A 55,360-nucleotide genomic window follows, 5' to 3' on the forward strand; every position below is an offset into this window, starting at 1 on the left:
CGATCGTGCCGATGTTGCAGTGCGGCTTGTTACGTTCGAACTTTTCCTTGGCCATGGCCAAACTCCTGTGGCCCGGGTCCAAAGCGGAGGGGCGCTTCTGCTCAGTTCAAAAATCTGGAGCGGGTAGACGGGATCGAACCGACATCCTCAGCTTGGAAGGCTGCTGCACTACCATTGTGCTATACCCGCGCGAAGAATGCGTTGCCCCAACCTCTCGTAAGAGATTGGCGTTTCCGCACCCGATTCCTTTTCTGGGTTTCCGTCCTCTCGGCCTTGAAACGCGCGTGGTGGGGGAAGAAGGACTCGAACCTTCGAAGCTTTCGCAGCGGATTTACAGTCCGCCCCCTTTGCCACTCGGGACATTCCCCCAGCGCGCGTTTTCAAAACCGGTCTGGATACGCAACATCACGATCTTTCGATCATTTTGTCGCGAAAGCCTTCGTGTCCGGCGACGCCTGTAATAGAGGAAGCGCCTGACCCGAAGCCCTAGGGCCCAAATCGGAGGCCGTCTTATAGTGTCGTCATTTTCAGAACGCAACGACCGGAAACCCGGTAAAAAGCAGTCTTTCCACAAACGCGTGGAAAGCCGGCCCGAGAAAGGTTGGTCGCCTACGCCAACAGGCCGTTCCGGGGGCGATTCAGCCCCTAAAGCCCCGCGCGGCAAGGCGGAATCGGATAATTTTGTCTGGGGCCGCCATCCCGTTTTGGCCGCCTTGGCCAATCCGGCCCGCCGCGGCATGGGCCGTTTGATGGTCACAGAGGACCGAGCCGCTGAAATCGAACGGGAAAATCTGGCGAACGGCCACCGAATCGAGGTGATTGATTCGACCGCCCTCGCCCGAATGCTGCCCGCCGGCGCCGTTCACCAGGGCATGGTCTTCAAGGTTCAGCCGCTGGAAGGCGTCTCGCTGGAAGACATCGCCGAAGACGCCAGCGGCGTCATTGTCCTGCTGGATCAGCTGACAGACACCCAGAACGTCGGCGCCATCTTCCGCTCGGCCCTGGCCTTCGGCGCCAAGGGAATCGTCGTCCAGGACCGGCACTCGCCCGCCCTGGCCGGCGCCCTGGCCAAGGCGGCGGCCGGCGCGACAGAGCGCCTGCCCTGCGCCCGCGTGACGAATCTGAGTCGCGCACTGGAAAAACTGGCCGATCTGGGCTGGCGCGCCGTCGGTCTGGACGGTTCTGCTGAACAGACTCTGGAACAGGCGCTTGATTCGCGACCGACCGTTCTGGTCATGGGGTCCGAAGGCGACGGCGTGCGTCGTCTGGTGGCCGAGCACTGCGACATCATGGCCAAGATCCCCATGCCCGGCGGATTCGAAAGCCTGAACGTGTCCAACGCGGCGGCTATCGCCCTGTATGAAGTCGCCCGCGCGCAACGCCCGGCTTGATCTATCTCGCTCCCGCTGGCCTGCGTCGGCGGGAGCGAGTTTGCTGCGACGTCTTGGCGCAGCTTTCCTCGGGGCTTAATGAACCCTGATGGAATTTCTCTCTGACCCCCACCTCATCAGTCAGGCCACCGCTCTCGGCAAGGTTCTGATGATCGACCTGGTCCTGGCCGGCGACAACGCCGTGGCCGTGGGCCTGGCCGCCGCCGCCCTGCCCCAGGAACAACGCCGCAAGGCCATCCTGATCGGTCTGGCCGCCGCCGTCGTCATGCGCATCGGTCTGGCCCTGATCACCGTGCAACTGCTGGCCATCGTCGGCCTGCTGCTGGCGGGCGGTTTCCTGCTGCTGTGGGTGTGCTGGAAGATGTGGCGCGAATTGCGCGAACAGGCGACCCACGATCAGGCTGAAGCCGAGGCGGAGATTGAACGCGCCCTGGCCATCGAGCACGGCGGCGGTCCGTCCCCTGAGGAACTGGGCCTGAAGCGCAAGACCTTCGGCGCCGCCCTGCTCCAGATCATGATCGCCGACCTGACCATGAGCCTGGACAATGTGCTGGCTGTCGCCGGCGCCAGCCACGACCACCCCTGGATCATGGTCTTCGGCCTGATTCTGTCGATCGCCCTGATGGGTCTGGCCGCCAGCTTCATCGCCAAGCTGCTGAACCGCTATCGCTGGATCGCCTACGTCGGTCTGGTCATCGTTCTGTACGTCGCCCTGCACATGGTCTGGGACGGCGGACGTTCGGTCATCGTGCGTATGGGCCACGCCGATCAGTTCAACGCCTCGGCCCCCGCCTTCCTCGACATCGGCGAGGAAGAACAGGCCAAGCACATGAAACACGCCGGCGCGGGCAGCAAGGACGCGACCCCGGCGGGTCTGCCCGGCGCGCGGGAACAGCGAAATCCTCCAGCGGCGGACGCGGCGCCCGCCCAGTGACCTGATAGCAAAAAGGCCCGGAGCGATCCGGGCCTTTTCTCTATTCAACGCTCAGAGGTTACCCCTCGGCGCCGCCGAAGCGTTCGGTCCATTCGGCGACCTGGGCGTCCTCGATCTTGGCGAACAGGACGGCGGGCGCGGCGACCATCTGACCGGCGGGGACCAGGGTCAGCAGGTCGGCGTCGGCGTTCGGCCACGACAGGTCGGTCGCGCCGACCGTCGCGCCGATGCGCTCGGCGCTGCCCGGCATGAAGGGGACGGTGATGCGGGCGAAAAGGGCGACCAAGGACAGGCCGGTGCGGACCACCACGGCGGCGCGGTCGCGGTCGGTCTTCAGCGCCGTCCAGGGGGCGGCTTCCTGAAGATACTCGTTGCCCATGACCCAGAGGGCGCGCGCGGCTTGGGCCGCCTTGCGGAACTCCATGGCCTCGAACTCGGCGGTCAGGGTTTCCAGACCGGCCTTGATGTCCGCCGCCAGCTTGGCTTCCAGCGGGCCGGCTTCGCCGCCCTCGGGCACGACGCCGTCGAACTTGGATTCCGTGAACTTGACGATGCGGTTGACGAAGTTGCCCAGGACATCGGCCAGGTCCTTGTTCGTCGTCGCCTGGAACTGCTCCCAGGTGAAGGCCGCGTCAGAGTGCTCCGGGCCATAGGCGGTCAGGTGCCAGCGCCAGTAGTCGGCGGGCAGCAGTTCCAGCGCCTGATCCATGAAGACGCCCCGGCCCATGCTGGTCGAGAACTTGCCGCCGTACCAGTTCAGCCAGTTGAAGGCCTTCAGCTGATCGACCGTCTTCCACGGCTCGCCCGAGCCCAGGATGGTGGCGGGGAAGCTGACAGTGTGGAAGGCCACGTTGTCCTTGCCCATGAACTGGACGTAGCGGACATCGTCGGCGCCTTCATCCAGACGCCACCACGAGCGCCAGTCGCCGCCCGTCGCTTCCGCCCACTCCTCGGTCGCGCCGATGTATTCGATGGGGGCGTCGAACCAGACGTAGAAGACCTTGCCCTCCATGCCCGGACGCGGGCCGCCGTCGGGACCGACGACCGGCACGCCCCATTTCAGGTCGCGGGTGATGCCGCGGTCGATCAGGCCTTCGTCCAGATGTTTGTAGGCGATGGAGCGGGCCAGCGGCTGCCAGCCTTCCGAGCGGGCGTCGACCCAGGCACGGACTTCGTCAGCCACCTTGGTCTGCAGCAGATAGAGGTGACGGGTGTCGCGGACCTCAAGATTACGGCTGCCTGAAACCGCTGAATAGGGGTTGATCAGGTCGGTCGGGTCCAGCAGGCGGCCGCAGTTGTCGCACTGGTCCCCGCGCGCCTTTTCGTAGGCGCAGTGCGGGCAGGTCCCCTCGACATAGCGGTCGGGCAGGAAGCGGGCGTCGTCGATCGAATAGATCATCCGGTCGACGCGCTCCTCGATCAGGCCGCGCTGTTCCAGCACCTTGGCGAAGTGCTGGGTCAGGCGGGTGTTCGGGGCGTTGGAGCTGCGGCCGAAAACGTCGAAGGACAGGCTGAAGGCCTCGCCGGCCTTCTTCTGGACCTGATGCTGCTCGTCGCAATAGGTGCGGACATCCTGGCCGGCGGCGGCGGCGGCCAGCTCGGCCGGGGTGCCGTGCTCATCGGTGGCGCAGACATAGAGGACGTCATGGCCGCGCCCGCGCATGAAGCGCGCCCAGACATCGGCGGGCAACATGGACCCGGCCAGATTCCCAAGGTGCTTGATGCCGTTGATGTAGGGCAGCGCCGAGGTGATGAGGATGCGGGCCATGGTCGTCCAGTCTGCGGGAGGAAGCAGACGGATATAGAGGGCGAAACCCGAGGCGTCACCCCGCCGTCACGCCTCAGGCCGGCAACCGCTTCGCTATCCGCACGAACCGGCCGATCAGCAGCGCGCCGGAGATCAGGCTGGCCACGATGACCGACCAGACCAGACCGTCGACGCCGATCCGGTGGGCCAGCCACCAGCCCAGCGGGATCATGATGATGCCGTAGGACAGAAGGTGCATCAGCGTCGGCCAGACCACGTCGCCCGACGCGCGGTTGGCCTGGGCAGCGACGACCTGCTGGGCGTCGGCGACGAAGAAGAGGGTCGCCAGCACCAGGGCCGGGGCTGCGATGGCCAGGATGGCCGGGTCGGTCGTATAGGCGCTGACCACCAGGGGCGCGGTCAGCCACAGGCCGATGGCGATGATGAAGGCCAGGACCGTGACCACGCCGATGCCGGCCAGGCCCCCGCGCATGACGCCGTCCCGGTCGCGCGCCCCGTAACTGCGGCCCACCAGGACCGCCGTCGCCGAGCCCAGGCCCATGGGCACCATGAAGACGATGGCGGAGACGTTGATGACCACGGCCCAGCTGGCGGTCTCGGCGGCGCCCAGCTGGCCGGCGAAAACGGTCATGGCGGCGAAGGCGCCGACCTCGATGAAGTTGGACGAACCGGCGCCGACGCCGACCTTGACCTGCTCGCGCTCGACCGCCTTGTCGCGCTTGGGCTTGCTGAAGACGCCCAGAGCCCTCGCCTCGGGCAGGCGCAGGATGAAGATGACGAGGAAGATCGCCAGCGCGGTGCGCGCGCCGAAGGTGGCCCAGGCCGAGGCGACCGCGCCGTCGACGCCCAGCCCCAGAAGGTCTGGCACCAGCATCAGATTCAGACCCAGGTTGACGGCGTTGGCGACCCACATGGCCACCATCCCCGCCTTGGGCCGATGCAGCCCCTCGAGGAAGAACTGGGCCGCGACCGAGATCAGATAGGCCGGCATCGAAAGCGCGAAGACCATCAGGGCGGGCGAAGCGCCCTCGCCCAGTCCGTCTTCCAGACCCATGTGCTGCAGCCCGAACGGCCCCAGCAGCATCAGGGCGAACATGGAGACGAAGCCGATCTGCAACGCATAGACCATGCCCCGGCGCAGCACGGCGCCGACCTCGTCCTTGCGGCCCTCGCCCAGCAGGCGGGCGGTCATGACCTGTACGCCCATCATCAGGCCGACCGCCGTGGTCAGGACGACCGACGACGGCGCCCAGGCCAGGGAGTGATAGGCCAGTTCGCGGCTGGCGTAGTGGCCGACGACGATGGCGTCGGTCAGGCCCATGGTCATGATGCCCAGACGCGCCAGCACGACCGGCCAGGCCAGCTTCAGCAGCTCGGACAGGGTCTCGCGGGTCTTGAAGCTGAACAGGGCGTTGGTCATGGGAGCCGGGACAGGCCACGGCGGCGGCCAAAGGTCAATACTCGCGACCTAAAGCCACGAAAGGGTCACCAAGCGCCGAGTTCGCGCAGCTCCCGCGCCAGATCGTCCGGCAGGTCCGTCGCCTCGGCCACGGACAGGTCCGGCGGCACGTCCTTGGGCTCCAGATAACGCCAGCCCTGAAACGGCCGCCGGGCCAGGGGCGCGGTGCGGATGACCTGACTGTCCAGCTTGATCTCGCAGCGGCTGGCCTTGCCCTCGCCGACCGTGGTGATGTCGAGGATGCGCTGACGGCAGGTCACAGAGCCCTTCATGACCCAGTAGAGCGAACCGCCGTCCTCGATCTCGACGGCGCGCTTGGGCGTCATGCGGGTGTGGACGATGCGCCAGTCGGAACGGGCCGCGTTCGCCTCCAGCGTCTCGACCTCGGACACGCCGACGCAGAGTTTGATCATGTGAAGGGGCATGGGGGTGCAGATAGTCTCTTGGCGGGATTGGCGAAACCACCTCTTCCGTCATCCCGGGGCCGCGCAGCGGACCCAGGTCCCAGACGGCGGCTCTGATCCAGCCCTGCCCGTGTTTGAAGCCGATGTCTGGGTCCCGGATCGGCCTGACGGCCGTCCGGGATGACGGCGGGGTTAGTCGGCCTTCACCACGGCCAGAACCGCGCCGTCCACGACCTGATCGCCGACGGCGACGTTGAACTCGGCCACCACGCCGTCGAAGGGCGCGGTCAGGGCGTGCTCCATCTTCATGGCCTCCAGCACCACGACGGGCTGGCCCTTGGTCACGACGTCGCCGGCCTTGGCGGGCGCGGCCACGATCTTGCCGGGCATGGGGGCGCGCAGGCCGCCGTCGGAGGTGGAGCCGCCAGCAGCAGCTGTCAGACGAGGAAGGAACTCGAATACATCGCCTTCCTCAAAGACCACGACGCGGCCGTCGCCCGTTTCAGCCATCGCGACCTGTTCACCGTTGATGAAGACAAAAGCAGGCGAGCCCAGCGCCTGGAAAGTTCCATCGTCGGTGCGAAGATCAAAGGTGGAATGACGCGCCGCGCCACCGTGAACGCCGAGCAACTCACCCTGCACACGCTCGCCGTCGTGATAGAGCGTAACCCCAGTCTTGGCTGAGGCGTTCATACGGAACGCGAACAGGCCGTCGTTCCAAGGCGGAGCTGCATTGTTGTAATCGAAGACGGCTTCGTCAGCGCGGATTCCGACTGCGGCAAGTGCAGCCGCGATACTTAGCGAAGAAGGCTTCGCAGCGATCAGCAACGCCTCCTCCGCCCCAATGAAGCCCGTGTCCACGTCGCCCTCGACAAAGCGCGGGTGGTCCAGGCAGCGGGCCAGGAAGCCGGCGTTGGTGCGGACGGGCCAGACCTCGACCTCGCGGCAGGCGTCGGCCAGGCGGGCGGCGGCGGCTTCGCGGCTGTCGGCGTGGACGATCAGCTTGGCGATCATCGGGTCGTAGAACTGGCTGACCTCGCCGCCCTGCTCCACGCCGGTGTCGACACGAATGTCGTCCGGCATGACGAAGTGATCCAGCCGCCCGATGGACGGCAGGAAGCCGTGGGCCGGGTCCTCGGCATAGAGACGGGCCTCCATGGCCCAGCCCTTCATCGGGATGTCGGCCTGGGCCAGCGGGATGGGTTCGCCCGACGCGACGCGCAGCTGCCATTCGACCAGATCGACGCCGGTGATGGATTCCGTGACCGGGTGCTCGACCTGCAGCCGGGTGTTCATTTCCATGAACCAGATGCGGTCGGCCTTCAGCCCGTCAGAGGCGTCGGCGATGAACTCGATGGTGCCTGCGCCCTGGTAGTTCACGGCCTTGGCGGCGCGGACGGCGGCGGCAGTGACGGCGTCGCGGGTGGCCTGATCCATGCCCGGCGCAGGCGCCTCTTCGATCACCTTCTGGTGGCGACGTTGCAACGAGCAGTCGCGCTCATGCAGGTGGACGACATTGCCGTGGCTGTCGCCGAAGACCTGCACCTCGATGTGGCGCGGGCGGGTGATGTAGCTCTCGATCAGGACGCGCGGATCGCCGAACGACGACTGGCCCTCGCGCTGGGCCGAAGCCAGACCATCGGCGAAGTCCTCGGCGCGGTCGACCTTCTTCATGCCCTTACCGCCGCCGCCGGCGACCGCCTTGATCAGGACGGGATAGCCGATGCGCGCCGCCTCGGCCGTCAGGGTTTCGACCGACTGGTCCTCGCCCTGATAGCCGGGGGTGACGGGCACGCCGGCCTCGATCATCAGCTTCTTGGCCGCGTCCTTCAGGCCCATGGCGCGGATCGAGGACGGCTGCGGGCCGATCCAGACGATGCCGGCCGCCATCACCGCCTCGGCGAAGTCGGCGTTCTCGGACAGGAAGCCGTAGCCGGGGTGGATGGCCTCCGCCCCCGTCGCCTTGGCCGCCGCCAGCACCTTGGCCGCATCCAGATAGGATTCGCGCGCCGCCGCCGGGCCGATCAGCACCGCATCGTCCGCTTCGCGAACGTGCAGCGCCTGAGCGTCGGCCTCGGAATAGACGGCGATGGTGCGCAGGCCCATGCGGCGGGCGGTGCGGAAGACGCGGCAGGCGATCTCGCCGCGATTGGCGACCAGGACGGACTTGAACATGGCGGTCTTGAACTCTGCCTCTGCAAATGGGCGCCCTGCTCCACCTTGCTCCTCCCTGTTCGCAAAGCGAATGGGGAGGTGGCGCGGCGCCGAAGGCGACGTGACGGAGGGGGCGACTCCACGGCTGACGTTTACGTCGCCCCCTCCACCACTTCGTGGTCCCCCTCCCCACGCGTGGGGAGGAAAGAAGTCTTATTGCGCCCAGCTGGGGGCGCGTTTGTCGAGGAAGGCGCGGACGCCTTCCTGTCCTTCTTCCGAGACGCGAGCGCGAGCAATGCGCTTGGCGGTCTCTTCCAGCAGGCGATGGTCGATCGTTTCGCCCGCCAGGTCGTTCACCAGACGCTTGGCCTCGCCCATGGCGCCGGGCGCGCAGGTCGTCAGGCTGTCGGTCAGCATGGAGATGAACTCATCTACCGAACCTTCTGGCAGGACCAGATCGATCAGACCGGCATGGGCGGCGTAGTCGGCGTCGAAGGTGTTGGCGGTCAGGAACAGCTGGCGAGCGCGACGGGCGCCGACGGCTTCGATGACATAGGGAGCGATGGTCGCGGGAATCAGGCCCAGCTTGACCTCAGAGAAGGCGAAGCGCGCGCCCTCGACCGCCACGGCCATGTCGCAGGCGGCGACGATGCCCGCCCCGCCGCCCATGGCCGAGCCCTCGACCAGGGCCACCGTCAAGGCCGGCACATCGTGCAGGGCCTTGAGCATTTTCGCCAGACCCACGGCGTCGTCGCGGTTGTCGCTCTCGGACCAGCCGGCGGCGTCGGCCATCCAGTTCAGGTCAGCGCCCGCGCTGAAGGTGCCGCCCGCGCCGCGGATGAAGACCACGCGCACCCGGTCCGCGCCGTGCAGGGTCTCGAACGCTTCATAGAGGGCGGCGATGGTGGCGGCGTCGAAGGCGTTCTTCTTCGCCGGACGGTTGATCGTCACGAAGACCACGCCCGACGGCAGGGCGTCGATCTTGACCAGCTCATTGTCCGCGTCCGGCGCCGGATCGGCGACGAAGGGATGGGCGATGGCGTTCATCTCGGCGGCCTCGGCGTCGGTGATGTCGAGGGCATTCAGGTCTTCTTCGGTAGGTTGGTCAGTCATGGATGGCTCCTTCAAGCTCTGAACGCCTGAAATGTCTTCCTTCTCCACTTGGGGGAGAAGGTGGCCTGCGGAGCAGGTCGGATGAGGGGGCGATTTCCCCATTTGTGCCGCGCGAAGGCGGATCGCGTCCAGCAGGATATTGGGATTGTGCAAAAATGCTTCGTTTGAGAAGCGGACAACGGCGAAACCCGCCTCGGCGAGGCGATGGTCGCGCAGGGCGTCTTCGGCCTCGCGCAGGCGATGAACGCCGCCGTCCAGTTCGATGACCAGCTTGAGGTCGAGACAGAGGAAGTCGGCGACATAGCCGGCGACAGGGGTCTGACGCCGGAATTTCCAGCCTTCGAAGCCGCGATTGCGCAGCAGGGCCCAGAGGCGGGACTCGGCTGGCGTGGTGTCGGCTCGGAGACGACGGGCACGGCGCGTTCGGTCAGGCGACTGATGCATAAGGCCCAGCCTAACCCCTTCTCCCCTCGGGGGAGAAGGTGGCTTGCGCCAGCGAGACGGATGAGGGGGCCGTCGGCTCCATGCTCCTTGTTCGCGCTTGCCTGCAGATAGCGCCCCCTCATCCGACCTGCTCCGCAGGCCACCTTCTCCCCCGAGGGGAGAAGGATTCTTGGAGTGCCAAGGATGCAATTTACATCCTGAACACGCCGAAGCGCGTTTCGGGGATGGGGGCGTTCAGGCTGGCGCTGATGGCCAGGCCCAGGACGTCGCGGGTCTGGGCCGGGTCGATGACGCCGTCGTCCCAGAGGCGGGCGGTGGCGTAATAGGGGTTGCCCTCGTCCTCGTACTTCTGACGGATCGGGGCCTTGAAGGTCTCGGCTTCGTCGGCGCTCCAAGTGTCAGCGTCGCGGTGAACGGTGGCCAGGACGCTGGCCGCCTGCTCGCCGCCCATCACCGAAATCCGGCTGTTGGGCCAGGTGAAGAGGAAGCGGGGCGAATAGGCGCGACCGCACATTCCGTAGTTGCCGGCGCCAAAGCTGCCGCCGATCAGGACGGTGAACTTGGGCACCTCGGCGCTGGCGACCGCCGTGACCAGCTTGGCGCCGTGCTTGGCGATGCCCTCGGCTTCGTACTTGCCGCCGACCATGAAGCCCGAGATGTTCTGCAGGAAGAGCAGCGGAATCTTGCGCTTGCAGGCCAGTTCGATGAAGTGCGCGCCCTTCTGGGCGCTCTCCGAGAACAGGACGCCGTTGTTGGCCAGGATGGCGACCGGATAGCCCCAGATGCGGGCGAAGCCGCAGACCAGGCTGGTGCCGTACAGGGCCTTGAACTCATCGAAGTCCGAGCCGTCGACGATGCGGGCGATGACCTCGCGCACGTCATAGGGGGCGCGCACGTCGTCGGGGATGATGCCGTAAAGCTCTTGCGGGTCCAGGGCGGGGGCGCGCGGCTCGCGCACGTCCAGCGGCACGTCCTTGACCGTGTTCAGGTTGGCGACGATGGAGCGGACGATCTCCAGCGCGTGCTCGTCATTCTCGGCCACATGATCGACCACGCCGGACTTGCGGCCGTGAGTTTCAGCCCCGCCCAGTTCTTCGGCGGAGATGATCTCGCCGGTGGCGGCCTTCACCAGAGGCGGACCGGCCAGGAAGATGGTGCCCTGGTTGCGCACGATCACCGTCTCGTCGGACATGGCCGGGACATAGGCGCCGCCCGCCGTGCAGGAGCCCATGACGCAGGCGATCTGCGGGATCGACCGGGCCGACATCCGCGCCTGATTGAAGAAGATGCGGCCGAAGTGGTCGCGGTCGGGGAAGACCTCGGCCTGGTGCGGCAGGTTGGCGCCGCCCGAATCAACCAAGTAGACGCAGGGCAAATTGTTCTGCTCGGCGATTTCCTGCGCCCGCAGGTGCTTCTTCACCGTCATGGGGAAGTAGGCGCCGCCCTTCACCGTGGGGTCGTTGGCGACGATCATGACCTCGCGGCCCGAAACGCGCCCGACGCCGCAGATCATGCCCGCGCCGGGGGCTTCATCCCGATACATGCCGTTGGCGGCCAACTGGCCGACCTCGAGGAAGGGCGAGCCGGGGTCCAGCAGGCGCTCGACCCGGTCGCGCGGCAAGAGCTTGCCACGCGCCACATGGCGCTCGCGGCTGGCGTCGGAGCCCCCGCGCGCGGCCTTGGCGACCTTATCGAAAAGTTCGTCCCGCAGGGCGCGATTGTGCGCATCCAGCGTTTTGAAAGCAGGACTGTTGCGATCGACGGCGGAAATCAGCTTGGGCATGCCCAAGGTTTAGGAGGCTTCCGCCTCGGGGGGAAGCGTCCGCTTTCCTGTCGAACGGATTCCGGCCTAAACCATCCCCATGGTTGCTGAACGTCACGACACGCTGCCCGACACGTTGGAAGCCGCCCTCGCGCGGGTCTTCGACGGCGCCAGGAACACCCGCGCCAGCTGGTTCGCGCTGACGCGGGGCGAGCGGCTGTTCTCGGCCGGAGATCCCGCCGACACCCTCTATCTGCTGCGCGCCGGGCGGCTGGGCGTGTTTCGCGACGACAACGGACGCGGGCAACAGTTCGTCGGCGTCATCAAGCCGGGCGATCCCGTCGGCGAGATGGCCATGCTGGCGGGCACGACCCACATGGCCAATGTCGTGGCTCTGCGCGACAGCGACGTGATCGCCCTGCCCCGTGACGCCTTCTTCGAGGCGGCCCGCGCCGAGCCCGCCCTGATGGCCGAACTGGGCCAGATCATGCTGATGCGGGCGCGCGAGCGGAACTCGACCGGATCAGACCCGACCGTCTTCGGTTTCGTCTCGGCGCGCGCCCAGCCGATTCGCAGTTTCGTCGAGCGGGTCGCGCGGGCGGTCGAGTCCCAGGGCTTCAGCTGCCGCATCATCGACCACAGCGCCCTGTCGTCCGCCGCCGAGTGGTTCTCGGGCGTGGAGGACGCGTACGACTACGTCCTCTATATTGCCGAATCCGATGAGCCAGGCTGGGCCTCGCTGTGCGCCCGGCAGGTGGACCGGATCTTTATCGTGGGCGACGCCGACCACAGGCCGCAGGCGCCCGTCCTGCCGCCTGAGATCGAGGACGAAGCCCACCCCCTGAGCGACCTCATTCTGCTGCGTCCCGCGCATATGGCCCGGCCCACCAGGACGCGGGCCTGGCTGGAGGCGTTCAAGCCCGGTCGCTGGTTCCATGCCGTCGAGGGCCTGTTTGACGACACCGCGCGGATTGCCCGTATCGTCACCGGCTCGGCGGTCGGGGTAGTGCTGTCGGGCGGCGGCGCCCGGGCCTATGCTCACATCGGCGCCCTGAAGGCCTTGCGCGAAGCCGGCATGCCGATCGACTTCATCGGCGGGTCCTCCATGGGCGCCGTCATCGCCGCCGGCCCCGGCCTGGGCTGGTCCGACGATGAGTTGGACGAACGCATCCGCAGGGCCTTCGTCGAATCCGATCCCCTGTCGGACATCGCCTTCCCCATCATCGCCATGACCCATGCCCGCAAGGTCGCGCGCCTGATGCAGGAGGCCTATGGCGACGTGAATATCGAAGACATGCCCCTGCCCTTCTTCGCGGTCTCGACCAACCTGACATCCGGCAAGGTGGAGGTGCATCGCGAGGGGATGCTGCGCCACGCCCTGCGGGCCTCGATCTCCATTCCCGGCGTCATGCCGCCGGTGGTGATGAACGGCCAGGTGCTGGTCGATGGGGCCGTGCTGCGCAACTTCCCCAGCGAGGTCATGCGCCGCCTGAACAGCGGACCCGTCGTCGGCGTGGACGTGTCACAGACGCGTGGCGTCGATCCCAAGGCGCTGGAAGATCCGCCGTCCTGGTGGCGCTGGATCGTCTCGGGCGCCTGGAAGAAGGGGCCCCCGATCGTGTCGGTGCTGATGCGCTCGGCCACCCTGACGACCGAGGCCGAACTGATGCAGGCGCGGGCGGACACCGACCTGCTGATCCTGCCCAGGCCCGAGGGCGTCGATATCCGCGACTGGAAGGCCTACGCCCCCGCGGTGTCTTCAGGATACGCCGCGGCGAAGACGGCCCTGGCGACGCTGAAATGCCCGGTCGAGCACCTGCATCGGCGCCGCGTCAACGACGCTGCGCCACAAGAAACAGCCGAGGAAATGGTAGAAGCGTCGCTCCGTCCCGACGCTGTGGAAACGCCTCGGACAGTCGCAAGCTGAGAGCGGTCAGGAAGGCCTCGCGCAGGGCCGTGTCGCCTGCCAGGGCGGTGAGATAGGGTCGCAACGCCGTTCCCTTCATCCACTCCAGCGCGGCGTTCTCGCCCGCCAGAACGTGCAGATAGGTCGTCGACCAGATGTCGATGTCGTTGCAAAGCGGCGCCAGAGCCTCGTAATAGGCCTCGGCAGGCAGAAGGGGCGCGATCGGGTCCACGCCGGTCAGGACCGAGGCCCACGGCCCCTCGGCCGCCGCCTCACGCATGATCGTATGGTGGCGCGTCTCCCAGGCCATGGGCATCTGCACCGCCAGCAGGCCGCCGGGCGCGAGGGCGCCAGCCAGATGAGCGAACAGGGCCGTGTGATCGGGCAACCATTGCAGCGAGGCGTTGGCGAGAATCAGGTCGGCGGGGCGATCCGGCGCCCAGGTCGCGATGTCGCCGACCGACCAGTCGATGTCGGCGGACAGGGCGCGGGCCTGCTCCAGCATGGCGGCGCTGGAATCCAGGCCGTATACCCTGGCGTTCGGGTGGCGGCGCTTCAGCAGGGCGGCGTGCTGGCCGGTTCCGCAGCCCAGATCCCAGATCTCGGCAGGATCAAGTTCCTCGGGCAGGCGCACGAGAAGATCGAGCGCGGCGCGGTCGCGCTGGGCTTCAAATCGGTTATACTGGCGGGGGTCCCAAAGGGGGAAAGCGTCGCTCATATCGTCACCACTCCACGTCGCCGAAAGCGATTCGTGGGAGTGATGGTACCGCCTCTCAGGCTTGAACTGAGGACCTCCGGTTCCACAAACCGGCGCTCTAACCAACTGAGCTAAGGCGGCGCGATCAACGCGAGGCCGGTTCTCTAGCGGGCCTCGCCCCGGTCAGCAATATGCATTTGAAGGAATTTCACTTTATCCCCCGTCAGTTCCAGCCTCGGCTGGCGATATACTGCTGCAAGGCGGTGATCCGCGTCTGGTCCGAGGGGTGGGTCGAGGCGAACTCGGGCGTGCCCGACTGGCGCTGTTGCGCCATCAAGCGCCAAAGCGCGATGGATTCCGAGGGCTTGTAGCCGGCGGCGGCGACGTAATCGACGCCCAGACGGTCGGCTTCCAGCTCATGGCTGCGCGAAAAGGGCAGCAGCAGACCCAGTTGCGCACCCATGCCGCCCAGGGCGCCGATGGCCTGCGAATAGTCCCCTGCCCGGCTCTGGACCGCACCCAGGACCAGACCCGTCGTCGATTGGGTCGAATAGCGTTCGGCGGCGTGACGGGCGACGACGTGACCGACCTCATGGCCGATGACGGTCGCCAGTTGATCATCGTTCTGGACCAGCTTCAGCAGACCCGTGGTGACGCCGATCTGACCCGACGGCAGGACGAAGGCGTTGGGGCTGGCGTCCTCGAACACCGCATAGTCCCACTGGCGCCCCGCGAGCCCCGCCGCCTGAACCATCCGCCCGCCGACACGGCGCACACGTTCGTTCTGCGCGGCGTTGGTCGACACCTTCTGCGACCGCAGCGTCTCGGCCCAGGCGGCGTTGGACTGCTGCATCAGGGCGCTGTCGTCGACGATCAGGAACTGATTGCGGCCGAGGCTCTCGTTGTAGGCGCAGGCGCCCAGGCCGATCGTGGTGACGGCGGCGATGACGGCGACGAATGTCTTCATGGCAAAGCCCTCTGATTATTCCTGCCGAACATGAGCAAGCTTGCCTCTTCGCGCCAGTCCCGCCGCGCTGATCAGCGGACAAAGAAAAACGCCCCGGAGTTTCCTCCGGGGCGTTCAACCTGATCTCTAGAGAGATCCTTAGTCCAGACGGAAGCGGGTCGTGAACTCGACGCGGGCGCCGACGGCGGCGCCGTCAACAGTCCGCGGCGCCAGACGACCCGAACGGGCCGCCCGAAGAACCGCTTGGCCGAAACCGGCGCCGGCGGGATCTTCATCCACAACGCGACAATCCGAGAGGCTGCCGTTCGGGGCAACCGCGCAGTTCACCTTGGCCGAACCCGATTCGATGCCGCGCGATTGGGCGCGTTCCGGGAATTCCGGCGCGACCTGGCGGGACCAGCTCGGGTTAGTGATGACCGAAGGCTTCGGCGGCGCGGGAGGAGCCGGCGGAGGCGGCGGAGGGGGAACCTCCATCAGCTCGACGTCGACGGCCTCGTCCTCGTAGGTCATCTCCTTCAACACGAACTTGTTGTTATACAAGTACAGGCCCGCCAGGGCGTGAACGATCACCGAGACGGTGATGCCCACGACGGCGCCGGTCGAAAGCTTCTTCTTCTTCTTCGGCGGATCCAGAATCGGATCGCGGTGGACGTGAGGTTCAGCTGTCATGCTATGCGCCCCGCCCCCTTACGAGTTGTCTTCGCCAACCAGGGCGACGCTGTAGAAACCATTGTCCTGGAGGGCGTTCATGACCTGCATGAAGTCGCCGTACCGGGTCTGCTGGTCTGCACGAATGAAAATACGTTCTTCCGAAGGGTTCCTGCGTCCGATCTGCACCCGCAGGTCATCGCCCAAAGCACCGGGAGAAGACTTGAGGTCGCCGATCCACACGTCGCCATCGTTCTGGATGGAGATGAAGACCGGCGTCGGCGGATTCTTGCCCGGAGGCGCGACGGCGCGAGGCAGTTTCACCGGCACCGACACGGTGGCGAGCGGAGCCGCCACCATGAAGATGATGAGGAGGACGAGCATGATGTCCACGAAGGGTGTGACATTGATCTCGGCATTAGCCTCGACGGTGTACTTGCCGCCGCCGGAACCGGAAAGTTTGGCGGCCATCCGTCTTACGCTCCCTTGTCGAGCTGACGCGAGATGGCGTTGATCAGTTCAGCGTTGAAGCCGTCCGAACGCGTGCCGTAGTTCGAGATACGCGTGTTGAAGTAGTTGTAGAAGATAACGGCCGGGATAGCGGCGAACAGGCCGATACCCGTAGCCAGCAGGGCTTCAGCAATACCCGGAGCAACGACGGCCAGGTTGGTCGTGTTGGACTCGGCGATGCCGATGAAGGAGTTCATGATGCCGTAAACGGTGCCGAACAGACCCACGAACGGACCGGTCGAACCCGTCGAAGCCAGGAACTGCTGGCCGCCCGAGAGGCGCTTGGGCAGACCGGCTTGAACGGCGGCGACGGCGGTTTGGGCGCGCAGCAGAGCCGAGTCGCGGTGATCGCCGGTGACGCTCAGGCCAGCCTGACGCGACAGTTCGATTTCTTCGGTAGCGGCGGCGGCCATGTCGGCCAGCGGGTTGCCGTCGAACTCTTCCGAGGTCGAAACGCGACGCATGTCAGCGATGGTGCGAGCGCCGCGGAAGGCTTCCAGGAAGCGGTCGGTGGCTTTGTTCAGCGCGCCGAACTCCAGCAGCTTGATGAGCAGCAGGGTCCACGAGAAGATCGAGGCCAGCAGCAGGCCGATCATGACGATCTTAACGACGGCCGTGGCTTCCATGAACATGGAGACCGGGGTGATGCCGCCGCTGTGACCGCCGGAAACCGATTCACTGACCGTGGTGGGGTCAGCGGCCGGAGCAGCAGCGTCAGCAGCCGGAGCAGCAGCATCGGCGGCCGGAGCGGCGGTCGAGGCGGCGGCTGCCGGAGCGGCCGGGGTTGCGGCGTCTTGCGCCAGAACCGGCGAGCTCGCCATCAGGACGGCAGCGCCGGCCAGTGCGAGGAGGATATTCGTCTTCTTGCTAGCGAGCATTGTTCGCCAGTTCCTGCTTTGGTCTGACACGTGGAACCCAAGACACGGACCGCGTCAGTCGGCCGTCCCTATAATGAAATTTCACCACCGACGAGATCGAGCCCGCCGAGTGGAACCGCCCCCGCAACGGTCGTTCGAAAACAACCGTCGCCGCCAAGGTCCAGGACACAATATCCCGGTAGCCCCGACCTGCAAGCAGGAATGCGGTTAAGACCCTTTGGCGAACGCCTATCTTAGCGTCAAGTCCGCAAAGTTTCTTTTCCCCTTCGCACGTGCAGCAATCGGGAAGTTCGGCAAAATATTTGCGATTTTTGTAATGTTGGCGACACGAAAGTGTCGCATCACGCCGGGTTACGGGCATGCAATGCCCATGGCGAAATTTAGACCATTTTAGGGCAAGGCTTTCCCCGCGAGGGAAAGACGTGAGTTGTAGGGGGAGTGGTGCCTGGAGGCGGGTTCGAACCACCGACACGCGGATTTTCAATCCGCTGCTCTACCAGCTGAGCTATCCAGGCCACGCGACGTCGCCGCGAGAGGCGGGTCTATAGGCGAGGCTGACGGGGCTGTCCAGACGCCAATTCACTCAATTCAGCGATCTTTTTCATCTTCGGCCACTTCGTCGGTCGGAACGGCGTAGCCGCCGGTGAACCAGCGTTGCAGATCCACGTCGGCGCATCGTTTGGAGCAGAAGGGCTTGTAGGCTTCGACAGCCTTCTGGCGGCGGCAGATGGGGCAGAGCGACATTAGGGAGCCTCTTCTATTCTGACGGCGCCGGCGGCCATCGACGGATCAGCCAGGAGACCGCCCCTCGGGCCGAGGGCCTCGACCAGGGGCGCAGCCAGCGCCGCCGCTTCAGGCGCACAGCGCGCGACAAAGCGCGGCGTGGCGGGATCGGACAACAGGGCCAGACGCAACTGGCGCACTATATCTATGCTGCGCGCCTCCAAACTAGGTCGTCCCGCCCCGTCGAGCAGTCGTTCATCCAGCGGCGTCCTTCGCCACGGCAGGGACAGTTGCATCAGGCCGAACCGGCTCAACGGCCCGAACGCCGCCTGCGGTTCCCCCGCGAAGGCTGCGCGCGCCATCTTCATTATAGTGTCGCCGTGCAGCCCGACGCCGATCAGGTCGATCACGATCAGACCGCCCCACCCCTTCAGCGTCAGCAGCCGGGCGGCGTGAGCCAGGCCCTCGCGATTGGCCGTCTCGCGGTTCTTGCGGGAATCACGGCCCGGCGCAGGGGCATGGTCGATGTCGACGGCGATCAGGGCGCGGGTGCGCTGGATCATCAGGTCCAAGCCGCAGGAGGGATCGACGACGCTGGAGGACAGCGCGTCCTCCTCGGCCTCGAGGGCGGCGCGAATCGCAGCTACTCCGGTCTGAGGCGTGACGCCAGGCGCCAAGACAGAGAGAATCGCAGCCACGTCCGGCCCCGGCGCCAGCAGGCGCGGCTCGCCCGACGCGTCACCGAGACGGCGCAGCACCGGGCCTTTGCGTTCGCGGGGTTCGGCGGAGACTTCGACCTCGACCTTGGTCCCCTCCCCCGGTTTGTCGTTCTGGCCCAGAGGCAGGAACCCATAGGGCTCGCCCGCACCCAGATCGACGAAGGCGCCGCGCAGGGCCGGTTCGACCCGCGCGATGCGCCCCACGCTGCGCGCGCCCAGCCGATCGCTCGGCTGGTCGCTGTCACGCTGGATAATCAGATTGTGGTAGCGCCCCTTGCGGGCGATGACGCCGCGGGTCTCGCCCGGCGCCTGATCGAGGAAGACCTCGATACCGGCCATGTCAGGCGATCCTGGGCCGCCAGCCGGCGCCCCGAAGCAGATTGGCCGCTTCATAGAGAGGCAGACCCATGACGGCGGGATGACTGCCGACGATCCGGCGCACGAAGGCGGCGGCCGCCCCCTGGATGCCGTATCCGCCCGCCTTGCCGCGCCATTCGCCTGAGGCGACGTAGGTGGCGATCTCTTCGGCGGACAGGGTCTTGAACGAGACCCGGGTGTCGACGACGCGGCAGGTCGTCTGACCGCCCGCGATCACAACGACGCCGGTGAAGACGCGGTGATTGCGGCCCGACAGCAGTTCGAGGAAACGCCTGGCCTCGGCCTCGTCCGCCGGCTTTTCCAGCAGGCGACGGCCCAAGGCCACCACCGTGTCGGCGGCCAGGACGATGGCGTCGGGCGACCGCGCGGCCACGACCTCGGCCTTGCCGCGCGCCAGGCGCTCGGCCAGACGCATCGGCGTCTCGCCTTTCAGCGGGGTCTCGTCGATATCGGCGGGATCAACATGATCGGGAACCACCCCGATCTGCGCCAGCAGTTCAATGCGGCGCGGGCTCGACGAGGCCAGAACCAGCCTCGGAGCCGAAAGGTCAGGACGCGACACGCGCGTCCTTACTTGAAGCGATAGGTGATGCGGCCCTTGGTCAGGTCGTAGGGCGTCATTTCAACCAGCACCTTGTCGCCCGCCAGGACGCGGATGCGGTTCTTGCGCATCTTGCCGGCGGTGTGGGCGATGATCTCGTGGTCGTTTTCCAGCGTTACGCGGAAGGTGGCGTTCGGCAGCAGTTCGCTGACGGTGCCGGGGAACTCGAGAAGCTCTTCCTTGGCCATGCGGTCTCTCTCACCCGAAAAACAGCTTAAGGCTCGCGTCGGGTGTGAACGCGAGCCGTGAAGGAGGCGCCTAATGCACCAAAATGCCGAAATAGTCGAGTTCAGCCGCGTCGATAGACGGCGCAAACCAGCGTGAACAGCCGACGGGCGGTTTCCTTGTCGATCTCGACCTTGCCTTCGAGGCGACCTTTAAGCAGTTCGGCGCCCTCGTTGTGCAGACCGCGACGGCCCATATCGACCGACTCGATCTGGCTGGGCGAGGAGCCGCGCAGGGCCTCGTAGTAGCTTTCGCAGATCAGGGCGTAGTCGCGGATCACCGTCTTCATCGGCGACAGCGACAGGACGTGGGTGCGGGCGAAGTCCGGCCCTGTGATGTCGAAGGCCAGGCGGTTGTCCTGCGACGACAGGCGCAGGGCGTAGGGCCCGCCCGCGGCGCCCTCGGGCGCAAAGCTGTTCTGCTCGACCAGATCAAAGATGGCGACGCGGCGCTGATGCTCGATCTCGGCGGTGGCGGCCGGAAGGGTCGCGGCGTCCACCTCGATGGCTGTCAGCTTGTGCGGTCCGCTCATGGCTTGGTCTCGTCCAGGTGGGTCGGGGCCATGCGCGCAGGCCAGCGGTCCGACAGGTCGGTCAGCACGGCGTCCAGGCACTCCACGTCGATTCGCAGATCGCCGCCGCCGGCGAACATCAGGATGACCCGTCCGCCGGGGGCCTCGGTCGGTTCGAAGTCGAGGGCCAGCAGCTCCAGCGCCGATTCGGGCGCGCGCGGCAGGCGGCGACTCTTGACCGCCTCGACGTCGCCGAACTGCATGGCGGACATGACGCGCGTGCCGCCGCATTCCCAGCAAAAGCGCGACAGGACAATGGTCAGGCGCCGCGCTTCCCTTTCCCAGCTGATGTCGACGGGACGCATGATGGCGTCCTGAAGCGCTGCCGAGATGATCTGCAGATCGACGGCGTCCTCGGCCAGCAGGCGCAAGGGCTCCATCGGCGCCAGGGATTCGGCCGCCGCGTCGTTGTCAGAGACCGCCTGGACCTCAGTGCTCATCCGCCTCGCCTTTCACGCGCCGGACATCGGCGCCGCAGGCTCCCAGCTTTTCTTCCATCCGCTCGAAGCCGCGATCCAGATGATACACACGACCGACCGTGGTTTCGCCCTCCGCGACCAGACCGGCCATGACCAGGCTGATCGAGGCGCGCAGATCGGTGGCCATGACCGGGGCGCCGTGCAGCTTCTCGACGCCGCGCACATGGGCCTCGCCCGCGTGGACCGAGATGTCGGCGCCCAGACGCGCCAGCTCGGGCGCGTGCATGAAGCGGTTCTCGAAGATGTTCTCGTGGATGACGCTCTCACCCTCGGCGGTCGTCATCAGGGCCATGAACTGGGCCTGCAGGTCGGTGGCGAAGCCCGGATAGATCTCGGTCGTGACGTTGACGGCCTTGAGCCGCTGCGTCGGGTCGCGGCGCACGATGAGGCCGTCGGCGGTCGGCTCGGCCTCGACGCCGGCCTCGATCATTTTGTCGGTCAGGGCGGTGATCAGGTCGGCGCGGCCCTTGGTCAGGCGCACTTCGCCCCCGGCCATGGCCGCGGCCAGGGCATAGCTGCCCATCTCGATGCGGTCGGGAATCACCGACCAGGTCGTGCCGTTCAGCGACGTAACGCCGGTGATGGTCAGGACATCGGTGTCCAGGCCTTCGATCCTGGCCCCCATGGCGATCAGGCAACGGGCCAGGTCGCCGATTTCGGGTTCGCGGGCCGCGCGTTTCAGCACCGTCGTTCCATTGGCCAAAACAGCCGCCAGCAGGGCGTGCTCGGTCGCGCCGACCGAGACGAAGGGAAACTCGATCTCGGCCCCGTGCAGCCCCTTGGGCGCATGGGCGGAGACATAGCCCTCTTCCAGTTCGATCGCCGCCCCCATGGCGGCCAGCGCCATCAGGTGGAGATCGACGGGCCGGGCGCCGATGGTGCAGCCGCCCGGCAGGGAGACCTTGGCGTGGCCCATGCGCGCCAGCAGCGGCCCCAGGACGTTGAACGAAGCCCGCATCTGGCGAACCAGATCATAGGGGGCGAAGGTCGAGGTCAGTTCGGGGGCGTGGAACAGGGTCTCTTGGCCGTCAGCGCCATCGCGTTCCGTCACCTGAACGCCGAACTGCTGCAACAGCTGGCCCAGGAAGCGGGTGTCGGCGAGACGCGGCATATTGGTCAGCAGCAGGGGCTGATCCGTCAGGATCGAAGCCGCCATCAGCTTGATGGCCGAATTCTTGGCGCCGCTGACCTCGATCTGGCCGTTCAGGCGGTTGCCGCCGTGGATGACGATGCTGTCCATGGAATCTTTCGCGGCCGGAAACACTGCGCCCCGGCGAACCGCTTATCTAGCAAGCCCTTACGCCCTCGCGAAAGAGCCGTATGCGCGCAAGGACGATGACTTTCAGTTGCGCTCTGTCGCGGGGCGCGGCGCGGCGGTCGGCGCCTTGCGGCGCTTGAGGTTGGTGCGCAGGGCGGCGGCCAGCCGAACGGCCCGTTCGGCCTTGGCCTTCTGTTCACGGGTCGGCTCCACGACCGGAGCTAGGGGAACGGCGTCTTTGGGCGGGGTATCCATGGCGTGCAGCAGACCGCGTGCAAAGTTTTTGATCAAGCGTGCATTTTCCACTTGGCCCGGCCGAAGCCGTTGGCTATACGGCCGCTTCCTCAGTGAGGGCCGCCGTAGCTCAGTGGTAGAGCGCATCCTTGGTAAGGCTGAGGTCGTGGGTTCGATTCCCCCCGGCGGCACCATCCGGACCCTTGCAGATCAACAATTTGCAAGGGTCCGGGCCAATCTTCCCGACAATCCAATGCGATGTCCTGACGCAGGTGATTTGCGCCTGCTCGGCCCCTGACGTCTGGTCAAGACCGCTCCGCTCCCGCTAGACCTTGCGACCTCAGTTCGAGGGGTTTGGGGGCTTTCATGAAGCGCAGTTTGTTGACCACCGTCGCGGCCCTGGCCGTGGCCTTCCCGGCGTTCGCGCAAAATGCGCCGGCCAGCGATTCGACGGCGGCCGCCGCCCCCACGACGCCGGACAAGCCCAAGTGGGACGTTCAAAATCCGCCGGGCGCGTCGCATGACGCGACCATCGACGTCACCGAGGGCACCTGGATGTCGCTGGACGTCAGCCCTGACGGCCGCGAGATCGTCTTCGACCTGCTGGGCGACATCTATGTCATGCCGATCAGCGGCGGCGAGGCCCGCGCCATCGCCTCGGGCGTGGCCTGGGACATGCAGCCCAAGTATTCGCCGGACGGCCGCTCCATCGCCTTCACCTCGGACCGGGGCGGCGGCGACAACCTGTGGGTCATGGACCGCGACGGGTCGAACGCCAAACAGGTGTCGAACGAGACCTTCCGCCTGCTGACCCAGCCCGACTGGTCGCCGGACGGCCAGTTCATCGTCGGCCGCAAGCATTTCACCTCGTCGCGTTCGCTGGGCGCGGGCGAGATGTGGATGTACCACCGCGCGGGCGGCGGCGGCGTGCAGCTGACCGAGCGCCGCACCCAGCAGAAGGACACGGGCGAGCCCGCCTTCTCGCCCGACGGCCGCTATCTCTACTTCAGCGACGACGCCACCTCGGGCGGCGTGTTCGACTATTCCAAGGACCCGAACACCCAGATCTATGTGATCCGTCGCCTGGATCGCGAAACGGGCGAGGTCACGCCCTTCGTCACCGGCCCGGGCGGCTCGATTCGCCCCACCCCCTCGCCCGACGGCAAGTCCCTGGCCTTCATCCGGCGTGATCGGTACAAGTCCGTGCTCTACGTCATGGACTTGGAATCGGGCCGCGAGACCCCGATCCACGACGCCCTGGACCGCGACCTGCAGGAAACCTGGGCCATCCACGGCGTCTATCCGACGATGAGCTGGACCCCCGACAACCGCGCGATCGTCTTCTGGGCCGGCGGCAAGATCCATCGCATCGACGTGGCCTCCAAGGCCGTCAGCGAAATCCCCTTCCACGTGGCCGACACCCGTCGCGTGCAGGAGGCCGTGCGCTTCCCCGTCGAGGTCGCGCCCGACCAGTTCGACGTGAAGATGGTCCGCTGGGCCCAGACCTCGCCTGATGGGTCGAAGGTGGTGTTCGAGGCCCTGGGCAATCTGTGGATTCGCGATCTGAGGAACGGCGTGGCCGGGACGCCCCGTCGTCTGACGCGCCAGAGCGACCACTTCGAGCTCTATCCCGCCTGGTCGCGTGACGGCCGCTCCATCGTCTACACGACCTGGAACGATCAGGACCTGGGCACGCTGCGAGTGATCCCTGCCAGCGGCGGCGAAGGCCGCGTCATCAGCGCGCAGCCCGGTCATTATCTGGAGCCGCAGTTCTCGCCGGACGGCCAGACCGTCGTCTATCGCACCTCCAGCGACGGCTTCCTGCGCACGGCCCTGTGGAGCCGCGAGCCCGGCGTCTATCGGACCTCGGTGCGCGGCGGCCAGCCGACCCTGATCACCGACGAGGGGTCGAACCCGAAGTTCGGCGCCCGCAACGACCGGGTCTTCCTGACCGCGCGCGACGGCGACAAGCGCGTGCTCAAGTCGGTCAACCTGTCGGGCGACGACGAACGCACCCACCTGAGCAGTGAATGGGCGGCCGAGTTCTCAGTCTCGCCTGACGAGCACTGGGTGGCCTGGACCGAGCGCTTCAACGCCTATGTCACGCCCTTCGTCGCCACGGGCCGCGCCGTCACGGTCGGCGCCGAGACCAAGGCCCTGCCCCAGACCCGCGTCACCCGCGACGCCGGCGAATGGCTGCACTGGTCCGGCGATTCCAGCCGCCTGCAATGGTCGATGGGACCGGAGTTGTTCTCGCGCCCGCTGCAAGAAAGCTTCGCCTTCGCCGAAGGCGCGCCCGCCGAACTGCCCAAGCCCGCCGAGCATGGAATCAAGATCGGCTTCAGCGCCGACTACGCCAAGCCCTCGGGCCGCGTGGTCCTGAGCGGCGCCCGCCTGATCACCATGAAGGGCGACGAGGTCATCGAGGATGGCGTGGTCGTGATCAACGGCAACCGAATCGAGGCCATCGGCCCGCGCGGCTCCGTGACGGTCCCCACTGACGCCCGCGTCATGGACATGGCCGGCAAGACCATCATCCCCGGCCTGGTGGACGCCCACTGGCATGGCTCGATGGGCTCGGACGAGATCATCCCGCAGCAGTCCTGGGTCAACTACGCCGCGCTGGCCTTCGGCGTGACCACCATCCACGACCCGTCCAATGATTCGAGCGAGATCTTCGCCCACAGCGAACTGGCCAAGGCCGGTCGCGTGGTGGCCCCGCGCATCTTCTCGACCGGCACCATCCTGTATGGCGCGGCGACGCCCTTCACGGCCCAGGTCGATGATCTGGACGACGCCATGTCCAACCTGCGCCGGATGCAGGCCGTCGGCGCCTGGAGCGTCAAGAGCTACAACCAGCCCCGCCGCGACCAACGCCAGCAGATTCTGGCCGCTGCGCGCGAGCTGGGCATGATGGTCGTGCCCGAGGGCGGGTCCCTGTATCAGCACAACATGAGCATGGTGGTGGACGGCCACACCACGATCGAGCACTCGATCCCGCTGGCCCGCCTCTATGCCGACGTGCATCAGTTGTGGCGTCAGACCAAGGTGGCCTACACCCCGACCCTGGTCGTGGCCTATGGCGGCAACTGGGGCGAGAACTACTGGTATCAGGCCTCGGAGGTGTGGAACGACCCGATCCTGACCCGGTACGTGCCGCGCCGCATCCTGGACAGCCGCGCCCGTCGCCCGGTCCATGTGCCCGAAAACGAGCTGAACCACATCGACATCGCCCGCGAAGCCAAGCGCCTGTCGGACGAGGGCGTGTCGGTGCAGATCGGCGCCCACGGCCAGCGCGAAGGCCTCGGCGCCCACTGGGAGCTGTGGATGTTCGAGCAGGGCGGCATGACCCCGCATCAGGCCCTGCGCGTCGGCACCCTGAACGGCGCCGCGGCGCTCGGCATGGACAAGGACATCGGCTCGCTGGAGACCGGCAAGCTGGCCGACCTGGTCGTGCTGGACGCCAACCCGCTGGAGAACCTGCGCAACACGGTCAAGATCGGCTACACCATGATCAACGGCCGCATCTTCGACAATCAGATGAACGAGGTGGGTCAGGCTCCGCGTCAGCCCTTCTGGCATCAGAGCGCCGAGGGTCAGGCCTGGAGCGCGGGGGCTGCCTCCGCCGAGGCGGATGCGCACGGCCACAGCCACGGCCACGACTGACGCGCGTCAGCCCTGAAACGAAGAAGGCCCGACCATCCGGTCGGGCCTTTTTTCGTGCTCTAAACGTCATCCCGGAAGCGGCGAAGCCGTTATCCGGGACCGCAGGAAACACTCACGGCGGCATCTAGGGCGGTCCCGGCTCTTCGCTGCGCTGCGGCCGGGATGACGACGGCGGAAGCTACTTGACCGTCGCAGCCAGCAAGGCCGAGCGCCTGGCCGCCCTGCCCTTCAGCCAGCGCATGGCGACGACGGCGACGACCACAAGAGCGCCAAAGGCGATCAGCATCAGGGTCGGGCCGTGCGCCTCGCTCATGAACTCCAGCTGCGCCAGACCCTTGGCGGCCAGATAGCCGGGCGCCAGCATGGCCAGGACCCAGACGAAGGCGGACGTCACATTGGCCAGTTGGAACACGCGCTGGCGCATCCGCAGAACGCCCACCATGACCGGCACAAAGGCCCGCAGCGGACCGAAGAAGCGGCCGATGAAGATGGAGGCCACGCCGTAACGACGGCAGTAGAGCCGCGTCCACGCGATCTTGCGACGATGCGGCAGCAGCATGGGCTGGCGCAGCACGCCCGTGCCCAGTCGCCGCCCGATCCAGTAGGAGATGGCGTCGCCCATGACCGCGCCGATGACGCAGCCGGCGATGATGGTCAGCGGGTCCAGCACGCCCGCAGCCACCAGACCGCCCGCCGCCACCAGCAAGCCGGTGGCCGGCACGAAGGCGCCGATGACCACCAGAGATTCGAAAAACGTGACCAACCCTAGAACGACCCCGGCCCAGACATGGTGTCTGGCGATGAAATCGGCGGCCGAACTAAGCAAACTATCCATACTGGTCCTCTATCGTCTCCCGCATATGGGAGATCGCCCCCCAAAGGGAATGCGGCGATGGGACGCCACCGACGGAAACAGGCAGGCCGTGGCGCGAACGCCTCAGTCTGGGCCGTGGAGTCTAGTTGCCGCCGATCTGGAGCGAGACGCCGGCGGACTTGGAGGTCGTGTCCATGTCCCGCACGTCCGAACGGTCCCGCAGCGGCGCATAGGCCCGGCTGCGATAGCCGCCTTCATAGCCGAACGGCTCGACGACGCCGAAAGGACGCCCATAGGCGCCATAGGGAAGCCCCCACGCCGAGCCATAGCCATAACCATAACCCCAGGGGCTGTTCTTGGTCTGACTGACCATCAGATTCAGCGTGCCGGTCTCTCCCAGGGGCAGGGACACCGCCGCCGAATAGTCTCGATAGCCGCCCGTGCCCATGCCGACGCTGAACTGTCCGTGCATCTTGCGCGGCCCGGCCTCCGCCTCGGCCCAGGGATCGATCGGCGCCGGCGAGGCGCTGACCGTGCGCTCGCCGATCCAGCGGGAAATCTGCGCATCCGTCGACAGGCCGTGCGGGGCGGCGCTCTGCACCGTCGTGCTGGGCGAGGCGTCGGAGGTGGATTCGGCCAGGAGGGCGGCGGAGGCTGTCGGAATAGCCTGTTCGCCGCGCGGCGCGGTCGTGACCACGCCCTCCGGGTCCATGTTCGCCAGCAACATCGCGGCGGCGGCCAGTTCGATCATCATGCGCCCGTACTCCCGTTCACGACTACCCTAACCGCAAATGCGGCCCCAAAACGACTATTCGCTCAGGCGGTCCCGTCACCGCGCCCCAGCGGGTCAGGCAGGGCCTCGCCTTCCGGCACAAAGCTGAGGGCGACGGAATTGATGCAGTAGCGCAGGCCGGACGGGGGCGGACCGTCGGGGAAGACGTGGCCCTGATGGCTGTCGCAGCGGGCGCAGCGCGTTTCGACGCGGACCATGCCATAGCTGTCGTCACGCACGGCGCGCACATGAGCCTCGTCCACCGGCACGCTGAAGCTGGGCCAGCCGGTGCCGCTTTCGAACTTGGTGGCCGAGCGGAACAGCGGCAGGCCGCATTCGCGGCAACAGAAGACTCCGGCCCGCTTCTCGCCCAGCAAGGTGCCGCAGAAAGGCGCCTCGGTGCCGTGGGCCAGCAGGACGCGCTTTTCCTCCGGCGACAGGTCGGCCTCCAGCGCGATGCGCTGGCTCTCGCTCGGCGGCGTCAGATCAAAGCCCGAAGGCGAACGCAGAGGCGTGGGGGATTCGGTCTGGGTCATGCTCCTAATGTAGTCAGGGCGACAGAGATTGCACGGACGGCCGGTTGGCGAACTTGCGAAAAGGCCACCGAGAACCCTCTCCCGGCGGGAGAGGGCTTGAGCCTCCAAGAGCGTAGCGATTGGAAAGGCGAAAGTGTGAGGGGCTGCGGCCTCATTCGGCGATAGCCGTGGCGCGGCGGCTTGCGCCGACGGATACCGACGCCCCTCATCCGGCCCTGCGGGCCACCTTCTCCCATCGGGAGAAGGACGACCGAGATCAGCGTCAGTCCCCAGAATCAAAACACCCCCGGGCGCGAACCCAGGGGTGAGATGGACGGGCCTCAAGTAGCCCGAAGGGCGGTAGGCCCACTAACCGGCCTCAAGTAGCGCGAAGCGCGGTAGGCCCCTTAAAAGAGCCCACCCACCCAGGCGCGAACGGCGGCTTCGTCGGTCGGGTTGCCGGTGTAGGTCAGGCCCTGGGCCGGGCCATAGCCCTGGTTGTTGCCACGCTGACGCGTGGTCCAGGCCTTGTGGCCATAGCTGAGGTCCGAATAGTTCGACGGCAGGCGCTGCACGGTCGGCTCGATGAAGATGGAGTCCACGTCGGTAGCCGAACCGGCCAGTTGCACGTTCGGCAGACGGGTCAGCAGGTCGAGGGTGTCCAGGCAGCCGTTGGTGCAGCCGCCGTCGACCAGAACCACGACCTTCCCCTGCACCGGGTTGGCGGCGCCGGTGTCGGCCACGGACGGACGGCCCGGCATGACGAAGGTCTGCTGACCAGCAGCCAGGGCGGCGTCAAAGGCGGCGACAATGGCCTGGGTCTGCTTGATGACCGGGGCCGATTCCTGCACGAAGCGCGGGTCCGACTGCATCCGGTTCAGGGTGTCGGCGAACCACTGGCGATTGGCGGCGGTGGCGCGATAGGTGATCTGACCGGCTTCCGGCTGGCGGCTGACGGTGAACTCCGGCGTCCAGATGCGGTTGGCCAGGCCATAGCCGCGCGAGGTGGCGTTGACCGAACCGCCCTCGGCGCCGCGCAGGTCGATGACCAGGCCCTGCGCACCGCGCAGCGTTGCGATCTGGCTCTCCACCTGGGCGAAGAAGGCGTCCCAGCCGGCGTTGTCTTCCAGCGAGTTGACGTGAACCCACGGACGACCGTCAACCTGCTCGATCGACAGCTTGGTCGCGCCCGGCGTGAAGACCGAGGCGCGGTAGGCGGCCTCCAGGTTCGCCGCCGTCGCCGGTTGCGGGCTCATCTTGTATTCGCGGGCGCGACGGCCGACCTGGAACTCGCAGGTCGAGGGCACGCCGCCGACCATGGGGTTGTTGCGGTTCCACAGGAGGTAGGGCGCGGTGCGGACCCGGGCCGCCTCGGTGGTCAGGTCGCCTTCAAAGCCGTCGAGCTTGGCCTTGGCGAAGTCCGCGATGGGCTGAAGGTTGCAGGTCTTGACCACGGCGCCGACCGGCGGCGCGCCGCGCACGCCCGGCTGGACGTAGGAGACGACGTATTCGCCGTTGCGCCAGGCGGTGGCCACGCCGGGCCAGCCGGTGGCGAAGAAGGGGCTGGCCGCTTCAAAGGTCGGGTTGGTGGCGATGTTCGAGTCGCGGAAGCCATTGGCGTAGTAGCGCAGCAGGTAGGCGTGGCTTTCGCCGCTGTTGACCTGACCGGCCTTGGACAGGGCGTCTTGCAGCCCGGCGTCGATCCAGCTGCGGAAGGTTTCGCTGGCGGCGCCCGGCACCACGGCGGCGGGGTGGTTGGCCTTCAGCGCGTCGTGCGTGGCCTGAAGATCCTGGCGGGCCAGGTCGCTGAAGTTCTGAGCCGAGGCGTTGCCGGCCGCGAGGGCCAGGGCGAGAACAGCCGCCGAAGCGGTGAGCAGACGTTGCATGAAGGGAACTCCCAGAGGCCGTCGAAACGCGGTTTCGCCGTGTTTAAACCCAAGAAAGGCCGTCGTTAAACCCCCGCGACGAATTGACCGTCACGCTGGGCCCCGTGCCTGGCCCCGTGCTCGCCCTCGTCGCCGCCCGTTTACTCGGGCCGACCTGCGCCCTAGTTCGGGCGGATGCATCGCTTCTCTGACCTGTTCCTGACGTCCAGCGGCCGCATCGGCCGGATCGCCTTCCTCGTGGGGGCGGGCCTGGTGCTGGGAGTCTGGGCGGCGTTCGACCTGCTGGCGCCTTTGGCCGTGCGCGACATGGCGGGCTGGCTGGTCGCAGCCGCCCTGCTCTACAGCGCCGCCTGCCTGCTGTCGCAACGGCTGCACGACCGGGGGCGGTCGGGATGGTGGAGCGGGCCGATCCTGCTGGCTTTCGCCATGGCCTGGCCGCAGCCCCAGGCCCCGTTCGACTGGATCGCCCTCGGGCTGCTGGTTCTGGTCGCCGCGGACCTGATCCTGCTGCCGGGCCAGAAGGCCTTCAACCGTTACGGCGCGCCCACCCGGGGCTGAGGCGAAGGATCAGAGCGGCGGCTCGCCGTCCTGAACCGCACCGAACACCCGCTGGAACGAGGCCTTTAACGCCCCGTCCGCCTCGTCCATCGTCGCCAGGACGCCGAGATCGACCAGGCTGGTGACGCCGTGCTCGGTGATGCCGCAGGGCACGATGCCGCCGAAATGATCGAGGTCTGGCTCCACGTTCAGGCTGATGCCGTGGAAGCTGACCCATTTGCGGACCTTGACCCCGATGGCGGCGATCTTGTCCTCGCGAGACCAGCCCGCGCCCTTGCGCTCGACCCAGACGCCGACGCGGCCCTCGCGCATTCCGGCCTCGACGCCGAACTGATCCAGGGCGCCGATGATCCAGTCCTCAAGCCCATGCACGAAGGCGCGCACGTCCTTGCCGCGCCTGCTCAGGTCCAGCATGACATAGGCCACGCGCTGGCCCGGGCCGTGATAGGTGAACTGCCCGCCCCTTCCCGTGCGGTGGACTGGGAAGCGGTCGGGCGCCAGCAGGTCGTCGTCCTTGGACGAGACGCCCGCCGTATAAAGGGGCGGATGCTCCAGCAGCCAGACCACCTCCTCGGCCTCGCCCGCCGCGATGGCGGCGACGCGGGCCTCCATGGCGGCGACGGCGGGTTCGTAGTCGACATAGCCGGTCGAGACCGCCCATTCGACGGGACGACCGTCGGCGCGGATCAAAGATGGTTGGGTGATACTTAACGGGTCGGCAAGCATGACGCTTCAATGTGTCTCTCGACGGGGCGGCGCAAGGGCCTCCCCTTCATTGTGAGTATCATCTTGAGCCAGATCGAAGCCGTCGAAGTCGAGATTTCGGTCGTGCTGGGCCGTTCGGTCCTGCCGATGCAACAGCTGCTGCGCATGGGTCGCGGCGCGGTGATCCCGCTGGACGCCTCTGAACGCGACGAGGTCTGGATCCTGGCCAACAACCACCCGGTAGCGCGCGGCGAGATCGAGATTCGCGACGACCGCATCGCCATCACCGTGACCCGCCCCGCCGACATCTATGACTTCATGGCCGGCGCGGCATAATGCTGGAGCCGCGGTCAGAAGGCTCCGCCTTCTCGACCCGACGCGGCTCTCGATGGTGAAACCGCAGGAAAAGCCGAGACTTCGTCTATTTCCGCAAAAGCCTCTTTTCTTTCCGTCGCCTCTCCGCTATTGCCCGCCCTCCGATGCGAGCGGTCGTGGCGGAATTGGTAGACGCGCAGCGTTGAGGTCGCTGTGGGGCAACCCGTGGAAGTTCGAGTCTTCTCGACCGCACCATCTGATCTGACAGGGCGATATTCGGCTTTCTACCAAGGCTGACAACATTCGGGGAGGCAGACACGTGAGCAACACGGATTCCGCCTCCCCGGCCCCTGAACACGACATCGAAACCGAAGATCACGTCGCCCTGGGCGAGGACTACGCCCTGACGGCGTCCTTCGTCGAAAAGGTCGTGGACGCCGCCGACGACGGCGACGGCATGCGCCTACGCGGCCTGCTGGAAGACCTGCACCCCGCCGACGTCGCCGACCTGATGGGCTTCCTGACGTCCGAGCACCGCGCCGTCGTGGTCCAGTGGCTGCCGCCTGACCTTCTGGCCGACACCCTGCCCGAGCTGGACGACGGCATCCGCGAGGAAGTGCTGGAGCGGGTGCCTCACCTGACCCTGGCCGAGGCTCTGCAAGAGCTGGACTCCGACGACGCCGCCGCCGTGGTCGAGGACCTGGAGGACGACCAGCGCGAGAAGGTGCTGGCCGCCATGCCCGAGGAGGATCGCGCCGCGATCGAAAGCTCGCTGGGCTATCCTGAAGATTCCGCTGGCCGCCTGATGCAGCGCGAGGTCATGGCCGCGCCGCTGTTCTGGAACGTCGGCGACACCATCGACCACGTCCGGCGTCAGGGCGAGGACCTGCCCGAGCTCTTCTTCGACATCTATGTGGTCGACCCGTTGAACCGCCCGGTCGGCGGCGTCGCCATCAGCCGCCTGCTGCGGGCGCCGCGCGAGACCCCGCTGTCCGAGCTGATGCAGCCGGTCAACGAGATCGACGTCGATGTGGACCAGGAAGAGGTCGCCTACATCTTCGAGAAGTACAACCTGATCTCGGCCCCGGTCGTGGACACCGGCGGGCGGCTGGTCGGTCAGCTGACGGTCGATGACATCGTCCACATCATTCAGGAAGAAAACCGCGAGGACATCCTGCGTCTGGCCGGTGTTTCGGACGAGGACCGCTCTTCGGGCGTGCTGGAGATCGTGCGCGGTCGCGTGCCGTGGCTGGGCATCAACCTGTTCACGGCCGTCCTGGGCGCCGCTGTCATCGCCGTCTTCGAGGGCACGATCCAGCAGATCGTCGCCCTGGCCGTGCTGATGCCCATCGTCTCGGCCATCGGCGGCAACGCCGGCACCCAGGCCCTGGCGGTGACGGTCCGCGCCCTGGCCACGCGGGAACTGACCTCGTCCAACGCCGTACGAACCTTCTGGCGCGAGATGATGGTCGGCCTGGTCAACGGTCTGGTCCTCTCGCCCCTGATCGGTCTGGCGGCGGGCTTCTGGTTCCAGGACTGGCGCCTGGGCGCGGTCATCGCCGCGGCCATGATCCTGAACCTGCTGGTCGCGGCCACGGTCGGCGTGCTGACGCCGCTGACCCTGTCCAAGCTGAAGTTCGACCCCGCCGTCTCCTCGGCGGTCTTCGTGACGGCGACGACGGACTTCTTCGGCTTCCTGATCTTCCTCGGCCTGGCGACCATCGTCCTCCTTTAAAGGGCGCGTTTTCACGTGAGTGTTGGCGAACCGATGGCCGCATGAGCCCCGTTTCCTTGCCCGTCATCCTCGCCCTTGTGGCGAGGATCCAGACACGCAGCCAAACCCATTTTGAGCGATCCGCTTAACCAAGGCCCGCGTTGAGGATCTGGATCCTCGCCACAGGGGCGAGGATGACGCAGGTGTAAGCGACAGCGCCAAAACTGAACGCGTCCTGCTCTGAAGCGGGACGACGTGCTTCGGAACGCGGCTTGCTGCTTCGCCTGATGGGCGAGCGCGCCCGTTCCGAATTGGGTCAATCCGTGTCCGCAACAACGTCCCAGCGTCTGAAGGTGTCCCGCGAGGGTCTGCTTCTGATCAAGAGCTTCGAGGGCTTTCGCCCCCGGACCGTGCGTCGTCGCGACGGCGTGCCGGTCATCGGCTACGGGCACGTGAAATCCGCCCGCCCCGGCGCGACCATCACCGAGGCCGAGGCCGAACTGCTGCTGCAATACGATCTGCTGCCCATCGTCGAGGCCATCAACAGCCGCGTCTCGATCCCGCTGAACCAGCATCAGTTCGACGCCCTGGCCAGCTTCATCTTCTCGGTCGGGGTCCAGCGTTTCGAAGGCTCCGACGTGCTGGAGCGCCTGAACGCCGGTTCAACGGCCCAAGCCGCCGAGGCCCTGAGCGGTTGGCCGGATCGGGTCCAGCCGCCTGTCGACGCCCCCTATCGCCGCCGCTCGGCCGAACGCGCCCTGTTCGACGCCGCGCCCGACCTCCCCGCGCCGCTGGACGCCCTGCTGACCGCGCCCGTTCGCGGCCCCAACGCCGTCCAGCACGCCGAAGATGAGACGCCCGCCACCGTGCAGGTGCTGCGTCACGAGAAGCGCACGGCGCAGACGCCGGCCTGGAACGACACCGGCGCCGTCATCTTCATCGGTGGCGTCGGCCTGCTGGCCTTCATCGCCGGAATCGCCGCCTTCCGTCGCGTGCTGGCGGATCATCAGGCCACCGACGGCACGGTTCTGATCGGCGGGGTTTTGGCCGTCATCGGTCTGATCTTCATCGGCGTCGCGGGCTGGAACCTGACGCGCAAGCGGAACAATAAGCGCGCCGTCTGACGCCACTTTGCGAAGCGCGTGCGCGATGCTACGCCTTGCGGCATGAGCATTCCCTTCGCGCCCCAATCCATGGAATTCGGCCTCGGCGAGAACGCCGACGCCATTCGTGAAACCACCGCCCGCTGGGCCGCCGACCGGCTGGCCCCCCTCGCCGCCGAGATCGACGAGAAGAACGAATTCAGGCGCGAGCTGTGGCCCGAGATGGGCGAGCTGGGCCTGCACGGCATCACGGTCGAAGAAGAGTTCGGCGGCCTCGGCCTCGGCTACCTCGAACACGTGGTGGCGATGGAGGAAGTGTCGCGCGCCTCGGCCTCGATCGGCCTGAGCTACGGCGCCCACTCCAACCTGTGCGTCAACCAGATCCGCCGCTGCGGCACGCCCGAGCAGAAGCAGAAGTATCTGCCCAAGCTGATCTCGGGCGAACACGTCGGCTCCCTGGCCATGTCGGAGGCCGGTTCCGGCTCGGACGTCATGTCGATGCGCACCCGCGCCGACAAGAAGGGCGACCGCTATGTTCTGAACGGCACCAAGTTCTGGATCACCAACGCCCCCTCGGCCGACACCCTGGTGGTCTACGCCAAGTCCGACCCCGAGGCCGGCTCCAAGGGCTGCACCGCCTTCATCGTCGAGCGCGGCATGAAGGGCTTCAGCGTCTCCAAGAAGCTGGACAAGATGGGCATGCGCGGCTCCGACACCGCCGAGCTGGTGTTCGAAGACTGCGAGATCCCGGAAGAGAACGTCATGGGCCCTGTCGGCGGCGGGGCCGGAGTGCTGATGAGCGGCCTGGACTATGAGCGCGCCGTCCTGGCGGGCGGGCCGCTGGGCATCATGCAGGCGGCGCTGGACGTGGTCCTGCCCTACGTTCGGGATCGCAAGCAGTTCGGCAAGCCCATCGGCAGCTTCCAGCTGATGCAGGCCAAGGTGGCCGACATGTACGTCGCCCTGAACAGCGCCCGCGCCTATGTCTATGCCGTGGCTCGCGCCTGCGATCAGGGCAAGACCACCCGCTACGATGCCGCAGGCGCCATCCTGCTGGCCTCGGAAAATGCGGTGAAAGTGTCGCTGGAGGCCGTGCAGGCCCTGGGCGGCGCCGGTTACACCAAGGAATGGCCGGTCGAGCGCCTGGTCCGCGACGCCAAGCTCTATGACATCGGCGCCGGCACCAACGAAATCAGGCGCTTCCTGATCGGGCGCGAACTGCTGGGCTGACGGAACGACACGGCGGGCGGACGGTTTCTTTTGCTCACGCAGGAGAGCCGCCATGCCCGCCAAATCCGCCGCCCAACAGAAGGCCGCCGGGGCCGCCCTGTCCGCCAAGCGCGGCGAAACGCCGAAATCCAGGCTGAAAGGCGCGTCGAAATCCATGATGGAGTCGATGAGCAAAAAGCAGCTTGAGGAATTCGCCCATACGCCGCGCAAGGGCAAACCCGAGCACGTGACGAAACATTAAGCCGCACCCTATGCGTGAGGGATGGCGCAGGGTTCGCGCCGCCCCTAACTTGGCGAACATTCGCTCCCCGAGTCTCGCCTGATGACGCTTGTTTCCCCGCCGCCGCCCGATGAGAGCCGGACGTTTTCGGACGTTCTGGAATCTCTGGGCCATGGCGACGATCCCAAGCTGACCTTGAAGGAAATGGTCGAGGCCTTCGGCGAACGAGGCTTCGGCGCTGTCATTCTGATGTTGTCGCTGATGGCCCTGCTGCCCTGGCCCCCAGGGGGAAAGGCGGTGTTCTCGGCCCCCATCATCCTGATCGCCGCCGAACTGGCCCTGCAACGCGACAAGGTCTGGCTGCCGCGCTGGCTGATGAAGGTCACGCTTGGCCGCGAGACCTACCGGCGGCTGCTGGCCTCTCACTACGCCGCCCCGCGCTGGCTTCGTCGCTGGGTGCTGCTGGGCGAGGTTCAGATCGGCTTCGGTCGATGGTCGGCCCGCTACGGCTTTTCAGACTGGGTTCGGCAAGCCGTCAGAAAGCGCCCCGACAGCCCGACGACCATTGAGCTTCTGCGGCGCGCCGAACGCCTGACCCGCCCACGCTGGCCCATCATGACCGGCGAGGCCGCCGATGTGGTGATCGGGATCATCTGCATCCTTCTGGCCATGATGATGGCCTTGCCCGTGCCCTTCGGCGACGCCCTGCCCGGCCTGACCCTGGCGATCTTTGGTCTGGCCATTATTCAGAGGGACGGCGTCTTCATCGTCGCCGGACTGATCGGCACGGCCATCTGCACCGTCTATCTGGCCCTGGTGTGGACCACCGTCGTGGCCATTGTTCACGGCATCGCCCACTGGTTCGGCACGCTGTTCTAGCGCTCAAGTCGCGCGCAGCGCGATAGCGCACATCAAGATACAAAAAGCGCCGCCGGGTTGCCCCAGCGACGCTTCATTGTCTGACCGCGAACGGCCTAACCGCTGCCTCCCCGAAGGATCAGGCCCGGACCTCCCGCGAGGTCCAGATCGCGGCTGGCGCTCGCGATTGATGACAATGAGACACTGGCCACCTCCTTTCAGCTGCTTGAACAGGAAGGTCAGGCTAGGTCCGGTCGCGGCCTGTCGTAAAGGCCGCTCCCGCCATCGTGATCAGGCCGGTTGAGGCGAAGGCGCCAGGCCCTGCATGACCATGCGGTTGATGTCGATCAGGGTCTCGAAATCCCCCTCGCCGCGCATCACCGCCGAGCTGTGGCGACCGATGAACAGGTCCAGGGAAATGATCTGCGCCCGCAAAGCTTGCGGCATGGCGTTGGTCGAGTCGCTGCACGACGTGGACAGCGTCGACCACAGCCGACGGTTCCAGTCGATCGCGTCGATCCGGGTGGCGATGTCCAGCTTGTCGACCGTGGACGCGTGCATCAGGGCGCGCGTCACCTGGCCGAACAGCCGATATTCCATTTCGCGCGGTGATTCAGCCCGCGTCGCCGCCGTCTTGTACGCTTGAAGCGACATTGCCGAGCCTTTGGTCTTCGTAATCGACGATCTTACGGGCGCCCATCAGGGCCTTGTAGTACTGCCGCGCCAGCACGTGCTTGGAGCAGGTCACGCATTCCGCCAGGATGTCCGGGTTGCGAACCGCCCCCATGAACTCGGTCAGGCGCAGGGCGAACTCGTCATAGAAGTTCGCCGCCGACGGCTCGTCCAGATACATCATCATGACGGGGAAATAGATGCGGCGCGCGGGCGTGGTCACGTCCTCGGGCTGCATGATGTCCTTCTCACGCAGGACGCTGGCCTTGTTCTGCAGGACCAGGACGCCGCGCCGGTCGCCGTTCTGGACGACGGCGCCGTTCAGGACGAATTTCTCGCCGGGCTTGAGCGATAATTTCAGCGGCAAAGGGGATCTCCGTAGCGCACCCCAACCTGAACGGTCGGCGACTGAAGAACTGTAAAGCAGCGTGGTTAACCATCTCTTCCCGCGTCACTGCGGCAAACGCCGCATGCATCAATCAACGGAACGTCGCCCCTGCCTGAGCCGTTAGCTTGATCAGCAAGGAGGCGCACAATGGGCAACCCGGACCACGATTTCGACGCCCAGGATCAGGCCGAAATCTATGACGAGACCCACATCGACGATGAAGGCGACGGCGAGTTATCGCTGGATGAAGCCGACGACGTTCTGGACGTGACCCAGGCCGAAGGCGACGGCGACGAGGAGCCGTTCGACGAGGACGATCAGGACCTGGACCAGGCGCTCGCGCTTGACGGCATCGAAGCCGAGGCGGACGCCCTGTTGGGCCTGGATGCCCAGCGCGTCAGCGAAATCGACGCCAACGGCGAGGTCGGTTCCGCCCCGGACGAGGTCGAGCTGGTCTATGCCGGTCTGATGCGCAACCAGCGCGGCGCCCAGGCCAGCGCCGCCCACTGGGAGGCCAAGCGCCTCTCGGATGACGACATCGAGGACCTGGGCTACGGCCCAGACAGAGAGGAAACAGCATGAGCGAACATCACCCCACCAAGACCCAGGAAGACTGCGACCCCAACACCCCGCCCGCGAAGGCCGCGGCGCGTGAGGAGGGCAAGCCGGACCAGTTGAAGGACAAGGCCAAGGACGCCGAGAACCGTCAGGAAGCCCTGATCGATGAAGGCGTCGAGGAAACCTTCCCCGCCAGCGACCCGGTCTCGGCCAAACGCATCACCTGACGGGCGGCACGGTCTGTTCAGGCGCGTCTTGATAAGCTACCTGCTCCATTCCACCTTGATTGGAGCAGGTTTTTCATGAGCCGGTTCGAAGGCACGTCCAACTATATCGCCACCGACGACCTGAAGGTGGCGGTCAATGCGGCGGTGGCGCTGGAGCGCCCATTGCTGATCAAGGGCGAGCCCGGCACCGGCAAGACGGTTCTGGCCTATGAGCTAGCGCGGGCGCTGAACGCCCCCCTCATCACCTGGCACGTCAAGTCGACGACCAAGGCCCACAACGGCCTCTATGAATACGACGCCGTCAGCCGTCTTCGCGACAGCCAGCTGGGCGACGAGCGCGTCCATGACGTGCGCAACTACCTGAAGAAGGGCAAGCTGTGGGAGGCCTTCACCGCCCCGGCCCGCCCGGTCCTGCTGATCGACGAGATCGACAAGGCCGACATCGAATTCCCCAACGACCTGTTGCAAGAACTCGACCGCATGGAGTTCTACGTCCAGGAGATCGACGAAACGATCCGCGCTGAAATCCGCCCGGTCGTGGTCATCACCTCGAACAATGAAAAGGAGCTGCCGGACGCCTTCCTGCGCCGCTGCTTCTTCCACTACATCCGCTTTCCCGACGCCGAGACCATGCAGGACATCGTCGAGGTCCACTTCCCCGGCATCAAGCCGAGGCTGGTCGCCGAGGCGCTGCGGACCTTCTATGAAATCCGCGACACGCCGGGCCTGAAGAAGAAGCCCTCGACCTCGGAACTGCTGGACTGGCTCAAGCTGCTGCTGGTCGATGACGTCTCGCCGGAGACCCTGCGCGAAAAGACGCCGGGCAAGCTGATCCCGCCCCTGCACGGCGCCCTGCTGAAGAACGAGCAGGACGTCCACCTGTTCGAGCGGCTGGCCTTCCTGAACCGCCGCGAGGGCGGCCGTCCCGGCGGCTGAGACCGCCGCGCTTCGGCCGTCTTCGATTACCGCGATTTCACTGGAATAGCTGCGCCTTGCGCGCACAATCGGACCCGAACAGGAGCCGACCCATGCATCATCTCCTCTGGCCCGCCTGCGCCCTCGCGCTGATGACCGCCGCCTGCGACAACGCCGGCACGGTCCGCATCACCTCGACCTCGTCCGGCAAGGAAGCCGGCGTGCTCAAGGTCGTGGACACTCTGCAATGCCCGCAGACCCAAGGCGTGCTGACGCGCAAGGGTTCGGCCCGGGCCGACGGGACGACCTGCGTCTATAGCGGCCCGCGCGGCTCCGAAGTCACCCTGCATCTGGTGTCGCTGAACGGCGGATCGGTTCAGGACGCCCTCAAGGTGTTCGAGAACCGCCTGTCCGCCGACCTGCCCGAAGCCTTGGCCGAAGCCCGCGCCGATGAGGATCGCGCTCGCGCCGAAGCCGACCGCGCGCAGGCCGACGCCGCCAGGGCCGAGGCCGATGCCGAACGTGCGGGCGCCGATGCCGAGCGCGCCGCCGCCGACGCCGCTGCAGACTCCGCCCACATCAGCGCGCCCGGCATGCGCATCGACGCCCAGGGCGACAAGGCCACCGTCCGCCTGCCCGGCATGAGGATCGACGCCGACGGCGACCGCGCCAACATCAAGATCGGCGGCATCACCATTCGCGCCGACGACAAGAGCGGTCAGGTGAACGTGCGCTCGACCGACGAGGTCGTCAGCATCGACGCCCACGACAATACCGCCCGCATCCGCACCAGCGCCCCGGGCGAGGCCGTGCGCGCCACCTTCCTGATGACCGCCGACCAGTCCTCGACCACCGGCTGGCGCGTCGTCGGCTATGAGGCGCGCGGCCCCTCGGGCGGCCCCATCGTCGTCGCCACCGTCCGCGGCAAGGATCGTAACGAAAACCGTGTGTTCGAGGCCGCCAAGGCCCTGGTGACGCTGAACGTCGGGGATTAACCCCCACGAATCGCAACGCTCGCCCTTGATCGAGCGTTCGGGATGCGTCACCTCACCTGCCCCATGCGCAGGACCCCGATTTTGGCCGAAGAACACGAAGACCTGGCGCCCAAGCCCAAGCCCAGAACGCCCAAGCCCCCGCGCGCCTGGCAGCGGATGCTGTCGGGCCGTCGCCTCGACCTGCTCGATCCGTCGCCGTTCGACATCGAGATCGAGGACATCGCCCACGGCCTGGCCCGCGTCGCCCGCTGGAACGGCCAGACCATCGGCGAGCACGCCTTCTCGGTCGCCCAACACTCGCTGGTGGTGGAAGAGATCGCCGCGCACATCCGTCCGGGTCTAGAACCGAAATGGCGGCTGGCCGCCCTGCTGCACGACGCCTCTGAATACGTGATCGGCGACATGATCTCGCCGTTCAAGTCGGCGCTGGGCGCCGGCTACAAGGACTTCGAGGCCCGGCTGGAAGCCGCCATCCACGTCCGCTTCCAACTGCCGCCCAAGACGCCGCAGACCATCAAGACCCTGATCAAGAAGGCCGATCGCGCCTGCGCCTTCTATGAAGCGACGCAGCTGGCCGGCTTCAACCGGCGCGAGTCGCTCCAGATCTTCGGCGCCCCGCCCGCCGGCTATGACCTGATCATCGACCCCCTGCCCGCCTCGGTGGCGCAGCAACGCTATCTGGACCGCTACCGCGTTCTGGCCGAAGCTGTCGGCATCCTGCCCGGCGCCGACGCCTGGCACACGGAATAGGGACTGCATGACGCAAGGGGCGGCGACCCAGGGCAACGAGCAAGGCGTGCGGATCGGCCTGTCGGCCGTGGTCATCGCCTTGCGCGCCGGTCAGGCCGTCGTCCTGACCACCCACGCCGCCGACGGCGCCCCGGCCCTGCCCTTCGGCCCCTTCGACCCGGCGCGTGACCGCACCTTCGAACTGGCCCTGCGCGCCTTCGTGACCCAGCAAACCGGCTTTCCGCTCGGCTTTGTCGAACAGCTCTATACCTTCGGCGACGCGGGCCGCGCCTCGCCGCGCGCCACGCCCGGCCCTGAGCGCGCGCGCGAGGTCTCGGTCGGCTACCTGGCCCTGACCGCCGAGGCGCCCGAGGCCCCCGGCCTGGACGCCGCCTGGACCCCCGTCTTCGACATCTTCCCGTGGGAGGACTGGCGCGACGGCCCGCCCGCCGTGATGACGCCCCTTTCGCCCGCCCTGCGCGCCTGGGCCGCCGACGACGCCCGCCGCCTGGGTCGGGCCGAGACCCTGTTCGCCCTGACGCCGGATCGCCGCTGGAACGAGGAACGGGTGCTGGAACGCTACGAGCTGCTCTACGAGGCCGGGCTGGTCGCCGAGTCCGGCCGCGACCACGACCGCTCCGCGCCGTCACCGCTGCCTGACCTGCCGATGGCCTCGGACCACCGCCGCATCGTCGCCACGGCGCTGGGCCGCCTGCGCTCCAAGCTCAAGTACCGCCCGGTCCTGTTCGACCTGACGCCCGACACCTTCACCCTGTCGGCGCTACAGGCCGCCGCCGAGGCCGTCGCGGGGCTTTCGCTGCACAAGCAGAACTTCCGCCGCGGGGTCGAACGCGCCGGCTTGGTCCAGGCCACCGGCGTGTTTTCCAGCGACACCGGCGGTCGTCCGGCCGAGCTGTTTCGCTTCGTCGGCATTGATCCGCTGGGCGGTCCCGCGCCCGGCCTGACCCTGCCCGGACAGCGCTGAAACTTTTATCGAATTTCTTGCCTAGAATCGCTTGCGGCCCGCGCCGCCTTTGACTAGAGAAGCCCCTCGCTCGACCAAGCGAATATCGGCCCCGCGGAGAGGTGGCAGAGTGGTCGAATGTACCGCACTCGAAATGCGGCGTAGGTGGAAGCCTACCGTGGGTTCGAATCCCACCCTCTCCGCCACACACTCACTCGCTAGATTGAAGTCTCCCCCACAGCGGGAGATAGCCCCCACATTCCCGTGCTTTAGCGGCTGACGGAGACCGCATTCGCGTCTCTCGTAGCCGCCCGCCGCCTCCATTCACGGCCGTGACCCGCGCCCGTCTCCGTCTAGCGCGAGGCGGTCTGGTTTGGGCCTTTTCCTGCTTTTCCTGCTATCGCCATTTTATCAGGGTTTCGGCATCGGGGAATCGCAGGCCGATCTCTCGAAAGTCACGACTATTCCGTGCCTTGCCTGATTAGAAAGCCAGAATTCCCCTGCGTAATAACAGGAAAACAAATCGACGGAACAGGATCGTAAATCGACCGAACAGGGCTTTATATCGACCCGAACAGGCTGATAATTTTGGCGACGATGTAGTGGGTGCTGCGCGAGGCTCAGCCGGCGTAGAGACGCCGCTGCTCAGCCCAGGCGAGCGGCATATCGCAGGTCATGAGCGCTTGGAGGCTCATGGCCTCTTTCTGCGTGCCGTCAAGAATGGCGCGCTTGAGGTCCGGAGCCAGGAAGGCGACACGGATCAAGCGCGCGGCATAGCCATCGGTCATGCCTTCCTTGCGGGCGATGGCCGCCAGGGTCGCTTCCTCGCCTGTCATCAACTTACGCTTCCAAGCTTCAGCTCGCACGAGCGCCGCGCTCAACGACCCATCGACAGTCCGGCGCATGATGGGGCTCGCCCCATCCGGGCCGATAATGGTGAGGGCGCCGCGACGCGTGACAGAGAGCGGCAGGCGCAGAAGCGGCATGTCCTCGAGCCGCTCCAGGCGTTCAAGGATCATCCGGCCCGCGTCCGTGACCCACTCGTCGCAGCGGGTCGGATCGAGGCGTATGAGCATCGTATCACGCCCGATTTCGATGCGATCGATGAGATCACGAATAGCAGACCAATCGCCCGTCCCCTCGATCGGCATGAGCGGCGCGACGGCGTTGAGCACCCCAGCCTCAATGATCGGCGCGGAGATTCTCCCGTGGACGCCAGCCGCACCCGACTTGCCCTTCTGGATCGCCGTCGAGACGTAGTACCGATAAGTCGCCCCGCCCTTCCTCGGCGCACTGACCGGTGACATCGTGTGGCCAGCGCTGTCGAAAATCAGGCCCGTAAGTGGAGCCCCGGCGTGGGGCGGCCTCGCCTTCCCGGGCTTTCGCTTCCTCCTCGTCTCGTCCAGCAGTTGCTGTACTGCGTCGAAGGTTTCGCGATCGACCAGGGCCGGATGCTGGCCAGGATAGACGTCGTCCTTGTGGGGGATATCGCCGGCGTAAATGGGGTTGCGCAGCATGTGATAGGCGCCCCCGCGCTCAATCGCCATGCCGCCCTTCGGCTCCCCCGCCTTGTTCGTCCAGCGCTTGGAGGTCACGCCTCGCGCCGCCAGTTCGTCTATCATCCGATTGACGGACCGGAGTTCAAGGTAGCGCTGGAACATCCAGCGCACGATCTCAGCCTCGGCCTCGTTGATCTTCAGCGTCCGCCCGTCTGGATCATAGCCAAGGACGGGCCGTCCACCCATCCAGAGCCCCTTCTTCTTCGAGGCCGCAATCTTGTCGCGTATCCGCTCGCCCGTGACCTCGCGCTCGAACTGAGCGAATGAAAGAAGCACGTTTAGGGTCAACCGGCCCATGGACGTCGTGGTGTTGAAGGCCTGGGTTATACTGACGAAGCTGGCGCCCGCGCAGTCAAGGACATCGACGATCCTGGAGAAGTCCGACAGCGACCGCGTCAGGCGGTCAACTTTATAGACCACGACCACATCGACCCGCTTAGCCGCGATCTCCGTCATCAGGCTACGCAGCGCCGGGCGCTCCAGATTGCCCCCGCTGAAGCCGCCATCGTCGTATATCTCGGGAAGGAGCACCCAGCCCTCCCCCGCTTGAGACATCACGTAGGCGGCGCAGGCGTCACGCTGCGCATGCAGCGAGTTATAGTCCTGCTCCAGCCCCTCCTCGGCGCTCTTGCGGGTGTAGATGGCGCAGCGGATCGTCTTGGGCGCTAACATCAAGCGGCGACCTCACGCAGGCCAAAGAACCGCGGACCGTTCCACCGGACGCCCGTAATGGCGCGGGCGACGTGGGAGAGGCTCTTGTAGGGCCGGCCCTCCCAGACAAATCCTCCCTCCACCACCTCGACCTGATGTCGCTGCCCCTGCCAGGTCCGTTCCAGCCGCGAACCGGACTTGAAGGCTGCGGTGCGGATGGTGGCTTTACGTCCCGTCCGATGCCGAGCGGCGGTCTGGGCCAGACGCTTATCAAGGACGCTGTCCCCGCCTTCGACCGCCATCTGCATGCGCTCGGCCAGAGCCCGGCGCATGAGGTCCCCGGATCGAAGCGGCGGCGGTTCGCCGAAGCGCCCACGCCAGACCGCGCGCAGGGCGTCGATTTTCATCGTCTCAAGCGCCTGAAGATCGTCGACGCAGCTCACTGGCCCGCCTCCTGCATGATCCGCCAGCGCCGACCGACCTCGGCCTTCGCGCTCACGACGGTGTAGCCCTTGCGTTTGAGCGCGCCGGCCATGGCGCCGCGGATCGAATGGGCCTGCCAGGCGGTCACGGCTATCATCTGCGCCATGGAGGCGCCGTCAGGGCCGCCCAGCAGGGCGATCAGATGATCCAGCTTGGAAAGCCTCGGGCCAACCGGGGCGAGCGTATCGCCGGATGTGTCGATGTCGATGTTGGCCTTGGTCATGATGTTCCGGTCCAGGTGAGCCAGGCTAAGCGCCCTACTGACCTGAGCCCGGGGCGGCCGGGCGGTTCACTACCGCTCTGGGCCAGACGCTTGTCCAATGGTTTCCTGGCCCAAACCCTTCTTCTTGTGGGAGCCGATCTCGCCCAAGGTGAAGTTGCTGCTGAAGGCCGAGAACAGGCGCTCGACCTCGTCGATGCGGAAGTATCGGTCATTAGCCGTTCGGCTGGTGGGCTTGTCGCGCCGGGCATGGTGATCGGCCGTGGCCTTGGGCACCATGTAGACTTGGCGCAGCGCGCCGCCCTCACCCGATAAAATAACGATCGCCAGCCAATCGAACATGTCTCCGGCCTTGTAATCGACGTAGGCCGCGCCCCTCTTAAAGGTCCGCGACTTCACCGAAATCCGCTGCGCAGGCGCGCCCAGGGGCTGGGCGATGACATCGTAATGGGGCCAGTTGTCGGGAACTTTTAACGCGGGAATGCCGGCGAGCGTCAGCTCGGCCGCGACCAGCATTTCGCAGGCATCGCCCATTTGTTTGGTCGTGAAGCGCCGGCCGGCCGACGCACCCGGCGTAACGCCATCGGCATCGACAGCGGCTTTAGGGGCGGCATCCATTCAGCGGACCTCCCGTAGACGACAAGTGACATCGTCATGGTCTCAACCACAAACAAGTCAAGCCGATTGTCTCTGATCGTCTGTAGACCTATCGACGACATCGCCATGTCCAAGTGGGGATGGAAAACGTCCGTCAACGCCTTGCCGCCAATCTGCAAAAGCACCGCCGCGCCAAGGATCTTAGCCAGGAAGCCTTTGCCCACGAGGCAGGCATCCATCGAACCTACGTGAGTGATCTCGAAAGAGGAGCGCGGAACCCGACGATCGATGTAATCGACCGCCTGGCCCGCGCCTTGAACGTCAAGATTAGCGATCTGCTAGACTGAGAACAGTCGCTCCATAAACCCAGCTATCTCTTTGAGCGTTCGGCCAGACTGATCATGAACGCCCGGATCAACGGGTCCTTGGAGCCAACGTCCTGATAATCGGGAGCATGCTGATCAATCAACCTCAGGCGACTATCTTGGATGATGTTGTCCCCGAAGGCGTCCTGGATCAGCTTGATCGCTTGTCTCTGCTGAGAGATCTTTCCGTTCGCCGCGTCGATGAAGATGCGGTAGTAAATGGCCTGATCCAGGGTCATTTTCTTGACCCCGCCTGGCGTTTTCACTGGGATTTTGATCCGGGCGATCGCACGCACGTCACGGCCTTGCTGGCTCGGGATTTGCGCTTGCGGGACCTTGCGCGGACGCCCCTTCGGATTCCCCGACCTGCCAGGCTTGAACCGCGTATCTTTGGCCGGATTATTGGGGGCCTCGGGATGGTCGGTCATGCCGCGCCCTCCTCGGCTTGCTGGCTCGCCCTCACCTCGGCGACGTCAGCGAACACCCGGCCATCCCCCTCAAGCGTCGCCTGAAGCTTGGCCCTTTCACTGAGGCGGCGGATGATGACGTCGCAATAGAGCGGATCGATCTCGACGCCGCACCCGCGGCGGCCGGTCCGGTGCGCCGCCAGAAGGGTGCTGCCAGAGCCCGCAAAGGGATCCAGCACGATGTCGCCACGGCGCGAGCAGTCGCGGATGGCGTCCATGATCATGGCGACAGGCTTCACGGTGGGGTGATCGGCCAGGTCCTCGTCCCGACCGGCGCCGAAACTGTTGGCTCCGGCATAAGCCCAAACATTGGTCCTATACCGGCCGTGCCGCCCGAGCTCCACGTTGTTCACGTGCGGCGCTCGGCCGTATTTGAAGACGAGCACCAGTTCATGCGCCGATCGATAGAGCGAGCCCATGCCCCCGTTGGTCTTGGTCCAGACGCAAAGGTTTTTCAACTCGCTGTAGGCGGCGGTTCCCGCCTGCAGAATCTCGGGCAAATGGCGCCAGTCCATGCAGTGGAAATGGATGGATCCCTCCGTCGACGCCTTGGTCACCTGTGTGAAGACCCGAAAGAGGAAGTTAGCGAATTCTTGGCTGGCCATCTCTCCCGACGCCATAGCGAACTCTCGATGCTGGGCCTTTCCCAACCCGGAAACATGGCCTGCGATGGGGAGATTGTATGGCGGATCAGCGAACACCATCCCCGCCTTCTCCTCGCCGAGGAGTTGAGCGTAGGTCTCAGTCTGCAACGCATCCCCGCAGATCAGGCGATGACGCCCGATCTGCCAGACATCGCCCGGGCGCGTGACAGCGGGGCCCGCAGCGGATGCAGGCACTGCGTCATCGGGGATGCCCTTGGCGACTTCCGTTCCGATGTCGCTGAGAATGGCGTCGATCTCGGGCAATTCGAAACCGGTCAGGCACAGATCGAAATCCACATCCAGATCGGCCAGGTACTGGAACTCGACCCCAAGCAGGTTGCGATCCCAGCCGGCGTTCTCCGCCAGTCGATTATCCGCAATGACGTAGGCGCGCACGTCGGTCTCGCTCATGTCGGCCAGGCAGACCGTCGGGACCTCAGTCAGGCCCAACTGTTTGGCCGCAGCGATCCGGCCATGGCCGGCGACGACGCCATCATCCTTGTCGATGAGCACCGGGCTGGCGAAGCCGAACCGCTGGATAGAGCGGGCGATCTGGTCGATCTGCTTTTGACTGTGGGTTCGTGGGTTTCCAGCGCGTGGCCGCAGGTCGCTAATGGGGCGATATGTGATTTGCAGGTGGGACATAAGGCGTTCCCGTCATGCGCCGGGGCCCGCTGCGTGGATGACCCGGCTGTTCAAGAAAGCCATGCCCTGCGAATGCTGAGCATGGGTCTTGATGACGGCGGCATTCAAGCAGGTCGGCCGTCGGACAGCGGTTCGGGGTGGCGTCGCCTCAGGCAACGCAGGTCTCCGCTGGAGACAATCTATAAATACGTCAAAAGCGCGCGCGGTGAAAGACTCTACCGTTGAATCCGCCAGACCTCCTCCTCCAGCCCCGGCATCGTCAGCTGGAAGATCAGGGTCTCGACCGAGGGGCGATCGTTGGGGAAAATCAGGGCCAGGACCATGAACAAGCCGACATAGAGGCCAACGACCGGTAAGGCCGTCTTCAAACTCCCGGCCGCCTGGACCAAAGTCAGGCCCGTCTCGCGCCGCCCAAATCCTGGCTGGGCTATCACGACAAGAGACGCCGCCAGCGCTAGGATCTTGCCCTGCCAGTTCCAGTCGCCGCCCAGCGGCAGGTTCGGGAACAGGCCGTATCCGTTGGTCAGCATCAGGTCGTTCATTAGGACCAGCGCCGCCGCCGCCAACAGCCAGGGCAGGGACATCCGCCCCGGCAGAAGAGCCCCCAGCACGATGCCCGCGCCCAGCATCAGGGCCACTACGCCCAGATTCCAATGAAACCGTCCACGCCGCGCTCCTTGATATCTGCGAACGGGACGATTTCTGCCCCGACCGGTGCGGCGCCCGCTTCTCGAAAGACGGCGAAACGGATCTCAGAACCCGGCGACCTGGCTCCTCACGCCGCCATCCGCCTCACGCGACTGGAGGGCGCGGCGATATCCTCCACACCAGACGCCGTGCACCTTCTTCGAGGGCAGCCTGCATCGGCTCCAAAGGCTTTGGAAGGGTCCTCGCTCGGGACTTTGTCGCCACTTCCGCCTCTTCTCTCCCGCCCGCACTCCACTCAGCCGACCAAAGCTGTCCCCACCCTGATACGGGATCAGAAGCTCGTGGACGCATATCTGTCCGGGCCTCCTACCGGCTTGTAGGCAGCAGACCTTGTCAACGTAGTTCAGAACAGGCGCGCTACCTTTCCGGGAAAGCCGTTGTACGATGGTGTCCGGGAGGCGCTATGTATCTGTCGAATCTGAAGATTGAAAACTTCCGGGCGTTCGGCTCCGAAGCCGCGGGCACGTCGCTGGACCTCACGCTGTCGCAGGGTCTGAACCTCCTGGTCGGCGAAAACGACGCGGGCAAGACCGCCGTCGTCGACGCCATACGCCACCTCCTATGGACCACGAGCCAGGATTTCCACCGCTTGACGGAGGACGACTTCCACGTCGAAGGCGACGAGCGCGCCCGGGACATGAAGATCACCGCCGTCTTCGAGGGGCTCAGCCTGCTTCAGCGGGCGGCGTTCCTAGAATATCTGACGATCGCCGACGGTGCCGAGCCCTCCTTGTCGATCTCGTTGCTGGCGCGCAGACAGGACCGCGCTGGCGGGCAGAAGGGCCGCGCGAGCGTCTTTTTCCGCGCTGGGGCCGACGCCAAGGGTCCGCCGGTCGAGGGTGCCTTAAGAGAGTTCCTGCGCTGCACCTATCTCAAACCGCTCCGGGACGCCGAAGGGGAGCTCAGCGCCGGCAGGAGCTCACGGCTATCGCAGATCTTGAAGTCACACCCCGACTTTTCGGAACAGGCAAAAAGCGACTGGTCGGCCGAGGCCCCGACAATCTCGCCCACTACCCTCGTGGGGATCATGAAGCAGGCGGAACACCTGATCCGCTCCAACAGCGTCGTCCAGGCGGTGCATACCAACATCAACAGCCAGTTCCTCGAGGACCTATCCCTCGGGACAGAGATACTCACCGCAGCTATCTCCGTGGCCCGCAGCGCCGACCTGCAGCAGATTCTCGAGAAGCTTGAGCTGGCGCTGGACCCCAAGGCCGGCGTCGGCCTCCCGACACGGCGCGGCCTCGGACTGAATAACGTCCTGTTCATGGCCACCGAACTGCTGCTCCTCGGCGCGTCCGACGGCATGCCATTACTACTGATCGAGGAACCGGAGGCCCACCTTCACCCGCAGATGCAGCTTCGCCTGATGGAGATGCTGGAAGCACGGGCCGCGCCTCCCGCATTGCCTCCTCCCTCTCTGGAAGGCGATCCTCAATCGGAAGCGCATGCGGAACCGAGCGCCACCCTGCCGCCCTCGCCGCTTCCATCGGAGCGGGTTCAGGTCATCGTGACGACCCACAGCCCCACGCTGGCCTCCAAGGCCGACGTCGAGACGCTGACCCTGATCACCCAACACCAGGCGTTTTCTCTTGCGGCGACCTGCACCCAGCTCGACGCGAGCGATTACTCGTTCCTGCGCAGGTTCCTGGACGCGACCAAGGCCAATCTGTTCTTCTCCAAAGCGGTCGTTGTCGTCGAGGGCGACGGTGAGAACATCATCCTCCCGGCCCTTGCCAAGGCGCTGGGGCGGTCTTTCTCGAAGTACGGCGTCTCGGTCGTGAGCGTTGGCCACCGTGGCCTGTTCCGGTATTCGCGGATCTTCCAACGGAATGATGAGCGCAAAGTCCCGATCCGGGTCGCGTGTGTGGCGGACCGGGACGTACCGCCCGCGGAGGCCAAGGCCTATGTCCCGCCCCCTCCGCCTCCAAAGGAGGGCAAGGAGGCGACCCGCAAATTCGCCGACGAGTTCAGCCTCGAGGAGCTCCAAGGCTTCTCGGACAAGCTCCGGGAGCGGGACGGGGAACCGGTCCAGACCTTCGTCTCCCCCAGCTGGACACTCGAACACGACATGGCGCTCGATCCGGCTTTCCGCCCCCTCGTGCATCGCGCGATCAGGCTGGCGCGGCGCGCCAAGAATAGCGGGGTGCCGCTGTCGAATCAGGCAGTGGCCCAGGTGCGCACCAAGGCCGACGGAGACCTGGCGGCCTGGACCACCGAGGACCTCAGCCACGCTCAGATCGCCGCCAAAATCTACGAGCCCCTTTTCGACAAGAAAGCCTCCAAGGCTGAGACGGCCCAATACCTCGCCGACGAGCTTGAGCGCGCAAACCTGTCTCCGACGGAGCTGGTCGCCCGCCTGCCGGCCTACTTGGTCAGCGCGATTGAATACGTCACGGCGCCGGTCGACATCGAAGAGGCCATATGATCCCCGTCGAGATAGCGGATGCAGACATCGACGAGATCGCCGCCTTCATGGGCCGGAACTTCGATGCCGCAGACTGCCGGCAGATCCTCAAGGCGCGCGAGACGCTCGACGTCCAGGCCGCCCCCGGAAGCGGCAAGACGACGCTGCTGGTCGCCAAGCTGGCCCTACTCGGCGCGCGCTGGTCCCACGCCCGCCAGGGGATCTGCGTCCTGTCCCATACCAATGTGGCCCGCGTGGAGGTGGAGACGCGCCTCCACCTCCACCCCGCAGGCCGCGCCTTGCTGAGCTATCCGCACTTCATCGGCACCATCCAGACCTTCGCCCACCAGTACCTGGCGCTGCCGTATCTAAGGGGTTTGGGGATCACACTCCGCAGCGTCGATGACGCGCGCTTCACAGCCGCGGCAAGGAGGCTCGTCAAGCTCAACAGCTTCTGGCACGCCAGAAAATATCTTGAGCGCAATCCAAATCGGGCTGAGGGCATCCTGTCTTCACTTACACTTTCGGGCGCGGATCTGGATCTTACCTGCGGCGAAAGCCTGCCGAGCGAGACGACCGACACCTTCAAGAGCTTCCATAACCTGAAATGGCGGCTCGCCCGCGACGGCGTCTTTCGCTTCGCAGATATGTTCGCCTTCGCTCAGCGCGCTCTCAGAGAAGTCCCCGGAATCGCAGAAGCCGTAAGCAGTCGGTTCCCTGTAGTGTTCTTCGACGAGATGCAAGACACTGGCGCCCTCCAGGAGGCCTTGGCCGAGGCGGCTTTCGGCAACCGCTCGACGATCCAGCGCTTTGGGGACTGCAACCAAGGCATATTCGATAGTTCAGATCATGCCGAGGCGCCAAACAGCTTTCCGGTAGAGGACGCGGTCGACCTTTCTCACAGCCGCCGCTTCGGCCCGTTTATCGCCGCGGCCGCCTCTACCCTCACGGTCGTTCGCGCCCAGAAGATCGTGGGAAACACCGACCGCGCCGAGAAGCGGCATGCCATCTTCCTGTTCGACCGGTCCTGCGTAGACCGGGTGCTGCCCGCTTTCGGCGACCATGTGCTCGCGGAATTCCCCGCACCGCTTGCCTACGGGTTCGTCGCCAAGGCGGTCGCGCTGCGGAAAAAGGGTGAAGGCGCATCCTGGCCGCGCCACCTCGGCGATTACTGGCCGGACTTTGATGCAACCCAGACATCGCGCTCGAACGGCCTGAATACCTTGATTGGCTATGTTCGCCGGGCGCGTGCGGTCCTGACGGAAGATGGGGCTCTCCACGCAGCAGCGCCGATCATCTGGGAGGGCGTCACAGCCCTGCTTCACAATCACGCCTGCGAGCTCCCGACAGGGGAGTCGATCGGGAAGAAGTCCGTGCTCAGGGCGCTAGATGAGACGGTCCCGGACGCCTCGGCCCGTCTGCTCGCGGCCGTGCATGAGTGTTGCCTTGGCCCACCGCTCGTCGAGGCGAATTGGAAGACGATCGTCCAGAACCTCGTCACCTCACTGACGCCCTTGATCTCGACAGCCTCGGCCGCTGACGACTTCCTCATCTGGGATTCAGAGGCGCCGGCGGTCGACGACAAGCCCACCGAACGCCGAAACACCTATGAGCATTTGGGGGACGGCCGATCGGTCGCGATCGACCTCAACACCATCGCGGGGGTCAAGGGTGAGACGCACGATGCGACACTCGTGCTGACATCTTCCAAGAGCAAGCTGTACGACGTCAAGGAGGCGCTGGGCCCGCTTTCGGGCACCGCTGCCGCTAGGGCGAAGACCACCATCCCGCCGCAGCTCATGAACCTCTTTGTCGGGATCACACGACCCAAATCGCTGCTCTGCCTGGCCGTCGTCGCCGATCACATGACAGAGCCCCAGAAGACCGCGTTGATCGGCAACGGATGGCTCATCCAGGACCTGCGTGTGCTTAGATGAGGCCAGCGAGGCGAGCAGTGGAGTTGGTCGGGGCAAGCTTAGAGGTGCCTAGAAGGCGACCTTCCGAGGGTCAGCAACGAGTCAGACCTGCGCACTCGGCATCTGACCGAACCTGCTCGATCCGCCGCTTCACCTTGTAGGCGGTGAAGTTCTTGTCGCGGGTGTTCACCGCCTTGAACTTCGAACCGTCGATGGCGACGAGGGCCGATCCGAACAGGCCCAACTGTCGGCACAGCACCACGAACTGCGCACAGGCCGCCTGGATCGCAGGGCCATTCTCGCGGCGGAAGTCGGCGATGGTCTTGTGGTCCGGCGCCAGCCGCCCCGTTAGCCACATCAGTTCGACGTTGCGCTGCGCCTCACGCTCCAGTCGCCGGCTCGACTGCACCTTGTTCAGGTAGCCGTAGACGTAGAGCTTCAGCAGCATGGCCGGGTGGTAAGCGGGCCGTCCCGTCGCTGCGGGCGTCATCCCCTCAAACCCCAGCCCCTTCAGATCCAGCTCGTCGACGAAGACATCGACCACCCGGACCGGATTATCCTCGGCCACATAGTCATCAAGACACTCGGGAAGCAGCGTCTGCTGCCGGCGATCTGCACCCTGAACGAAGCGGCTCATACCCACCTCCTGCTGACCTCAGAAGGCTAAGCTAATTCGCTCCATACCAAGACGTTTTTACACAGCCTCAGTCAGGTCCGGCTATTCGCCCCCCCTCCCTCCTTTGCGTATAAGGGCCATTCTCAGCAGTTCTGGATATAGGTCACATAGAAGCCCCGGATCATCCGGTGCTCTTGCATCCGTTCCCCTAGCGAAAAGCCGTTCATCTTTCGGGGTGTAGGCTGAAAAATATCCAACCCACGATCCAGAACCATCTTCCAGCCGGTGTCCGTTGTAATGTCGCGTGCATGGAGCGTTCCGGTTCCATCAAAGACCCAGGTGAAATCAACGCCCGTACCAGTGCAGGCCTCGGTGATCCCATCGAGGCATTCCCGCTGCTCTTGAATGTTCCCATCGTCCGGAGCGGTGACAAGATGCACCGCGACCTGATCTTCGGGCTGTTTGCGTCGGATCAGCATCTCGATCAGTTCCATCACGTTGCGCGCCTGATAAAACTTCCGGACATATGGATCGGTAATGACAATCCGCGTTGCTCCATCCGTCCATGGGCCAAAGATCTTGTCGAAGCTGATGCCCTTGCGGTTTTCCGTGAAGACGACATGCCCGGGCTTCGGGACAAAAGCAGGAGCAGGAGCAGCGGCAACATCAGGCGCTGCGGAGGCAGCCGACGCTGACGCTGGCACCGCCGAAATCGGCACGACCTCAGGCTGATCCGCACTGACATCCACATCGCCGGCAGACCGCCGATGGTAGAACTGAGGAAACTCTTCTTCCTCCAGCGTGGTGACAGCGCGCTTTGCTCCATCCGACGCGATGTAATGGAAATCAGCGCTTTCAAAGGTGCTGTCGATCCGCAGGAGCTGGTCTTTCACCCGTTTGCGGCATTCAATCGCAAACCGCAGCAACTCTTCAACCTCAGCTTCCGTCTCGCCGCCATTCGGGAAAATCAGCTTCAACAGGCCGGACATGGTTTTGCTGATCGCTGCACGGTCCCGGATATGGGTCTGAACGGGAATGGTGAAGTAGCGATCCGGCCGGTGCGAGAAGTCCTCGGCACGCAGGTGACGCAGGATTTCAGCAAGATAGTCGACGATGAACCCATAGCCAGACGTGAACATATCGCCTCGAATGATGCCTACCTCCCATCCCGGGAGATAGGCATGCAATCGATCGATAAAGGCGCTGTCGTGGAACTGCGGCGGCAGCGCCTCGAACAGGTCAGTATTTTTCAGCATCCATGGGACGTTATGGTCTGTATTGCCAACGAAGGCGAAACTGGCCTCAGCACCCATGGGATTTACCCCCCGCGAGAACTGCTTGTTCGCCATGTAGTTCTTCATGATATCGACAAGCGCCTTGTTAGCTGTCTTATCGCGGCCGGCAAATTCGTCAAAAGCGACGACATCCCAATAGCCAACCAACCCAATCCGCCCATTGGAGTTGTTCACGAAGAGCTTAGGAATCGTGACTTCACCCCCGGAGATCAACTGACCATGAGGGGAGAACTCGGAATAGATATGCGATTTGCCCGTCCCCTTGGGACCAAGCTCAATGAGGTTGTAGTTGCGCTCGACGAAGGGGATCAGTCGTAACAGTTGCAAAAGTTTCGACCTGCGCCCGAACAGAGAGGGGTCAAACCCGATGCTCTGCATCAGAAGATCAATCCATTCCGCGGTGGTGAATTTGTCACGCGTCTCGCGATACCCGTCATAGTCGACGCGGGCGATCTGGATCGGTTTCAGCGTATCGATGATCCAGGGGGAAATCCGGCTGTCTTCCGAGAACTCATATTGCACATCGGCGATGCACCAAATTCCGGTAACCAGCAGTTTCGGATGGGCCTTGACCGTGGCGCTGTCGATCGCAACCCGTTTGATCCCAAGGTTCTCAAACACCGCCTCATAGGCGTCGGTCTTTTCGTTCAACGCAACGCTGACCTGATCGATGACCTTGTAGCGGCCACGCTCCTTGATTGTCGACTGGACCAGCCCTGCTTCGGAACGATGGACGTAATGTTTGCGCAGGATATCCTTG

At 65.7% G+C, this 55,360-nt stretch carries 54 protein-coding genes, 7 tRNA genes and 2 pseudogenes (1 of these 63 cut by a window edge); 23 read left to right on the forward strand and 40 right to left on the reverse strand.

What is annotated here, in order from left to right:
* Positions 1-115 precede the first annotated feature (115 nt).
* A tRNA-Gly gene (locus DXK21_RS10625) sits at positions 116-189 on the reverse strand.
* A 96-nt stretch (positions 190-285) separates the two neighbouring features.
* Positions 286-369: transfer RNA gene (locus DXK21_RS10630), tRNA-Tyr, on the reverse strand.
* Between the two features lie 209 nt (positions 370-578).
* Here DXK21_RS10630 and rlmB point away from each other — a divergent pair.
* Positions 579-1,391 carry a 23S rRNA (guanosine(2251)-2'-O)-methyltransferase RlmB gene (gene rlmB, locus DXK21_RS10635; protein ID WP_114817760.1) on the forward strand — a complete coding sequence of 271 codons (813 nt, stop codon included), beginning with the start codon at positions 579-581 and terminating at the stop codon, positions 1,389-1,391.
* An 88-nt stretch (positions 1,392-1,479) separates the two neighbouring features.
* Positions 1,480-2,325 carry a TerC family protein gene (locus DXK21_RS10640; protein ID WP_114817761.1) on the forward strand — a complete coding sequence of 282 codons (846 nt, stop codon included), beginning with the start codon at positions 1,480-1,482 and terminating at the stop codon, positions 2,323-2,325.
* A 58-nt stretch (positions 2,326-2,383) separates the two neighbouring features.
* On the opposite strand, the gene metG is transcribed toward DXK21_RS10640, so the two are convergent.
* The 7 genes and pseudogenes from metG to DXK21_RS10670 all read right to left on the reverse strand — a co-directional run bounded on the left by metG (position 2,384) and on the right by DXK21_RS10670 (position 11,450).
* Positions 2,384-4,093 (reverse strand): methionine--tRNA ligase, encoded by a 1,710-nt coding sequence (gene metG / locus DXK21_RS10645; protein WP_114817762.1) that lies wholly within the window; start codon positions 4,091-4,093, stop codon positions 2,384-2,386.
* 73 nt (positions 4,094-4,166) lie between these two features.
* On the reverse strand, positions 4,167-5,513 hold the full coding sequence (locus DXK21_RS10650) for an MATE family efflux transporter (RefSeq protein ID WP_114817763.1): 1,347 nt from the start codon (positions 5,511-5,513) through the stop codon (positions 4,167-4,169).
* Between the two features lie 65 nt (positions 5,514-5,578).
* On the reverse strand, positions 5,579-5,977 hold the full coding sequence (locus tag DXK21_RS10655) for a DUF1489 family protein (protein WP_114817764.1): 399 nt from the start codon (positions 5,975-5,977) through the stop codon (positions 5,579-5,581).
* Positions 5,978-6,148: 171 nt separating this feature from the next.
* Positions 6,149-8,131, reverse strand: coding sequence for an acetyl/propionyl/methylcrotonyl-CoA carboxylase subunit alpha (locus tag DXK21_RS10660; protein ID WP_114817765.1), 1,983 nt, complete (start codon positions 8,129-8,131; stop codon positions 6,149-6,151).
* 192 nt (positions 8,132-8,323) lie between these two features.
* Positions 8,324-9,223: an enoyl-CoA hydratase-related protein gene (locus tag DXK21_RS10665; protein ID WP_170136961.1), complete on the reverse strand. Its 900-nt coding sequence runs from the start codon at positions 9,221-9,223 to the stop codon at positions 8,324-8,326.
* 129 nt (positions 9,224-9,352) lie between these two features.
* A pseudogene (locus tag DXK21_RS16670) lies at positions 9,353-9,667 on the reverse strand (endonuclease domain-containing protein); the annotation flags it as partial.
* Positions 9,668-9,857: 190 nt separating this feature from the next.
* Positions 9,858-11,450: a carboxyl transferase domain-containing protein gene (locus DXK21_RS10670; RefSeq protein WP_114817767.1), complete on the reverse strand. Its 1,593-nt coding sequence runs from the start codon at positions 11,448-11,450 to the stop codon at positions 9,858-9,860.
* A 79-nt stretch (positions 11,451-11,529) separates the two neighbouring features.
* Between DXK21_RS10670 and DXK21_RS10675 the strand changes: the two genes are divergently transcribed.
* Complete coding sequence (locus tag DXK21_RS10675; protein ID WP_114817768.1) at positions 11,530-13,356, forward strand: patatin-like phospholipase family protein; 1,827 nt, start codon at positions 11,530-11,532, stop codon at positions 13,354-13,356.
* Here the strand turns inward: DXK21_RS10675 and DXK21_RS10680 are convergent.
* From DXK21_RS10680 to DXK21_RS10750, 15 genes are all read right to left on the reverse strand, one after another.
* Positions 13,262-14,053, reverse strand: coding sequence for a methyltransferase domain-containing protein (locus DXK21_RS10680; RefSeq protein WP_114817769.1), 792 nt, complete (start codon positions 14,051-14,053; stop codon positions 13,262-13,264). The genes DXK21_RS10675 and DXK21_RS10680 overlap by 95 nt on opposite strands.
* Positions 14,054-14,096: 43 nt before the next feature.
* Positions 14,097-14,173: transfer RNA gene (locus tag DXK21_RS10685), tRNA-His, on the reverse strand.
* A gap of 82 nt (positions 14,174-14,255) precedes the next feature.
* Positions 14,256-14,999 (reverse strand): M48 family metallopeptidase, encoded by a 744-nt coding sequence (locus tag DXK21_RS10690; RefSeq protein WP_114817770.1) that lies wholly within the window; start codon positions 14,997-14,999, stop codon positions 14,256-14,258.
* A 138-nt stretch (positions 15,000-15,137) separates the two neighbouring features.
* On the reverse strand, positions 15,138-15,668 hold the full coding sequence (locus tag DXK21_RS10695) for an energy transducer TonB (protein WP_114817771.1): 531 nt from the start codon (positions 15,666-15,668) through the stop codon (positions 15,138-15,140).
* 18 nt (positions 15,669-15,686) lie between these two features.
* Positions 15,687-16,118: an ExbD/TolR family protein gene (locus DXK21_RS10700; RefSeq protein WP_114817772.1), complete on the reverse strand. Its 432-nt coding sequence runs from the start codon at positions 16,116-16,118 to the stop codon at positions 15,687-15,689.
* A gap of 5 nt (positions 16,119-16,123) precedes the next feature.
* Positions 16,124-17,035 carry a MotA/TolQ/ExbB proton channel family protein gene (locus DXK21_RS10705; protein ID WP_114817773.1) on the reverse strand — a complete coding sequence of 304 codons (912 nt, stop codon included), beginning with the start codon at positions 17,033-17,035 and terminating at the stop codon, positions 16,124-16,126.
* Positions 17,036-17,474: 439 nt separating this feature from the next.
* Positions 17,475-17,550, reverse strand: a tRNA-Phe gene (locus tag DXK21_RS10710).
* A gap of 73 nt (positions 17,551-17,623) precedes the next feature.
* Positions 17,624-17,779 carry a DNA gyrase inhibitor YacG gene (locus DXK21_RS10715; RefSeq protein WP_114817774.1) on the reverse strand — a complete coding sequence of 52 codons (156 nt, stop codon included), beginning with the start codon at positions 17,777-17,779 and terminating at the stop codon, positions 17,624-17,626.
* Positions 17,779-18,816: a ribonuclease E/G gene (locus DXK21_RS10720; protein ID WP_114817775.1), complete on the reverse strand. Its 1,038-nt coding sequence runs from the start codon at positions 18,814-18,816 to the stop codon at positions 17,779-17,781. Before DXK21_RS10720 ends, DXK21_RS10715 begins: the two co-directional genes overlap by 1 nt.
* Before the next feature lies 1 nt (position 18,817).
* The gene (locus DXK21_RS10725) at positions 18,818-19,417 is read right to left on the reverse strand and encodes a Maf family protein (protein ID WP_114817776.1); all 600 of its coding nucleotides are present in this window, start codon (positions 19,415-19,417) and stop codon (positions 18,818-18,820) included.
* Between the two features lie 8 nt (positions 19,418-19,425).
* Positions 19,426-19,644, reverse strand: coding sequence for a translation initiation factor IF-1 (infA, locus tag DXK21_RS10730; RefSeq protein ID WP_008261544.1), 219 nt, complete (start codon positions 19,642-19,644; stop codon positions 19,426-19,428).
* Positions 19,645-19,745: 101 nt separating this feature from the next.
* The gene (locus DXK21_RS10735; protein ID WP_114817777.1) at positions 19,746-20,213 is read right to left on the reverse strand and encodes a UPF0262 family protein; all 468 of its coding nucleotides are present in this window, start codon (positions 20,211-20,213) and stop codon (positions 19,746-19,748) included.
* Complete coding sequence (locus tag DXK21_RS10740) at positions 20,210-20,692, reverse strand: DUF2948 family protein (RefSeq protein ID WP_114817778.1); 483 nt, start codon at positions 20,690-20,692, stop codon at positions 20,210-20,212. Before DXK21_RS10740 ends, DXK21_RS10735 begins: the two co-directional genes overlap by 4 nt.
* Complete coding sequence (gene murA / locus DXK21_RS10745; RefSeq protein WP_114817779.1) at positions 20,682-21,971, reverse strand: UDP-N-acetylglucosamine 1-carboxyvinyltransferase; 1,290 nt, start codon at positions 21,969-21,971, stop codon at positions 20,682-20,684. Before murA ends, DXK21_RS10740 begins: the two co-directional genes overlap by 11 nt.
* Positions 21,972-22,073: 102 nt before the next feature.
* The gene (locus DXK21_RS10750) at positions 22,074-22,280 is read right to left on the reverse strand and encodes a hypothetical protein (protein ID WP_114817780.1); all 207 of its coding nucleotides are present in this window, start codon (positions 22,278-22,280) and stop codon (positions 22,074-22,076) included.
* Between the two features lie 62 nt (positions 22,281-22,342).
* On the opposite strand from DXK21_RS10750, the gene DXK21_RS10755 reads away from it, so the two are divergent.
* Both DXK21_RS10755 and DXK21_RS10760 read left to right on the forward strand, forming a co-directional pair.
* Positions 22,343-22,417: transfer RNA gene (locus tag DXK21_RS10755), tRNA-Thr, on the forward strand.
* A 184-nt stretch (positions 22,418-22,601) separates the two neighbouring features.
* On the forward strand, positions 22,602-25,889 hold the full coding sequence (locus DXK21_RS10760; protein ID WP_326970164.1) for an amidohydrolase family protein: 3,288 nt from the start codon (positions 22,602-22,604) through the stop codon (positions 25,887-25,889).
* A 178-nt stretch (positions 25,890-26,067) separates the two neighbouring features.
* On the opposite strand, the gene DXK21_RS10765 is transcribed toward DXK21_RS10760, so the two are convergent.
* The 4 genes from DXK21_RS10765 to DXK21_RS10780 form a co-directional block, all read right to left on the reverse strand.
* Entirely contained in the window at positions 26,068-26,724 is a 657-nt protein-coding gene (locus DXK21_RS10765; RefSeq protein ID WP_114817782.1) for a DedA family protein, read from the reverse strand.
* Positions 26,725-26,845: 121 nt separating this feature from the next.
* The gene (locus tag DXK21_RS10770) at positions 26,846-27,457 is read right to left on the reverse strand and encodes a hypothetical protein (RefSeq protein WP_211306020.1); all 612 of its coding nucleotides are present in this window, start codon (positions 27,455-27,457) and stop codon (positions 26,846-26,848) included.
* 62 nt (positions 27,458-27,519) lie between these two features.
* Complete coding sequence (msrB, locus tag DXK21_RS10775) at positions 27,520-28,011, reverse strand: peptide-methionine (R)-S-oxide reductase MsrB (protein WP_114817783.1); 492 nt, start codon at positions 28,009-28,011, stop codon at positions 27,520-27,522.
* A 386-nt stretch (positions 28,012-28,397) separates the two neighbouring features.
* On the reverse strand, positions 28,398-29,876 hold the full coding sequence (locus DXK21_RS10780) for a S41 family peptidase (RefSeq protein ID WP_114817784.1): 1,479 nt from the start codon (positions 29,874-29,876) through the stop codon (positions 28,398-28,400).
* A 174-nt stretch (positions 29,877-30,050) separates the two neighbouring features.
* On the opposite strand from DXK21_RS10780, the gene DXK21_RS10785 reads away from it, so the two are divergent.
* Positions 30,051-30,434: a DUF805 domain-containing protein gene (locus DXK21_RS10785; protein WP_114817785.1), complete on the forward strand. Its 384-nt coding sequence runs from the start codon at positions 30,051-30,053 to the stop codon at positions 30,432-30,434.
* Between the two features lie 9 nt (positions 30,435-30,443).
* Here the strand turns inward: DXK21_RS10785 and lipB are convergent, their stop codons facing one another.
* Positions 30,444-31,160 carry a lipoyl(octanoyl) transferase LipB gene (gene lipB, locus DXK21_RS10790; protein WP_114817786.1) on the reverse strand — a complete coding sequence of 239 codons (717 nt, stop codon included), beginning with the start codon at positions 31,158-31,160 and terminating at the stop codon, positions 30,444-30,446.
* Between the two features lie 9 nt (positions 31,161-31,169).
* On the opposite strand from lipB, the gene DXK21_RS10795 reads away from it, so the two are divergent.
* The 7 genes from DXK21_RS10795 (at position 31,170) to DXK21_RS16950 (ending at position 36,600) form a co-directional block, all read left to right on the forward strand.
* Positions 31,170-31,475, forward strand: a complete 306-nt coding sequence (locus DXK21_RS10795; protein WP_114817787.1) for a FliM/FliN family flagellar motor switch protein — start codon at positions 31,170-31,172, stop codon at positions 31,473-31,475.
* Positions 31,476-31,624: 149 nt separating this feature from the next.
* Positions 31,625-31,709: transfer RNA gene (locus tag DXK21_RS10800), tRNA-Leu, on the forward strand.
* A 64-nt stretch (positions 31,710-31,773) separates the two neighbouring features.
* Entirely contained in the window at positions 31,774-33,189 is a 1,416-nt protein-coding gene (gene mgtE / locus DXK21_RS10805) for a magnesium transporter (RefSeq protein WP_114817788.1), read from the forward strand.
* Between the two features lie 251 nt (positions 33,190-33,440).
* Complete coding sequence (locus tag DXK21_RS10810; RefSeq protein WP_114817789.1) at positions 33,441-34,292, forward strand: lysozyme; 852 nt, start codon at positions 33,441-33,443, stop codon at positions 34,290-34,292.
* Between the two features lie 42 nt (positions 34,293-34,334).
* Complete coding sequence (locus DXK21_RS10815) at positions 34,335-35,501, forward strand: isovaleryl-CoA dehydrogenase (protein ID WP_114817790.1); 1,167 nt, start codon at positions 34,335-34,337, stop codon at positions 35,499-35,501.
* 52 nt (positions 35,502-35,553) lie between these two features.
* Positions 35,554-35,742, forward strand: a complete 189-nt coding sequence (locus tag DXK21_RS10820) for a DUF3008 family protein (RefSeq protein ID WP_114817791.1) — start codon at positions 35,554-35,556, stop codon at positions 35,740-35,742.
* A gap of 81 nt (positions 35,743-35,823) precedes the next feature.
* Entirely contained in the window at positions 35,824-36,600 is a 777-nt protein-coding gene (locus tag DXK21_RS16950; RefSeq protein WP_114817792.1) for an exopolysaccharide biosynthesis protein, read from the forward strand.
* 270 nt (positions 36,601-36,870) lie between these two features.
* On the opposite strand, the gene flaF is transcribed toward DXK21_RS16950, so the two are convergent.
* Together flaF and flbT are read right to left on the reverse strand one after the other, a co-directional pair.
* Positions 36,871-37,233 carry a flagellar biosynthesis regulator FlaF gene (gene flaF / locus DXK21_RS10830; RefSeq protein WP_114817793.1) on the reverse strand — a complete coding sequence of 121 codons (363 nt, stop codon included), beginning with the start codon at positions 37,231-37,233 and terminating at the stop codon, positions 36,871-36,873.
* On the reverse strand, positions 37,193-37,618 hold the full coding sequence (gene flbT, locus DXK21_RS10835) for a flagellar biosynthesis repressor FlbT (RefSeq protein ID WP_114817794.1): 426 nt from the start codon (positions 37,616-37,618) through the stop codon (positions 37,193-37,195). The genes flaF and flbT overlap by 41 nt, the downstream gene beginning before the upstream one ends.
* A 168-nt stretch (positions 37,619-37,786) precedes the next feature.
* On the opposite strand from flbT, the gene DXK21_RS10840 reads away from it, so the two are divergent.
* The 7 genes from DXK21_RS10840 to DXK21_RS10870 all read left to right on the forward strand — a co-directional run bounded on the left by DXK21_RS10840 (position 37,787) and on the right by DXK21_RS10870 (position 42,233).
* Positions 37,787-38,221: a hypothetical protein gene (locus tag DXK21_RS10840; RefSeq protein ID WP_114817795.1), complete on the forward strand. Its 435-nt coding sequence runs from the start codon at positions 37,787-37,789 to the stop codon at positions 38,219-38,221.
* Positions 38,218-38,424, forward strand: coding sequence for a hypothetical protein (locus DXK21_RS10845; protein ID WP_114817796.1), 207 nt, complete (start codon positions 38,218-38,220; stop codon positions 38,422-38,424). The genes DXK21_RS10840 and DXK21_RS10845 overlap by 4 nt, the downstream gene beginning before the upstream one ends.
* Positions 38,425-38,499: 75 nt before the next feature.
* Complete coding sequence (locus DXK21_RS10850; protein WP_114817797.1) at positions 38,500-39,360, forward strand: AAA family ATPase; 861 nt, start codon at positions 38,500-38,502, stop codon at positions 39,358-39,360.
* A 92-nt stretch (positions 39,361-39,452) separates the two neighbouring features.
* On the forward strand, positions 39,453-40,334 hold the full coding sequence (locus DXK21_RS10855; RefSeq protein ID WP_114817798.1) for a methyltransferase type 11: 882 nt from the start codon (positions 39,453-39,455) through the stop codon (positions 40,332-40,334).
* 156 nt (positions 40,335-40,490) lie between these two features.
* Positions 40,491-41,084: a YfbR-like 5'-deoxynucleotidase gene (locus DXK21_RS10860; protein WP_114817816.1), complete on the forward strand. Its 594-nt coding sequence runs from the start codon at positions 40,491-40,493 to the stop codon at positions 41,082-41,084.
* Positions 41,085-41,091: 7 nt separating this feature from the next.
* A complete protein-coding gene (locus tag DXK21_RS10865; protein ID WP_114817799.1) occupies positions 41,092-42,048 on the forward strand; it encodes an NUDIX hydrolase in 957 nt (318 codons plus the stop codon).
* 95 nt (positions 42,049-42,143) lie between these two features.
* Positions 42,144-42,233 (forward strand) — tRNA-Ser (locus DXK21_RS10870).
* Between the two features lie 414 nt (positions 42,234-42,647).
* On the opposite strand, the gene DXK21_RS10875 is transcribed toward DXK21_RS10870, so the two are convergent.
* From DXK21_RS10875 to DXK21_RS10890, 4 genes are all read right to left on the reverse strand, one after another.
* On the reverse strand, positions 42,648-44,258 hold the full coding sequence (locus DXK21_RS10875; protein WP_114817800.1) for a recombinase family protein: 1,611 nt from the start codon (positions 44,256-44,258) through the stop codon (positions 42,648-42,650).
* Positions 44,258-44,680: a DUF2924 domain-containing protein gene (locus DXK21_RS10880; protein ID WP_114817801.1), complete on the reverse strand. Its 423-nt coding sequence runs from the start codon at positions 44,678-44,680 to the stop codon at positions 44,258-44,260. Before DXK21_RS10880 ends, DXK21_RS10875 begins: the two co-directional genes overlap by 1 nt.
* On the reverse strand, positions 44,677-44,943 hold the full coding sequence (locus DXK21_RS10885) for a DUF3489 domain-containing protein (RefSeq protein ID WP_114817802.1): 267 nt from the start codon (positions 44,941-44,943) through the stop codon (positions 44,677-44,679). Before DXK21_RS10885 ends, DXK21_RS10880 begins: the two co-directional genes overlap by 4 nt.
* A 69-nt stretch (positions 44,944-45,012) precedes the next feature.
* The gene (locus DXK21_RS10890) at positions 45,013-45,558 is read right to left on the reverse strand and encodes a hypothetical protein (RefSeq protein WP_114817803.1); all 546 of its coding nucleotides are present in this window, start codon (positions 45,556-45,558) and stop codon (positions 45,013-45,015) included.
* Between the two features lie 119 nt (positions 45,559-45,677).
* On the opposite strand from DXK21_RS10890, the gene DXK21_RS10895 reads away from it, so the two are divergent.
* The gene (locus tag DXK21_RS10895; protein WP_114817804.1) at positions 45,678-45,884 is read left to right on the forward strand and encodes a helix-turn-helix domain-containing protein; all 207 of its coding nucleotides are present in this window, start codon (positions 45,678-45,680) and stop codon (positions 45,882-45,884) included.
* Positions 45,885-45,907: 23 nt separating this feature from the next.
* Here DXK21_RS10895 and DXK21_RS16525 read toward each other — a convergent pair whose 3' ends face one another.
* The 3 genes from DXK21_RS16525 to DXK21_RS10910 form a co-directional block, all read right to left on the reverse strand.
* Positions 45,908-46,330: a DUF5681 domain-containing protein gene (locus DXK21_RS16525; RefSeq protein WP_162790642.1), complete on the reverse strand. Its 423-nt coding sequence runs from the start codon at positions 46,328-46,330 to the stop codon at positions 45,908-45,910.
* On the reverse strand, positions 46,327-47,658 hold the full coding sequence (locus DXK21_RS10905; RefSeq protein WP_114817806.1) for a site-specific DNA-methyltransferase: 1,332 nt from the start codon (positions 47,656-47,658) through the stop codon (positions 46,327-46,329). The genes DXK21_RS16525 and DXK21_RS10905 overlap by 4 nt, the downstream gene beginning before the upstream one ends.
* 215 nt (positions 47,659-47,873) lie before the next feature.
* Entirely contained in the window at positions 47,874-48,296 is a 423-nt protein-coding gene (locus tag DXK21_RS10910) for a hypothetical protein (protein WP_114817807.1), read from the reverse strand.
* A gap of 473 nt (positions 48,297-48,769) precedes the next feature.
* Here DXK21_RS10910 and DXK21_RS10915 point away from each other — a divergent pair, with 473 nt between their 5' ends.
* Both DXK21_RS10915 and DXK21_RS10920 read left to right on the forward strand, forming a co-directional pair.
* On the forward strand, positions 48,770-50,794 hold the full coding sequence (locus DXK21_RS10915; protein WP_114817808.1) for an ATP-dependent nuclease: 2,025 nt from the start codon (positions 48,770-48,772) through the stop codon (positions 50,792-50,794).
* On the forward strand, positions 50,791-52,710 hold the full coding sequence (locus DXK21_RS10920; protein WP_114817809.1) for a UvrD-helicase domain-containing protein: 1,920 nt from the start codon (positions 50,791-50,793) through the stop codon (positions 52,708-52,710). The genes DXK21_RS10915 and DXK21_RS10920 overlap by 4 nt, the downstream gene beginning before the upstream one ends.
* 103 nt (positions 52,711-52,813) lie before the next feature.
* Here the strand turns inward: DXK21_RS10920 and DXK21_RS10925 are convergent.
* A pseudogene (locus DXK21_RS10925) lies at positions 52,814-53,326 on the reverse strand (transposase); the annotation flags it as partial.
* Positions 53,327-53,448: 122 nt separating this feature from the next.
* On the reverse strand, positions 53,449-55,360 hold the 3' portion of the coding sequence (brxL, locus tag DXK21_RS10930) for a BREX system Lon protease-like protein BrxL (RefSeq protein WP_114817817.1). It continues 176 nt past the right edge of the window; only the last 1,912 of its 2,088 coding nucleotides appear in the window; the start codon falls outside the window, past its right edge; the stop codon is at positions 53,449-53,451.

Origin of the sequence: Brevundimonas bullata (assembly GCF_003350205.1) — a bacterium.
Lineage (GTDB): Bacteria > Pseudomonadota > Alphaproteobacteria > Caulobacterales > Caulobacteraceae > Brevundimonas > Brevundimonas bullata.

Excerpts from the sequence above, each read along its gene's own strand:
- DXK21_RS16525 (WP_162790642.1), bottom strand. The coding sequence starts at position 46,330 with ATGACCGACCATCCCGAGGCCCCCAATAATCCGGCCAAAGATACGCGG.
- DXK21_RS10895 (WP_114817804.1), top strand. The coding sequence starts at position 45,678 with ATGGAAAACGTCCGTCAACGCCTTGCCGCCAATCTGCAAAAGCACCGC.
- DXK21_RS10655 (WP_114817764.1), bottom strand. The coding sequence starts at position 5,977 with ATGCCCCTTCACATGATCAAACTCTGCGTCGGCGTGTCCGAGGTCGAG.
- DXK21_RS10795 (WP_114817787.1), top strand. The coding sequence starts at position 31,170 with ATGTGTCTCTCGACGGGGCGGCGCAAGGGCCTCCCCTTCATTGTGAGT.
- DXK21_RS10705 (WP_114817773.1), bottom strand. The coding sequence starts at position 17,035 with ATGCTCGCTAGCAAGAAGACGAATATCCTCCTCGCACTGGCCGGCGCT.
- flaF (WP_114817793.1), bottom strand. The coding sequence starts at position 37,233 with ATGTCGCTTCAAGCGTACAAGACGGCGGCGACGCGGGCTGAATCACCG.
- DXK21_RS10670 (WP_114817767.1), bottom strand. The coding sequence starts at position 11,450 with ATGCCCAAGCTGATTTCCGCCGTCGATCGCAACAGTCCTGCTTTCAAA.
- lipB (WP_114817786.1), bottom strand. The coding sequence starts at position 31,160 with ATGCTTGCCGACCCGTTAAGTATCACCCAACCATCTTTGATCCGCGCC.
- DXK21_RS10690 (WP_114817770.1), bottom strand. The coding sequence starts at position 14,999 with ATGAAGACATTCGTCGCCGTCATCGCCGCCGTCACCACGATCGGCCTG.
- DXK21_RS10680 (WP_114817769.1), bottom strand. The coding sequence starts at position 14,053 with ATGAGCGACGCTTTCCCCCTTTGGGACCCCCGCCAGTATAACCGATTT.
- DXK21_RS10845 (WP_114817796.1), top strand. The coding sequence starts at position 38,218 with ATGAGCGAACATCACCCCACCAAGACCCAGGAAGACTGCGACCCCAAC.
- metG (WP_114817762.1), bottom strand. The coding sequence starts at position 4,093 with ATGGCCCGCATCCTCATCACCTCGGCGCTGCCCTACATCAACGGCATC.
- DXK21_RS16950 (WP_114817792.1), top strand. The coding sequence starts at position 35,824 with ATGACGCTTGTTTCCCCGCCGCCGCCCGATGAGAGCCGGACGTTTTCG.
- DXK21_RS10875 (WP_114817800.1), bottom strand. The coding sequence starts at position 44,258 with ATGTTAGCGCCCAAGACGATCCGCTGCGCCATCTACACCCGCAAGAGC.
- DXK21_RS10650 (WP_114817763.1), bottom strand. The coding sequence starts at position 5,513 with ATGACCAACGCCCTGTTCAGCTTCAAGACCCGCGAGACCCTGTCCGAG.
- DXK21_RS10740 (WP_114817778.1), bottom strand. The coding sequence starts at position 20,692 with ATGAGCACTGAGGTCCAGGCGGTCTCTGACAACGACGCGGCGGCCGAA.
- DXK21_RS10715 (WP_114817774.1), bottom strand. The coding sequence starts at position 17,779 with ATGTCGCTCTGCCCCATCTGCCGCCGCCAGAAGGCTGTCGAAGCCTAC.
- DXK21_RS10815 (WP_114817790.1), top strand. The coding sequence starts at position 34,335 with ATGAGCATTCCCTTCGCGCCCCAATCCATGGAATTCGGCCTCGGCGAG.
- DXK21_RS10780 (WP_114817784.1), bottom strand. The coding sequence starts at position 29,876 with ATGCAACGTCTGCTCACCGCTTCGGCGGCTGTTCTCGCCCTGGCCCTC.
- DXK21_RS10885 (WP_114817802.1), bottom strand. The coding sequence starts at position 44,943 with ATGACCAAGGCCAACATCGACATCGACACATCCGGCGATACGCTCGCC.
- DXK21_RS10890 (WP_114817803.1), bottom strand. The coding sequence starts at position 45,558 with ATGGATGCCGCCCCTAAAGCCGCTGTCGATGCCGATGGCGTTACGCCG.
- DXK21_RS10860 (WP_114817816.1), top strand. The coding sequence starts at position 40,491 with ATGCTGTCGGGCCGTCGCCTCGACCTGCTCGATCCGTCGCCGTTCGAC.
- DXK21_RS10695 (WP_114817771.1), bottom strand. The coding sequence starts at position 15,668 with ATGACAGCTGAACCTCACGTCCACCGCGATCCGATTCTGGATCCGCCG.
- DXK21_RS10840 (WP_114817795.1), top strand. The coding sequence starts at position 37,787 with ATGGGCAACCCGGACCACGATTTCGACGCCCAGGATCAGGCCGAAATC.
- infA (WP_008261544.1), bottom strand. The coding sequence starts at position 19,644 with ATGGCCAAGGAAGAGCTTCTCGAGTTCCCCGGCACCGTCAGCGAACTG.
- DXK21_RS10735 (WP_114817777.1), bottom strand. The coding sequence starts at position 20,213 with ATGAGCGGACCGCACAAGCTGACAGCCATCGAGGTGGACGCCGCGACC.
- DXK21_RS10855 (WP_114817798.1), top strand. The coding sequence starts at position 39,453 with ATGCATCATCTCCTCTGGCCCGCCTGCGCCCTCGCGCTGATGACCGCC.
- murA (WP_114817779.1), bottom strand. The coding sequence starts at position 21,971 with ATGGACAGCATCGTCATCCACGGCGGCAACCGCCTGAACGGCCAGATC.
- msrB (WP_114817783.1), bottom strand. The coding sequence starts at position 28,011 with ATGACCCAGACCGAATCCCCCACGCCTCTGCGTTCGCCTTCGGGCTTT.
- DXK21_RS10850 (WP_114817797.1), top strand. The coding sequence starts at position 38,500 with ATGAGCCGGTTCGAAGGCACGTCCAACTATATCGCCACCGACGACCTG.
- DXK21_RS10770 (WP_211306020.1), bottom strand. The coding sequence starts at position 27,457 with ATGATGATCGAACTGGCCGCCGCCGCGATGTTGCTGGCGAACATGGAC.
- DXK21_RS10640 (WP_114817761.1), top strand. The coding sequence starts at position 1,480 with ATGGAATTTCTCTCTGACCCCCACCTCATCAGTCAGGCCACCGCTCTC.
- DXK21_RS10905 (WP_114817806.1), bottom strand. The coding sequence starts at position 47,658 with ATGTCCCACCTGCAAATCACATATCGCCCCATTAGCGACCTGCGGCCA.
- DXK21_RS10820 (WP_114817791.1), top strand. The coding sequence starts at position 35,554 with ATGCCCGCCAAATCCGCCGCCCAACAGAAGGCCGCCGGGGCCGCCCTG.
- DXK21_RS10675 (WP_114817768.1), top strand. The coding sequence starts at position 11,530 with ATGGTTGCTGAACGTCACGACACGCTGCCCGACACGTTGGAAGCCGCC.
- DXK21_RS10785 (WP_114817785.1), top strand. The coding sequence starts at position 30,051 with ATGCATCGCTTCTCTGACCTGTTCCTGACGTCCAGCGGCCGCATCGGC.
- DXK21_RS10915 (WP_114817808.1), top strand. The coding sequence starts at position 48,770 with ATGTATCTGTCGAATCTGAAGATTGAAAACTTCCGGGCGTTCGGCTCC.
- DXK21_RS10700 (WP_114817772.1), bottom strand. The coding sequence starts at position 16,118 with ATGGCCGCCAAACTTTCCGGTTCCGGCGGCGGCAAGTACACCGTCGAG.
- DXK21_RS10665 (WP_170136961.1), bottom strand. The coding sequence starts at position 9,223 with ATGACTGACCAACCTACCGAAGAAGACCTGAATGCCCTCGACATCACC.
- DXK21_RS10920 (WP_114817809.1), top strand. The coding sequence starts at position 50,791 with ATGATCCCCGTCGAGATAGCGGATGCAGACATCGACGAGATCGCCGCC.
- DXK21_RS10865 (WP_114817799.1), top strand. The coding sequence starts at position 41,092 with ATGACGCAAGGGGCGGCGACCCAGGGCAACGAGCAAGGCGTGCGGATC.
- DXK21_RS10765 (WP_114817782.1), bottom strand. The coding sequence starts at position 26,724 with ATGGATAGTTTGCTTAGTTCGGCCGCCGATTTCATCGCCAGACACCAT.
- DXK21_RS10660 (WP_114817765.1), bottom strand. The coding sequence starts at position 8,131 with ATGTTCAAGTCCGTCCTGGTCGCCAATCGCGGCGAGATCGCCTGCCGC.
- DXK21_RS10720 (WP_114817775.1), bottom strand. The coding sequence starts at position 18,816 with ATGGCCGGTATCGAGGTCTTCCTCGATCAGGCGCCGGGCGAGACCCGC.